The sequence below is a fragment of the Bradyrhizobium sp. LeoB3 genome (genome assembly GCF_055456055.1).
This window is the reverse complement of the sequence record NZ_JBVBEF010000001.1, coordinates 515,963-571,937: the sequence shown is the minus strand read 5'-3', so window position 1 is coordinate 571,937 and position 55,975 is coordinate 515,963. Positions and strand designations below refer to the sequence as shown.

The 55,975-nt window shown below is 63.6% G+C and carries 54 protein-coding genes, 1 tRNA gene and 1 pseudogene (1 of these 56 only partly in view); 28 read left to right on the top strand and 28 right to left on the bottom strand.

Going from position 1 to position 55,975, the window contains the following annotated elements:
* Positions 1-42 precede the first annotated feature (42 nt).
* From ACZXDY_RS02575 to ACZXDY_RS02535, 9 genes are all read left to right on the top strand, one after another.
* Entirely contained in the window at positions 43-342 is a 300-nt protein-coding gene (locus ACZXDY_RS02575; RefSeq protein WP_464344343.1) for a hypothetical protein, read from the top strand.
* Positions 339-1,772, top strand: coding sequence for a TolC family protein (locus ACZXDY_RS02570; protein WP_464344342.1), 1,434 nt, complete (start codon positions 339-341; stop codon positions 1,770-1,772). Before ACZXDY_RS02575 ends, ACZXDY_RS02570 begins: the two co-directional genes overlap by 4 nt.
* A gap of 13 nt (positions 1,773-1,785) precedes the next feature.
* Positions 1,786-3,156 (top strand): multicopper oxidase family protein, encoded by a 1,371-nt coding sequence (locus tag ACZXDY_RS02565; protein ID WP_464344341.1) that lies wholly within the window; start codon positions 1,786-1,788, stop codon positions 3,154-3,156.
* A 47-nt stretch (positions 3,157-3,203) separates the two neighbouring features.
* Positions 3,204-3,662: a cupredoxin domain-containing protein gene (locus tag ACZXDY_RS02560; RefSeq protein ID WP_464344340.1), complete on the top strand. Its 459-nt coding sequence runs from the start codon at positions 3,204-3,206 to the stop codon at positions 3,660-3,662.
* A gap of 20 nt (positions 3,663-3,682) precedes the next feature.
* A complete protein-coding gene (locus tag ACZXDY_RS02555) occupies positions 3,683-3,985 on the top strand; it encodes a copper-binding protein (RefSeq protein ID WP_464344339.1) in 303 nt (100 codons plus the stop codon).
* Between the two features lie 81 nt (positions 3,986-4,066).
* On the top strand, positions 4,067-4,426 hold the full coding sequence (locus ACZXDY_RS02550; protein ID WP_464344338.1) for a hypothetical protein: 360 nt from the start codon (positions 4,067-4,069) through the stop codon (positions 4,424-4,426).
* Positions 4,427-4,525: 99 nt separating this feature from the next.
* Positions 4,526-4,933: a FixH family protein gene (locus ACZXDY_RS02545; protein WP_464344337.1), complete on the top strand. Its 408-nt coding sequence runs from the start codon at positions 4,526-4,528 to the stop codon at positions 4,931-4,933.
* Positions 4,930-6,222, top strand: a complete 1,293-nt coding sequence (locus tag ACZXDY_RS02540; RefSeq protein WP_464344336.1) for an efflux RND transporter periplasmic adaptor subunit — start codon at positions 4,930-4,932, stop codon at positions 6,220-6,222. The genes ACZXDY_RS02545 and ACZXDY_RS02540 overlap by 4 nt, the downstream gene beginning before the upstream one ends.
* Positions 6,219-9,410 (top strand): efflux RND transporter permease subunit, encoded by a 3,192-nt coding sequence (locus ACZXDY_RS02535; protein ID WP_464344335.1) that lies wholly within the window; start codon positions 6,219-6,221, stop codon positions 9,408-9,410. The genes ACZXDY_RS02540 and ACZXDY_RS02535 overlap by 4 nt, the downstream gene beginning before the upstream one ends.
* 25 nt (positions 9,411-9,435) lie before the next feature.
* Here the strand turns inward: ACZXDY_RS02535 and ACZXDY_RS02530 are convergent, their stop codons facing one another.
* On the bottom strand, positions 9,436-10,728 hold the full coding sequence (locus ACZXDY_RS02530) for an MFS transporter (RefSeq protein WP_464344334.1): 1,293 nt from the start codon (positions 10,726-10,728) through the stop codon (positions 9,436-9,438).
* Between the two features lie 241 nt (positions 10,729-10,969).
* Here ACZXDY_RS02530 and ACZXDY_RS02525 point away from each other — a divergent pair, with 241 nt between their 5' ends.
* A complete protein-coding gene (locus tag ACZXDY_RS02525) occupies positions 10,970-12,022 on the top strand; it encodes an AI-2E family transporter (RefSeq protein WP_464344333.1) in 1,053 nt (350 codons plus the stop codon).
* 257 nt (positions 12,023-12,279) lie between these two features.
* Here ACZXDY_RS02525 and ACZXDY_RS02520 read toward each other — a convergent pair whose 3' ends face one another.
* The 4 genes and pseudogenes from ACZXDY_RS02520 to ACZXDY_RS02505 all read right to left on the bottom strand — a co-directional run bounded on the left by ACZXDY_RS02520 (position 12,280) and on the right by ACZXDY_RS02505 (position 18,878).
* Entirely contained in the window at positions 12,280-14,931 is a 2,652-nt protein-coding gene (locus ACZXDY_RS02520; RefSeq protein ID WP_464344332.1) for a flavin-containing monooxygenase, read from the bottom strand.
* A gap of 316 nt (positions 14,932-15,247) precedes the next feature.
* Entirely contained in the window at positions 15,248-15,838 is a 591-nt protein-coding gene (locus ACZXDY_RS02515) for a GNAT family N-acetyltransferase (RefSeq protein WP_464344331.1), read from the bottom strand.
* Positions 15,839-16,002: 164 nt separating this feature from the next.
* Positions 16,003-18,302: pseudogene (locus ACZXDY_RS02510) on the bottom strand (TonB-dependent receptor).
* Positions 18,303-18,500: 198 nt separating this feature from the next.
* Positions 18,501-18,878, bottom strand: coding sequence for a DUF2946 family protein (locus ACZXDY_RS02505; RefSeq protein ID WP_028162116.1), 378 nt, complete (start codon positions 18,876-18,878; stop codon positions 18,501-18,503).
* A gap of 397 nt (positions 18,879-19,275) precedes the next feature.
* Between ACZXDY_RS02505 and ACZXDY_RS02500 the strand changes: the two genes are divergently transcribed.
* The 7 genes from ACZXDY_RS02500 to ACZXDY_RS02470 all read left to right on the top strand — a co-directional run bounded on the left by ACZXDY_RS02500 (position 19,276) and on the right by ACZXDY_RS02470 (position 25,674).
* Positions 19,276-20,094, top strand: a complete 819-nt coding sequence (locus ACZXDY_RS02500) for a chromate resistance protein ChrB domain-containing protein (RefSeq protein WP_464344330.1) — start codon at positions 19,276-19,278, stop codon at positions 20,092-20,094.
* Positions 20,091-21,482 (top strand): chromate efflux transporter, encoded by a 1,392-nt coding sequence (gene chrA / locus ACZXDY_RS02495; protein WP_028162114.1) that lies wholly within the window; start codon positions 20,091-20,093, stop codon positions 21,480-21,482. Before ACZXDY_RS02500 ends, chrA begins: the two co-directional genes overlap by 4 nt.
* 78 nt (positions 21,483-21,560) lie before the next feature.
* The gene (locus ACZXDY_RS02490) at positions 21,561-21,791 is read left to right on the top strand and encodes a PepSY domain-containing protein (protein ID WP_409334847.1); all 231 of its coding nucleotides are present in this window, start codon (positions 21,561-21,563) and stop codon (positions 21,789-21,791) included.
* Positions 21,792-21,860: 69 nt separating this feature from the next.
* Positions 21,861-22,805 carry a DUF1259 domain-containing protein gene (locus tag ACZXDY_RS02485; RefSeq protein ID WP_464344329.1) on the top strand — a complete coding sequence of 315 codons (945 nt, stop codon included), beginning with the start codon at positions 21,861-21,863 and terminating at the stop codon, positions 22,803-22,805.
* Between the two features lie 94 nt (positions 22,806-22,899).
* On the top strand, positions 22,900-23,589 hold the full coding sequence (locus ACZXDY_RS02480; protein ID WP_464344328.1) for an ATP-binding cassette domain-containing protein: 690 nt from the start codon (positions 22,900-22,902) through the stop codon (positions 23,587-23,589).
* Positions 23,576-24,955, top strand: coding sequence for an ABC transporter permease (locus ACZXDY_RS02475; RefSeq protein ID WP_464344327.1), 1,380 nt, complete (start codon positions 23,576-23,578; stop codon positions 24,953-24,955). The genes ACZXDY_RS02480 and ACZXDY_RS02475 overlap by 14 nt, the downstream gene beginning before the upstream one ends.
* Complete coding sequence (locus ACZXDY_RS02470) at positions 24,952-25,674, top strand: hypothetical protein (RefSeq protein WP_051396520.1); 723 nt, start codon at positions 24,952-24,954, stop codon at positions 25,672-25,674. The genes ACZXDY_RS02475 and ACZXDY_RS02470 overlap by 4 nt, the downstream gene beginning before the upstream one ends.
* 177 nt (positions 25,675-25,851) lie before the next feature.
* On the opposite strand, the gene ACZXDY_RS02465 is transcribed toward ACZXDY_RS02470, so the two are convergent.
* Positions 25,852-26,004, bottom strand: a complete 153-nt coding sequence (locus ACZXDY_RS02465) for a hypothetical protein (protein WP_155255031.1) — start codon at positions 26,002-26,004, stop codon at positions 25,852-25,854.
* A 480-nt stretch (positions 26,005-26,484) separates the two neighbouring features.
* Here ACZXDY_RS02465 and ACZXDY_RS02460 point away from each other — a divergent pair, with 480 nt between their 5' ends.
* Entirely contained in the window at positions 26,485-28,083 is a 1,599-nt protein-coding gene (locus ACZXDY_RS02460; RefSeq protein ID WP_464344326.1) for a GMC family oxidoreductase, read from the top strand.
* 17 nt (positions 28,084-28,100) lie between these two features.
* On the opposite strand, the gene ACZXDY_RS02455 is transcribed toward ACZXDY_RS02460, so the two are convergent.
* The gene (locus ACZXDY_RS02455; RefSeq protein WP_464344325.1) at positions 28,101-29,372 is read right to left on the bottom strand and encodes a cytochrome P450; all 1,272 of its coding nucleotides are present in this window, start codon (positions 29,370-29,372) and stop codon (positions 28,101-28,103) included.
* A 1,153-nt stretch (positions 29,373-30,525) separates the two neighbouring features.
* Here ACZXDY_RS02455 and flhA point away from each other — a divergent pair.
* Entirely contained in the window at positions 30,526-32,754 is a 2,229-nt protein-coding gene (gene flhA, locus ACZXDY_RS02450) for a flagellar biosynthesis protein FlhA (RefSeq protein ID WP_464344324.1), read from the top strand.
* A 310-nt stretch (positions 32,755-33,064) separates the two neighbouring features.
* Complete coding sequence (locus tag ACZXDY_RS02445) at positions 33,065-33,259, top strand: hypothetical protein (RefSeq protein WP_028162105.1); 195 nt, start codon at positions 33,065-33,067, stop codon at positions 33,257-33,259.
* A gap of 128 nt (positions 33,260-33,387) precedes the next feature.
* Here ACZXDY_RS02445 and ACZXDY_RS02440 read toward each other — a convergent pair whose 3' ends face one another.
* The 4 genes from ACZXDY_RS02440 to fliI all read right to left on the bottom strand — a co-directional run bounded on the left by ACZXDY_RS02440 (position 33,388) and on the right by fliI (position 36,901).
* On the bottom strand, positions 33,388-34,287 hold the full coding sequence (locus ACZXDY_RS02440; RefSeq protein WP_464344323.1) for an anti-sigma factor: 900 nt from the start codon (positions 34,285-34,287) through the stop codon (positions 33,388-33,390).
* Between the two features lie 39 nt (positions 34,288-34,326).
* On the bottom strand, positions 34,327-34,872 hold the full coding sequence (locus ACZXDY_RS02435; RefSeq protein WP_028162103.1) for a sigma-70 family RNA polymerase sigma factor: 546 nt from the start codon (positions 34,870-34,872) through the stop codon (positions 34,327-34,329).
* Positions 34,873-35,050: 178 nt separating this feature from the next.
* Positions 35,051-35,467, bottom strand: a complete 417-nt coding sequence (fliJ, locus tag ACZXDY_RS02430; protein ID WP_028162102.1) for a flagellar export protein FliJ — start codon at positions 35,465-35,467, stop codon at positions 35,051-35,053.
* Positions 35,468-35,575: 108 nt separating this feature from the next.
* On the bottom strand, positions 35,576-36,901 hold the full coding sequence (fliI, locus tag ACZXDY_RS02425) for a flagellar protein export ATPase FliI (protein WP_028162101.1): 1,326 nt from the start codon (positions 36,899-36,901) through the stop codon (positions 35,576-35,578).
* Positions 36,902-37,270: 369 nt separating this feature from the next.
* Between fliI and ctrA the strand changes: the two genes are divergently transcribed.
* The 4 genes from ctrA (at position 37,271) to ACZXDY_RS02405 (ending at position 40,579) form a co-directional block, all read left to right on the top strand.
* Positions 37,271-37,972, top strand: coding sequence for a response regulator transcription factor CtrA (gene ctrA, locus ACZXDY_RS02420; protein WP_016848562.1), 702 nt, complete (start codon positions 37,271-37,273; stop codon positions 37,970-37,972).
* A 182-nt stretch (positions 37,973-38,154) separates the two neighbouring features.
* On the top strand, positions 38,155-38,739 hold the full coding sequence (locus tag ACZXDY_RS02415; protein ID WP_464344322.1) for a DUF4126 domain-containing protein: 585 nt from the start codon (positions 38,155-38,157) through the stop codon (positions 38,737-38,739).
* Positions 38,740-39,186: 447 nt separating this feature from the next.
* Positions 39,187-39,414 carry a hypothetical protein gene (locus ACZXDY_RS02410; protein ID WP_051396517.1) on the top strand — a complete coding sequence of 76 codons (228 nt, stop codon included), beginning with the start codon at positions 39,187-39,189 and terminating at the stop codon, positions 39,412-39,414.
* 7 nt (positions 39,415-39,421) lie between these two features.
* Complete coding sequence (locus ACZXDY_RS02405) at positions 39,422-40,579, top strand: glutathionylspermidine synthase family protein (RefSeq protein ID WP_464344321.1); 1,158 nt, start codon at positions 39,422-39,424, stop codon at positions 40,577-40,579.
* A gap of 260 nt (positions 40,580-40,839) precedes the next feature.
* Here the strand turns inward: ACZXDY_RS02405 and ACZXDY_RS02400 are convergent, their stop codons facing one another.
* The 6 genes from ACZXDY_RS02400 to chpT all read right to left on the bottom strand — a co-directional run bounded on the left by ACZXDY_RS02400 (position 40,840) and on the right by chpT (position 47,579).
* The gene (locus ACZXDY_RS02400) at positions 40,840-41,712 is read right to left on the bottom strand and encodes a CheR family methyltransferase (RefSeq protein ID WP_464344320.1); all 873 of its coding nucleotides are present in this window, start codon (positions 41,710-41,712) and stop codon (positions 40,840-40,842) included.
* Positions 41,709-42,872, bottom strand: coding sequence for a protein-glutamate methylesterase/protein-glutamine glutaminase (locus ACZXDY_RS02395; RefSeq protein ID WP_464344319.1), 1,164 nt, complete (start codon positions 42,870-42,872; stop codon positions 41,709-41,711). The genes ACZXDY_RS02400 and ACZXDY_RS02395 overlap by 4 nt, the downstream gene beginning before the upstream one ends.
* Positions 42,873-42,957: 85 nt before the next feature.
* The gene (locus tag ACZXDY_RS02390) at positions 42,958-43,323 is read right to left on the bottom strand and encodes a response regulator (protein ID WP_028165519.1); all 366 of its coding nucleotides are present in this window, start codon (positions 43,321-43,323) and stop codon (positions 42,958-42,960) included.
* Between the two features lie 81 nt (positions 43,324-43,404).
* Positions 43,405-43,875 carry a chemotaxis protein CheW gene (locus ACZXDY_RS02385; protein ID WP_027578765.1) on the bottom strand — a complete coding sequence of 157 codons (471 nt, stop codon included), beginning with the start codon at positions 43,873-43,875 and terminating at the stop codon, positions 43,405-43,407.
* A 28-nt stretch (positions 43,876-43,903) separates the two neighbouring features.
* Positions 43,904-46,642, bottom strand: a complete 2,739-nt coding sequence (locus ACZXDY_RS02380; RefSeq protein WP_028165518.1) for a hybrid sensor histidine kinase/response regulator — start codon at positions 46,640-46,642, stop codon at positions 43,904-43,906.
* 292 nt (positions 46,643-46,934) lie between these two features.
* Entirely contained in the window at positions 46,935-47,579 is a 645-nt protein-coding gene (chpT, locus tag ACZXDY_RS02375; protein ID WP_028165517.1) for a histidine phosphotransferase ChpT, read from the bottom strand.
* Between the two features lie 140 nt (positions 47,580-47,719).
* Between chpT and cysQ the strand changes: the two genes are divergently transcribed.
* Positions 47,720-48,544, top strand: a complete 825-nt coding sequence (cysQ, locus tag ACZXDY_RS02370) for a 3'(2'),5'-bisphosphate nucleotidase CysQ (RefSeq protein WP_464344318.1) — start codon at positions 47,720-47,722, stop codon at positions 48,542-48,544.
* Between the two features lie 10 nt (positions 48,545-48,554).
* Here the strand turns inward: cysQ and ACZXDY_RS02365 are convergent, their stop codons facing one another.
* Positions 48,555-49,061: a YHS domain-containing (seleno)protein gene (locus ACZXDY_RS02365; protein WP_464344317.1), complete on the bottom strand. Its 507-nt coding sequence runs from the start codon at positions 49,059-49,061 to the stop codon at positions 48,555-48,557.
* Positions 49,062-49,171: 110 nt separating this feature from the next.
* Here ACZXDY_RS02365 and ACZXDY_RS02360 point away from each other — a divergent pair, with 110 nt between their 5' ends.
* From ACZXDY_RS02360 to ACZXDY_RS02350, 3 genes are all read left to right on the top strand, one after another.
* A complete protein-coding gene (locus tag ACZXDY_RS02360) occupies positions 49,172-49,777 on the top strand; it encodes a DUF1134 domain-containing protein (protein WP_028165514.1) in 606 nt (201 codons plus the stop codon).
* Positions 49,778-49,894: 117 nt separating this feature from the next.
* The gene (locus ACZXDY_RS02355) at positions 49,895-51,181 is read left to right on the top strand and encodes a hypothetical protein (RefSeq protein WP_464344316.1); all 1,287 of its coding nucleotides are present in this window, start codon (positions 49,895-49,897) and stop codon (positions 51,179-51,181) included.
* A 107-nt stretch (positions 51,182-51,288) separates the two neighbouring features.
* A tRNA-Val gene (locus tag ACZXDY_RS02350) sits at positions 51,289-51,363 on the top strand.
* A 159-nt stretch (positions 51,364-51,522) separates the two neighbouring features.
* Here the strand turns inward: ACZXDY_RS02350 and ACZXDY_RS02345 are convergent.
* The 10 genes in view from ACZXDY_RS02345 to ACZXDY_RS02300 are tightly spaced (at most 60 nt apart) and all read right to left on the bottom strand, a layout consistent with a single transcriptional unit that may run on beyond the window.
* Positions 51,523-52,125, bottom strand: a complete 603-nt coding sequence (locus ACZXDY_RS02345; protein WP_464344315.1) for an ATP-dependent DNA ligase — start codon at positions 52,123-52,125, stop codon at positions 51,523-51,525.
* A 36-nt stretch (positions 52,126-52,161) separates the two neighbouring features.
* Positions 52,162-52,398: a hypothetical protein gene (locus ACZXDY_RS02340; protein ID WP_464344314.1), complete on the bottom strand. Its 237-nt coding sequence runs from the start codon at positions 52,396-52,398 to the stop codon at positions 52,162-52,164.
* 60 nt (positions 52,399-52,458) lie between these two features.
* Positions 52,459-52,617, bottom strand: a complete 159-nt coding sequence (locus tag ACZXDY_RS02335) for a hypothetical protein (RefSeq protein WP_464344313.1) — start codon at positions 52,615-52,617, stop codon at positions 52,459-52,461.
* Positions 52,618-52,645: 28 nt separating this feature from the next.
* The gene (locus ACZXDY_RS02330; RefSeq protein ID WP_464344312.1) at positions 52,646-53,026 is read right to left on the bottom strand and encodes a hypothetical protein; all 381 of its coding nucleotides are present in this window, start codon (positions 53,024-53,026) and stop codon (positions 52,646-52,648) included.
* Entirely contained in the window at positions 53,023-53,484 is a 462-nt protein-coding gene (locus ACZXDY_RS02325; RefSeq protein ID WP_464344311.1) for a GNAT family N-acetyltransferase, read from the bottom strand. The genes ACZXDY_RS02330 and ACZXDY_RS02325 overlap by 4 nt, the downstream gene beginning before the upstream one ends.
* A gap of 10 nt (positions 53,485-53,494) precedes the next feature.
* Positions 53,495-54,721, bottom strand: a complete 1,227-nt coding sequence (locus ACZXDY_RS02320) for a hypothetical protein (RefSeq protein WP_464344310.1) — start codon at positions 54,719-54,721, stop codon at positions 53,495-53,497.
* Positions 54,714-55,124: a hypothetical protein gene (locus ACZXDY_RS02315; RefSeq protein ID WP_464344309.1), complete on the bottom strand. Its 411-nt coding sequence runs from the start codon at positions 55,122-55,124 to the stop codon at positions 54,714-54,716. Before ACZXDY_RS02315 ends, ACZXDY_RS02320 begins: the two co-directional genes overlap by 8 nt.
* On the bottom strand, positions 55,124-55,348 hold the full coding sequence (locus ACZXDY_RS02310) for a hypothetical protein (RefSeq protein ID WP_464344308.1): 225 nt from the start codon (positions 55,346-55,348) through the stop codon (positions 55,124-55,126). Before ACZXDY_RS02310 ends, ACZXDY_RS02315 begins: the two co-directional genes overlap by 1 nt.
* On the bottom strand, positions 55,338-55,787 hold the full coding sequence (locus ACZXDY_RS02305; RefSeq protein WP_464344307.1) for a hypothetical protein: 450 nt from the start codon (positions 55,785-55,787) through the stop codon (positions 55,338-55,340). Before ACZXDY_RS02305 ends, ACZXDY_RS02310 begins: the two co-directional genes overlap by 11 nt.
* A 3-nt stretch (positions 55,788-55,790) precedes the next feature.
* Positions 55,791-55,975, bottom strand: partial view of an N-acetylmuramidase domain-containing protein gene (locus ACZXDY_RS02300; protein WP_464344306.1) — the 3' portion only. It continues 1,042 nt past the right edge of the window; only the last 185 of its 1,227 coding nucleotides appear in the window; its start codon lies off the right edge, out of view; its stop codon occupies positions 55,791-55,793.

Here is a 55,975-nt window from a genome sequence, read left to right as displayed (position 1 = left end):
GCGCGTGCGCCCGTGACTCATGCACAGATCAGGAATCCATTGATGTCTTCGCTATCAGAGGCGAAGTCCGCAGCCGTTGGTACGACGGACGGACGCCATTTCCCGTCGACTCTCGCGGTGGGCACGCTCATCGCCGCCATCGCCGTTACAGCCGCGGGCTGCCAGCCTGCGACAACGCGGCTTGCTACCCCCGACCCGGCCGATCCCGCCGCGCGCGTCGCAAGCGTCAGCTACCGCTCGACGATCGCACCTTATACGAGCCTGCGTCCCGCGACACCGGCGCCCTGGCGCGAGCGCAACGAGGATGTCGCCCCGCGACAACGGCAGGAACCGCAACGATGATTCAGGTTGCCATCCGTGGTCCTGCGATTGGCCTGTTGCTGATGGCCGGGGCCGTCCTTTCCGCCTGCGCCTCTTTCTCGCCCGACAGCGGCATGACGGTCGTCGCCACCGCGACGGAACAGACCATCGGCAAGGATATCGCATTCCTGCGCTCCGCCGATGATGCCGAACGGATCCGCGGCACGATCCGCCGCCTGCTTTCGCGCCCATTGACGACCGATGCCGCAGTGCAGGTCGCCTTGCTCAGCAACAAGGGGCTGCAGGCCGCCTATAACGAGTTGGCGCTCGCCGAGGCCGACCTCGTCGAGCAGAGCCTGCCGCCCAATCCCGTCTTCTCGATCTCGCGGATCAGCGGCAACGGTGCGAGCGAGGTCGAACGCCAGGTGGTCGGCGACATCCTGGCACTGGCTACATTGCCATTCCGCTCCGACATCGCGCGTGAGCGTTTTCGGCAAGCACAATTGCGCGCCGCGCTTGAAACGCTTCGACTCGCCGCCGATGTCCGGCGCGCCTACTTCCGCAGCCTAGCCGCCAACGAGATGGTCGGCCTGCTTACCGATGCAAAATCGACGGCGGAATCAACCGCGCAACTAGCGAGAAGACTCGGCGAGACCGGCGCGCTCAACAAGCTCGATCAGGCGCGCGAGCAGGTATTTTACGCGGAGACCACGGCAGACCTTGCCACCGCACGGCAGGAGGCGGGAAGCGACCGCGAACGGCTTTCGCGCCTGATGGGACTGTGGGACGACGATCTCAACTTCAAGATTCCGGACAAGCTTCCGGCCTTGCCGCGACGTCCACAAACCTTGCCCTCGATCGAAGCCGACGCGGTTACGCACCGCATCGACCTGCAGATCGCGCGCATGGAGCTTATTGCCTTGGCAAAGGCACTCGACCTCACCGAGGCGACGCGATTCGTTACGCTGCTCGACCTCGCCGGCATCGAGAAGCGCACCCGCGACCCGGAAAATCCGCCGTTCCGCGAGCGCGGCTTTGACGTTCAATTCCAGATCCCGGTGTTCGACGGCGGCGAGGTGCGTGTCCGCCAGGCGGCGGAGACCTACAATTTCGCCTTCAATCGGCTGACCGAGAGGGCGGTCAATGTTCGCTCGGAAGCTCGCGATGCCTATCGCACCTACCGCTCGAGCTACGACATCGCCACCCACTATCAGCGTGAGATTTTGCCACTGCGCCAGATCATCACGGAAGAAATGCAGTTGCGCTTCTCCAGCATGCAGGTCGACGTGTTCGCGCTGCTCACCGAGGCCCGCCAGCGCCTCGCCTCGCTCCGCGCTGCGATCGACGCCAAACGGGCATTCTTTCTGGCGCAATCCGACCTGCAGACCGCCATCAACGGCGGCGGATCGGGAATAAGGGAAAGCCCAACCACGACAGCTTCCGCAGCCGCACCGACGGCCGGCGCTCACTGACTGGAGGGAAATGATGTTTTCACGCAGAGGATTCCTGAGCACCGCAGCTCTCGTCGGCGCCGGCGCCGTTGCTGGCCGCGTGCAGGCCGCCGCCATTCCCGAGGCACCGACCATGGACAAAGCGACCTCGCAGCCGCCACTCCATCCAACTTCGGGACCGGACTACCGGCCCGTCGTAACGCTGAACGGTTGGTCGCTTCCCTGGCGCATGAACGGCGAATGGAAGGAATTCCATCTCGTCGCCGAGCCGGTGGTGCGCGAATTCGCCGACGGCATGAAGGCCAATCTCTGGGGCTATAACGGCCAGTCGCCGGGCCCGACCATCGAGGCCGTCGAGGGCGACAAGGTCCGCATCTTCGTCACCAACAGATTGCCGGAGCATACCACCGTGCACTGGCACGGCATGATCCTGCCCTCGGGCATGGACGGCGTCGGCGGGCTATCGCAGCCGCACATCAAACCAGGAAAAACCTTCGTTTACGAGTTCGAGCTGAAGCACAGCGGCACCTTCATGTACCACCCGCATTCCGACGAGATGGTGCAGATGGCGATGGGCATGATGGGCATGATCGTGGTGCACCCGCGCGATCCCGCCTTCCGTCCCGTCGACCGCGACTTCGTCTTCGTCATGAGCACCTATCTCATCGACCCCGGCACCTACCTGCCGAAGGTCAACGAGATGACCGACTTCAACATGTGGACCTGGAACAGCCGCGTCTTCCCCGGTATCGATCCGCTGCCGGTGCGACTTGGCGACAAGGTGCGGGTGCGGATCGGCAATCTCTCGATGACCAATCACCCGATCCATCTGCACGGCCACAAGTTTTACGTGACCTCCACCGATGGTGGATGGATTCCGGAGAGCGCGCAATATCCGGAGACGACCACCGATGTACCCGTCGGGGCGGTGCGCGTGTTCGATGTGCTCGCCGACAATCCCGGCGACTGGGCGTTCCATTGCCACAAGTCGCACCACACCATGAACGCGATGGGCCACGACATGCGCAACTTCATCGGCGTGTCGCGCAAGGATCTCGCGAAGGCCGTCGGCAGGCTCGCGCCAGATGCGATGGTGATGGGCTCGACCGGCATGGCGATGGGCAACATGGAGATGCCCGCGCCGGACAACACGCTCCCGATGATGACCGGCAACGGCCCGTTCGGCCCGCTGGAAATGGGGGGCATGTTCACGGTGATGAAGATCCGCGAGGGGCTCGCGCGCGACGATTATCGCGATCCCGGTCCCTACCAGCATCCGCCCGGCACCGTCGCCTATGAGGTGGAGATGCCCGACGCCGCGCCCGCACGGCAGACATCGCCGGCGACGGCAGCGCCGACTGGCCACCGCGGCGGCAACAAACCGATGAAGGGAACGAAGATGTGACTATGGATCGGCGCCTCACCAACAAGAGACTCTCGAAGGGAATTCCAATGAAGATCACTACGACCGGCCTCACGATGATCGCGCTTGCAATCGCCTCTGCATCGGCAGTTGCGCACGAACAGCACGGCCACTCATCCTATGCAGCCGGCGAACCTGGCAATCCGAACAAGCCGTCGCGCACGATCGAGGTCGAGATGAGCGAGATGGCGTTCAAGCCGGCCAACATCGAGGTCAAGCGCGGCGAGCAGGTCCGTTTCGTGATCCGCAACGTCGGCAAGGAGGATCACGAATTCCTCCTCGCCACCACGACGGAGAATTTGAAGCACGCCGAGGTGATGAAGAAGCACCCGCACATGGAGCACGATGATCCCAACGGCGTCCGCCTCGCACCGAAGAAGTCGGCCGAGATCGTCTGGAAATTCACTCACGCCGGCAGCTTCGAATATGCCTGCCTGATCCCCGATCACCGCGACTACGGCATGGTCGGCCGCATCACCGTGAAATGAGCAACGAGAGGAGAACAACAATGAACGGGATCATCCGCATGGCCGCAGCGGCGGCATTCGCGACCAGCCTGCTGACGCAGGCTGCCTCCGCGCAGAGCGGTGCAATCAACGGCGAGGTCAAGAAGATAGACGAGGGCGCCGGCAAGATCACCCTCAAGCACGGCCCGGCCAAAAGCCTTGGCATGGATGAACCAATGACCATGGTCTACCGCGTCAAGGACGCCGCCATGCTGAAGCAGGTGAAAATTGGCGAGAAGGTGCAGTTCGAGGCCGAAGAAGCCGCATCAGGCTATACGGTGACGAAGTTGCAGAAAGTGAAATGAACGTAACAGGCCGGAAGCGGCGCCGCAATTTTTGAAGGACGGGACCTTCCAGCGACAGGCCACTTGTGAGAAACTAGGCTTATGGATATCCGCCAACTGCTCAAGCTCCTGGTCGCGCTGCTGGTGACGGCAAGCCTGACCCTGGCGCCGCTCGCCACCCCGGCAGCGGCGGAGCATATGCTGTCGTCCGCTGGCATGCAGATGGCAGACGATCAGGACATGGCGGACATGCCCTGCTGCCCGGACAAAGAGAAGAGTGCGGCTTGCCAGGATTGTCCGCTGGTTGCGATCTGCATGATGCAGGTCATGCTGGCCGGCCCATCGACCAGCATGGTGGACGTGATCCGACGGCCGGGCGAACAGCTCCGTCCGCTCAACGACATCATCGCAGACGGGCTGGCGCGCCCACCTCCCGACCACCCCCCTCGAACTTTGGCCTGACCGGCGTCACGGCGCCGAGCGCTGCCGCGTGGCTTGAGACGCCGCGCGGATGACACGTGCTGCGCGAGCAGCAGACCAAAGCAATCGAGGAATGGAAAAATGAAATCGTTCAACACCAAGCGCGCCGTCTCGGCAGCGCTCATCGGCATGGCCATGCTGGGCACGGCCGGCACCGCGCGGGCCGAGATCAAGGACTACGAATTCCAACTGGTCGATCAGACCGTCCAGGCGGGAGCGGACAAGATCATCACGGTTCGGCTGGTCAACAAGAAGACCGGCAAGCCGGTGCCGGATGCCGTGATCTTCGCCACACGGCTGGATATGGCGCCTGACGGCATGCAGGAGATGGCGACCAAGGTCACCGCCGTGCCCGGCGGGGAACCGGGACTGTACAAGTTCAAGGCCACCCTGGGCATGGCCGGCCGCTGGCAGCTTTCGCTCGGCGCCAAGGTGCAGGGCGAAACCGGCGCGGTCGAAAACAAGCTCGTCGTCACGGCGCAGAAATGACCCGCGCCATCGTGATCGGCGCCGCCGCTGCGACCTTCGCAGCGGCGGGTCTCGCCATTTTCGCCGGCGGACTTCCGTCGAAGCTCGCGCCTTACACCGTCTCGCACGCGGCCGCCGCCGAAAGCGGCGCGCCTGCGAACGCCCGCAAGATCAAGTACTACCGCAACCCGATGGGGCTGCCGGATACCTCGCCGACGCCGAAGAAGGACTCGATGGGGATGGACTACATCCCCGTCTACGACGGCGAGGAGACCGACGACGGCTCGATCAGGCTGTCGCCGGGCCGGATCCAGCGCACCGGCGTCAAGTCCGAGCCGGTGATGCTCCATATCGTCAGCACGTTGGTGCGTGCGCCCGGCACGATCCAGCTCGACGAGCGCCGCGTCTCCGTCATCGCCATGCGCGCAGAAAGCTATGTGCAGAAGGTCGCCAATGTGACCACCGGCAGCCGGGTGACAAAAGGCCAGCCGCTGATGGAGATCTATAGCCCCGCGGTCTCATCGGCCGCCGCCGAATATCTCGCCACCATCACCTCGAAGACTACGGCGACGATCGAAAGCTATGGCCGCGGCTCGCGGCAGCGGCTGATGAATCTCGACGTGCCGGAAGCCGCCATCGCGACGATGGAAAAGACCAAGGCCGTCCCGATCGTGATCGGATGGTCGGCGCCGCGCGACGGCATCGTGCTGGAGCGCAATGCGATCGAGGGCATGCGTGCGCAGCCCGGCGACGTGCTGTTTCGTGTTGCCGACACCTCGCTGGTCTGGGCCGTGGTCGACGTGGCGGAACGCGATGTCGGCGGCGTCGCGGTCGGCCAGCCCGTCACCGTGCGTGCCCGCAGCTTTCCGGGCCGCGCTTTCGCCGGCAAGGTCAGCGTGATCTATCCGCAGGTCAACCGGGAGACGCGCACCGTCCGCCTCCGGATCGAACTCGACAATGCCGACCTCGCGCTGCTTCCCGACATGTATGTCGATGCTGAGATCGAAGTCGGCAGCCAGAACCCCGTGATCGCCGTACCCGACAGCTCCGTGCTCGATACCGGCAGCCGGCAGACGGTCATCATCGACAAGGGCGGCGGCCGGTTCGAGCCGCGCGAGGTCAAGGTCGGACATCGCGGCGGCGGCTATGTCGAGATCACGGAGGGTGTCAGCGAAGACGACATCGTCGTGACCTCGGCCAATTTCCTGATCGACGCCGAGAGCAATCTCAAGGCGGCACTGAAGGGCTTTTCCGATGCACGCAGCGTGCAGGAAACATCCTCGACCAGCGGCATGGGAGGACAGCCATGATCGCCCGCGTCATCGCCTGGTCGGCACGCAACCTGCTGCTGGTGCTGTTCGGTACCGGCTTCGCCGCGGCGGCCGGGCTCTATGCGCTCCTTCATCTGCCGCTCGATGCGATCCCAGATCTGTCCGACACACAGGTGATCGTCTATACCGAATATCCGGGCCAGGCGCCGCAGGTGATCGAGGACCAGGTCACCTATCCCTTGACATCAGCCATGCTGACGGTGCCGAAGTCGAAGGTCGTGCGCGGCTTCTCGTTCTTCGGCGTCTCCTTCGTCTATGTGATCTTCGAAGACGGCACCGACATCTATTGGGCGCGCTCGCGCGTGCTCGAATTCCTCAATGGCGCATCCTCGCGCCTGCCGGCCGGCGTGACGCCGACGATCGGGCCCGACGCGACGGGCGTCGGCTGGGTCTACCAATACGCCGTGATCTCGAAAGAGCTGAACCTCGCCGACACCCGCACGATCCAGGACTGGAATCTGAAATTCGCGCTCGCCAAGGCCGAGGGCGTCGCGGAGGTCGCCAGCATCGGCGGCTTCGTGAAGCAGTACAACGTGATCCTCGATCCGCAGCGGATGCGCGACCGCGGCATCACCATGCAAAGGATGCGCGAGGCGATCCGCGCCAGCAACGCCGATGTCGGCGGCCGCACCGTCGAATTGTCCGAATTCGAATACGTCATCCGCGGCAAGGGCTACATCAAGGATGTCAACGACCTCGGCAACATCGTGCTCAAGGCCGCCAACGGCACGCCAGTGCTGCTGCGCGATGTCGCCCGCGTCGAGCTCGGCCCCGACGAACGGCGCGGCATCGCCGAGCTCAATGGCGAAGGCGAGGTCGCCAGCGGCATCGTGCTGCAGCGCTTCGGCGTCAATGCGCTCGACGTCATCGAGAACGTCAAGAAGCGTTTCCAGGAGATCGCAACCAGCCTGCCGAAATCGGTCGAGATCGTGCCGGTCTACGACCGCTCGAACCTGATCAACGCCGCCATCGATACCTTGAAGCATACGCTGCTGGAGGAGAGCGTCGTCGTCGCCGTCGTCTGCATCGTGTTCCTGCTCCATGTCCGCAGCGCGCTGGTCGCGATCCTGATGCTGCCGGTCGGCGTGCTGATGGCATTCGGCGCGATGAAGCTGCTCGGCATCGGCTCCAACATCATGAGCCTCGGCGGCATCGCCATTGCAATCGGCGCCATGGTGGACGCCGCCATCGTCATGATCGAGAACGCCCACAAGCATCTCGAGCGGGCCAGGCCCGGCCAGTCCCGCGTCTCGATCCTGATCGACGCCGCCGCCGAAGTCGGGCCGGCGCTGTTCTTCAGCCTGTTGATCATCACCGTTTCCTTCATGCCGATCTTCACATTGGAATCGCAGGAGGGCCGACTGTTCAGCCCGCTCGCCTTCACCAAGACTTTCGCGATGGCGGCCGCCGCGCTGCTGTCGGTGACGCTGGTGCCGGCGCTGATGGTGATCTTCGTCCGCGGCAAGATCGTTCCGGAGCACAAGAATCCGATCAACCGCTTCCTGATCTGGACCTATCGACCCATCATCAAGGGCGTATTGCGTGCCAAGACGCTGGTCGTGCTGCTCGCGCTCGTCGTCCTCGCCGTGACGGTCTGGCCGGCGCGACAGCTCGGCACGGAATTTATGCCGAACCTGAATGAAGGCACCCTGCTCTACATGCCGACCACGCTGCCCGGCATCTCCGTGACAAAAGCCGCCGAGCTGATGCAGATGCAGGATCGCATCATCCGCTCGTTCCCCGAAGTTGCCTCGGTCTACGGCAAGGCCGGACGGGCGGCGACCGCGACCGATCCGGCGCCGACCGAGATGTTCGAGACCATCGTCAACCTCAAACCCAAGGAGCAATGGCGGGCGGGAGTCACCGTAGACAGCCTGATCGCGGAGATGGACAAGGCGCTGCAGTTCCCAGGTGTCTCCAACGCCTGGACCATGCCGATCAAGGCGCGCATCGACATGCTTTCGACCGGCATCCGCACGCCGATCGGCGTGAAAGTCGTTGGTACCGACCTGGTCGAGATCGATCGTCTCGCCAAGCAGATCGAGCAGGTTCTGAAGGCAGTCCCGGGAACATCATCGGCTTACGCCGAGCGCGGCATCGGCGGCTATTATCTCGAGATCACGCCGGACCGCACGGCGCTGGCGCGCTACGGCATGTCGGTCCAGGACGTACAGGATACGATCGCAACCGCGCTCGGCGGACAGACGGTGACGACGACCGTTGAGGGCCGGCAGCGCTTCACCGTCAATATGCGCTATCCGCGCGACCTCCGTGACAATCCGAAGGCGATCGGAAGCGACATCCTGGTGCCGATGCCGGCGGGAGGCGCGGTGCCGCTCGGCGAGGTCGCGACCATCCAGCCGGCGCGCGGTCCGACCTCGATCCGCACCGAGAACGGACAGCTTGCGACCTACATCTATGTCGACATCCGCGACCGCGACCTCGGCGGCTACGTCACTGAGGCGCAGCAAGCGGTGCAGGCAAGCATCCAGTTTCCGCCCGGCTATTATGTGATCTGGAGCGGCCAGTACGAATATCTCGAACGCGCGATGGCCCGCCTGAAGATCGTCGTGCCGGCAACGCTCCTGATCATCTTCCTCCTGCTCTACCTCAATTTCCGCTCGGTCACCGAGACGGGCATTGTCATGCTGTCGCTGCCTTTCGCGCTGGTCGGCGGCCTCTGGCTGATGTGGTGGCTCGGCTTCAACCTTTCGGTTGCCGTCGCGGTCGGCTTCATTGCGCTCGCGGGCGTTGCCGCCGAGACCGGCGTCGTGATGCTGATCTATCTCAACCAGGCGCTGGCCGAGATCAGGGAGCGTCGCGCCGTCGAGGGACGCGCGTTGACTAGAGCCGACCTGCGCGATGCCATCATGGAAGGCGCGGTCGAGCGCGTGCGGCCGAAGATGATGACGGTGGTTGCGATCATGGCCGGACTGCTGCCGATCATGTGGAGCACCGGCACGGGCTCGGAGATCATGCAGCGGATCGCGGTGCCCATGATCGGTGGCATGGTCTCCTCGACACTGCTGACGCTGATCGTGATCCCCGCGATCTTCGGCATCGTCAAAGGCTTCGGCCTGCCTTCCGACGATCAGGACCAATCACTGCCGCCGGCCGCAGCACCGGCAACGGCGAGCAAGGCGCGCGTTCCGGAGCCGGCCGAATGATGCGAGCCGAAGCGCGCGCCTGACCTCATCTTGCCAGCGGCTTCCCCGCCGTCTCGGGCGCCATCGCGATGAAGGGCAGGCCGACCACGTAGATCAGCGACAGCAGCGAAATCGCGAGCGGATAGCTCCCGGTCTTTGCGGCGAGCGCGCCGATCAGGGTCGGGCCGGCCGCGCCCAATACGCGTCCCATGCTGAAGGCGAAGCCGGAGCCGGATCCCCGCAAGGCGGTCGGAAACATCTCCGGCAGCCAGATCGTGAACAGGCCGAACACGCCGTTGGTGAAGAAGCCGAGCACGGGAAGCAGGACCAGGAACAGGGCGAGGTTGTCGAGGCGCGCGATGGCGATCTCGTAGCTCACCACCACCGAGAACAGCGAGCCCATGAAGAACAGCACCGCCGTCCGGCGGCGGCTCGCGAGATAGCCGGTGATCCAGGGCATCAGCAGGCAACCGGCCAGCGTGCCGACATTGGTGATGAGACCCGCCACCGCGCCCATCTGCTGCGCATAGGCTGGCGTCGCGCCCGCCGCGGTGAGCTTGGTGATGATGACCGTCGGCGCCCAGAAGTTGGATGACCATAGGCCGAAGATGATGCAGGCCATCATCAGCGCTGCCGCCCATGTGGTGCGCGCTTGCGCGCCCGAGAACAGCGCCGCAAGCGGGGTCTTCGTCTTGGATGCGCGGCTGTGCGCCGGCTCAGGAATATTTCTGCGCAAGTACGCGATCAAGAGCGCCGGCAAGATGCCGAGCATGAACATGCCGCGCCAGCCGAGCAGGCTTCCCCCGATCAGCGTGACGGCTGCGGCGAGAAACAGTCCGGTCGGCGTTGCCGTGTGCAGCCAGCCGGCGAGCCGCACCCTTGTGTGTTCGGGCACGGATTCCTGCAGCAGCGGCGTGCCCGCCGCCCATTCGCCGCCGACACCGAAACCGGCCATGAAGCGAAACAGGGCGAACATGACGACGCCGGTCGCAAGGCCGCACAGTGCCGTGAACAACGAATAGACCAGCACCGTCCAGCACATGATCCGGACCCGGCCATAGCGGTCAGCCGCCCAGCCCCACACCATCGAGCAAGCCCAGCCGAGCATGAAGATCGAGAACAGCAGGCCGCCATAAATGCCGATATTGGCGTGATTCGCCTCGATCCCGCTCGCCGGCAACAATTCCGAGAGCGCGCCGACCAGGATGTAGCTGTACATGGAGGAGTCGAAGCCGTCGAGCATCCATCCGAACCAGGTCGCCCAGAACACTTTCCTGGGCGATACCGCCCCACCCTCCGCGACCTCCGACGCGATCGTCTCAACGGTACTCTCGGTCATGTTTCCTCCACGTTTCTTTTTCGGGCGGACTATGACCGCGTTTGTACGATGCGACATCTCCGGCAAATGGGACGGAGGCATCTTGTGGGAGAATGGCAGCGGGCTGCGACGCCGTGTGCAAGCGAGCGCGATTTTTTCGAGGGGACCGGGACGCAATAAAGCAATATACAGGCCGTGAACAAAGTCGGCGCCGGGTTCGTTGTATCGACAGCGGCGCAGCAAAGGTGAAAGCGAGACGGCCGTGCGAAGGATTGAAGACCAGGGTTTCCTGCTGCTGCTGTTCGTCGTCACCCTGGCGTTCGCCTGGATCCTGCAGCCGTTCTATGGCGCGGTGCTCTGGGCCATCGTCGTGGCCGTCATCTTTGCGCCGGCCAACCGGAGGATATTGAGATCGGTGGGCGGAAGGGAGACCCTCGCCGCCTCGATCACGGTCCTGCTTATCATCGCGATGGTGCTGCTGCCACTCGCGATCATCGCGACCTCCCTGGCTCGGGAAGCTGCCGGTCTTTACGCAAAGATCCAGTCCGGGGAGTACAACTTCTCCGCCTATGTCCAGCGGGTTTTCGATGCGCTGCCTGCGTGGGCGACCGGCTGGCTGGATCGCTTCAACCTGGGCGATCTTTCGGCCCTGCGCGAAACGTTGACGTCCGGCCTCATGAAGGGCGGACAGGTCCTGGCGCCTCAGGCGCTCAGCATCGGGATGAACACATTCGACTTCGTCATCAGCCTGGGCATCATGCTGTATCTTCTGTTTTTCCTGTTGCGCGACGGCAAGGCAGTGGCTGATAGGATCAGGGAGGCCGTTCCACTCGAGGCCGATCGGAAGTCCGCGCTGTTCACGCGCTTCGCCGATGTCGTCCGCGCCACCGTCAAGGGTGGCGTGCTGGTCGCGATGGCCCAGGGCGCGCTCGGCGGACTGGCGTTCTGGTTCTTGGGCGTTCACGCGCCGATCTTGTGGGCCGTGCTGATGGCCTTCCTGTCGCTATTGCCGGCGATCGGCGCCGGACTGGTCTGGATCCCTGTTGCCATCTATTTCCTGGCCACCGGCGCCATATGGCAGGGCCTCGGTCTTATTGCCTATGGCGTGCTCGTCATCGGCCTGGTCGACAATCTGCTGCGTCCCTTCCTGGTCGGCAAGGGCACCAAGCTGCCCGATTACGTCGTGCTGATCTCCACGCTGGGCGGGATCGAAGTCTTCGGTCTGAACGGCTTCGTCATCGGCCCGTTGATCGCCGCCATCTTCATGGTGAGCTGGGAAATCTTCGCCACATCGAGGCGGACGACGGAGCCGTAGGCGGATTAGCTTTTCGCCGGAGCTCGAAGAGCGGAGGCGTCCGCGGCTCACACTGTGCCCATCTTGCGCGATGCCAGTTGTTGTGCCCTCTCCCCTTGTGGGAGAGGGCTACTCCGGCGCCAACCAGGAACTCGCTTGGGTGAGGGGTTCTCCCCACACGCACCGTCGCTCGCGAAGACAACCCCTCATCCGTCGCGCATTGCATGCGCGCCACCTTCTCCCACAAGGGGAGAAGGTAAGTGCCCTACCTTGTCTCGCTACTCCGCGGCCACAGCGATAGGCACTCTCCCCTCGTCACTCAGCCCGGCAAACCGGCGCAAGGCTTCGGCCATCCGCACACGTCCGCTGACGCCGGTGATGATCACATCGACCATGGTGAAGGAACAGTGGAAGTGACCTCGCGCGTTGAGCTGCTCGACCGGCACGCCGGCAGCGGCGAGCGCTTCGGCATACGCCATGCCCTCGTCACGCAGCGGATCGAACTCGCAGGTCACCACGAAGGCCGGAGGCAAGCCCTCCAGCTTGCCGCGTAGCGGCGAGGCGCGCGGATCGGTGCGGTCGCCGGGCGAGCAGTAGAGATCCCAGAACCAATACATCAGCGAACGCGTCACGAAATAGTCCGTCGCATTCTCGGCATACGACGGCCTTTCGAACGTGCAGTCGGTGACCGGGGTCAGCAGGAGCTGGCCCGCAATCTCGGGGCCGCCGCGATCGCGCGCCAATTGGCAGGTCACCGCCGCGATGTTGGCACCGGCACTCCAGCCGGCGACCAGCACCGGTCCTGTCGCACCGCCGAGCTCGGCCGCATGCTCAGCAATCCAGCGCGTCGCGGCAAAGCCGTCCTCCGCTGCCGTTGGGAAGCGATGCCAGGGCGCATGCCGATAGCCGACGCTGACGAAGATCATTCCGCTGCGCCGGCACATGTCGCGGCAGAACGGTTCGTCCGATTGCTCGTCGCCGAGCACCCAGCCGCCGCCGTGGAAATAGACCACGATCGGATGCGGTCCCGGCGTCGCCGGCCGATAGAGCCGATAAGGCAGCGGACCGTCATTGCCGGGAAGCGTGCCGTCGACGATCTCGCCGACCGGACGGCCCGCGGGACGGCCCTTGTTGAACTCGTCGAGGAAGTCGCGCGCGCCCTGGGCGCCGAGGGACTCGATCGGCGGCAACTTCATGTCCGCCAGCATGTTCAGCACCAGCCGCACATCCGGCTGCAGCCGAACGACCTCGCCGTCATTGCATTGCTCGGCAACGTTCGGACCCGCGAGCCTGAAGCCGAGCATGCCGCGGCTGACGATCTCGTTGCAGATGCTGCGATACGGGCCGACGCCGCCGGTATAGGGCATCACGCCGCGCGCCTTGCCCGGAACGTTCGCGCCCGTGTACCAGGTGTTGGCGAGCCGGTGCAGCGTGACCGTCGCGCAGTCGGCCATGTGCCGCGCCCAGCCGGCCTGCGCCGTCTCGGTGGCTTCCATCGTGGTGAAGCCCGCTTCGCGCAATGCGGTCAATCGATCGACCACCCAGTCGATGTGCTGCTCGATCGACACCGCCATGTTCGACAGCACCGACGGGCTGCCCGGCCCCGTGATCATGAACAAATTGGGAAATCCGGCAACGGTGAGCCCGAGATAGGTCTGCGGTCCCTGAGCCCAGACGTCGGACAGCGATTTTCCATCACGCCCCGTGATCGGATGCACAGCCTTGATGGCGCCGGTCATGGCATCGAAGCCGGTGGCGAACACGATCACATCGAGATCGAAGCTGCGCTTGTCGGTCGTGATGCCGGTCGCGGTGATCTCCTTGATCGGCTCCTGCCTCAAATTCACTAGCGTGACGTTGGGACGGTTATAGGTGGCGTAATAGTTGGTATCGAGGCAGGGACGCTTGGCGCCGAACGGATGATCGTGCGGAGTGAGCGCCTCGGCCGTATCAGGATCCTTCACGGCCGCACGGATCTTCTCGTGAATCAGTTCGCTGACCAGCGCGTTCCCATCGACGTCCACGCCCTGGTCGGCCCAGAGTTGCGTAAGTACGTGAACGAGATCGCCGGCGGCCCATGCCTTTTCGAAGCGCTCGCGCCGCTCGGCATCGCTCAACTGCCAGCTGACGACAGTTTGCTGCGGATATGGCACGCCCGTGAGCGACCAGCGCGCCTGCTCGCGGTAGCCGGCGCGATCGCCCTCCAGCATGGAAAGCCGATCAGCCGGCCGAGGGCCGTTGTGCGCGGGCAGTGCGAAATTCGGCGTGCGCTGGAAAACCGTGAGATGCGCCGCCTGCTCCGCGATCAACGGGATCGACTGGATCCCCGACGATCCCGTGCCGATGACGGCGACGCGCTTGCCGGCAAGATCGACGCCGTCATGCGGCCAGCGGCTGGTGAAATAGACGTCGCCCTTGAACTCCTTGACGCCATCGATCTCCGGCGGCTTGGGCGCGGAGAGACAGCCCGTGGCCATGATGTAGTAGCGGCAGGAGACCGCCGCGCCAATGTCGGTCGTGAGCAGCCAGCGTTCCGCCGCTTCATCCCACATCGCCGCGGTGACTTTCGTGCCAAAGCGGATATGGCGCCTGAGATCATAACGATCAGCGACGAAGCCGAGATAGCGGAGGATTTCAGGCTGAGTCGCATATTTCTCCGACCATTGCCACGCGCGCTCCAGCTCCGGATCGAATGTGTAGCTGTAGTCGATGGTCTGAATGTCGCAGCGTGCGCCGGGATAGCGGTTCCAGTACCAGGTGCCGCCGACGTCGCCCGCCTCCTCCAGTGCCACCGTCGTGAAGCCGGCCTTGGCCAACCGGTGTAAGAGATAGAGGCCCGCAAAGCCGGCCCCTACCACTGCGACGTCGACCTGTTGCGCCGTGCCGTTTGTCGCCTCAGAAGCACGTGCTGCAACCATTGCGTCTGGCATGCCATCCTCCCGTGCATTTGATTTTTCGTGAGGCTACATCTGCTTCCCTCGGCTTGTCATCGGACAATTCAATCTTTGGTTGGTGCGCTGCAGCTACTCTTTGTTCTTGTTGGGAAACAGTCGAGCGCGATGACAGACCCTCATGGTGAGGAGCGCGTCTTCGCGCGTCTCCGGACGATGCTTCGCACCGCCTTGAGAACCATGAGGCCCCGATCTCGCCCGGAATTCATCCCTCGAGACGGCCGCAGTGCGGCCTCCTCGGGCTGAGGTAGAAGCCGTGGCCCAGATTGGACTTAACGTTGGTGAACCGGCGCCGTCAGCGAGCCCGGCGCAGCATTGGAAACAGCGGCGGCGATGCCCCTACCTGGATCGTGCCGAGGACCTCGAAGCCGTGTCGCTGATACAGCGGGATGTTGGCCGGGTTGGTGGATTCGAGATAGGCCGCGACATGATCCCGATCGAACAGCCGAACGGCGTCCCCCAGCAATGCCCCACCACGGCCTTTGCGTCGATGCGCCGGATCGACGCCGATCAGCGGCAGATACCAATGAGCTTCCTTGGGATGATAGGCCGCCATCCCTTCGAAAACCGCAGCCATCTCGGACTCTCGCCCGGCCGGCATGGTCGCCGCGAGCGCCGCCTCGTCGGGTTCGATGCCCGGCGGCAGCCACAGTGCCGCGCCTGCATAATCGTCGACGCAGCGCGCCGTGTCCTGCTCAAAGGCGCGGCCGCCGAATGCGCGCACCAGGGCGGGGAAAGATGCGAGATACTGATCCGGATCCGGATAGGCCCAACGCGTCACCGGATCGGCGCTGAAGGCAAGCACCAAAACGGAAATGGCCCGCTCGATATCAGCGGGCGCAACAGCAGTTACGACGGGACCAGAAACTGCGTTCACGGCACTCATCACATGATCTCCATCCCGGCCCTATTGCCAGGTCCAGGACCAAGATCGAACCACAAATCTGAGGCGTCAATCAGGAGGCGCGGTCAACAAGATGTGCGCTAGCTCGTCGCGAAATGCGTGTCGGCGACGCGGAAAGCCGCCTCGCCGATTGCCTCGCCAAGGATTCAGAAACTAACCGTCAGCCGGCCGTTGATCGAGCGCCCCGGCCCTTTGACATTGTAGCCATAGGCTGCCGACGATCCCATCATCGAGACCACCTTGTAGTCGACCAGATCGGCGCCGCCGAGCGGCAGGAAGTAGTTCTGATCCAACAAATTGTCGATACCGAGATCGATCCGGACGTGCTGCCACTGGTAGCCGGTGCGCAGATTGACCAGCGCGTAGGAAGGCGTCGTCAGTTCGTTGTGAACCTGGCTGACCTGGTCCTTGGAGCCGACGAGCTGCAGTTCGATGCCGTTGGTCCAGCCGCCAATTGCGTGCTCGAACGCAAGCTTCGCGTTGATCGGCATCACGTGGTAGAGGTCGACGCCGTCCTGCCGCTGGCCGCGCACATAGCCGAGCGTTCCGCGCAGCTCGCCCCGGCCGTAGCTCGCATTGTCCCACAAAGCGAGCCGGCCTTCGAGGTTCACGCCATACAATGTCGCGTCGTGGTTGGCGAAACACAGATAGACGAAGCCAGTGGTGGCGGTGAGGTTGTCCGGATTGTTGGCAAGGCAACTGCCGGTCGCGCAGCGATCGACGTCGATATAGTCCTGGACGTAGCTCGCATAGGGAGTGACGCTGAAGCTCCAGACCTTGTGCGCCGGATCGTGCCAACCTGCGGTGAAGCTGACCGTGTGCGCCTTTTCCGGCTCCAGGTCGAGATTGCCGACATAGCCGTTGCCGTCGCCGAACCACCCGATCATGTTCATGGCCATGGCGTTGGTCGACCAGGCATAGCGTTCGTAGAGATTCGGCGAACGCGTCTTGCGCGCAAAGCCGAGTTCGTAATGGCTGGACTGATCAGGCTCGTAGCGCACCAGAGCGGAGCCGTCGAAATGAACGTCGGTCCGGGCCCGATCCTGGGCGTTGAAGGCGGCGGCATCCGCGCCATACATCATCGCATTGTAGCCATGGACGTCGCCGGTGTTCATCCACACCACGTCGTTGCGCAAGCCGACGATGGTGGTCCAGTTGCGGTCCCAGTGCCGTTCCCATTCGGCGAAGGTGCCGACGCGGTCGCGCTGGCCGCCATTGAGATTGATGAAGCTGTTCGGCCCCATCATCATCGAGCCCGCAACCGGATCCCACCAGTCGTCAATCCGGTTGAGCGTCAGCTCGTTGCCGACCCGCAGCAGGTCGATGTTGGACGCCGCGAACGTGGCTTTGGCGGCGTATCCGCCATCGATCCCGTCGGTGTCCATCGGCATGTTGCCGGTCTTGTCAGGCGCAATGAAACCCATCGTGTGCCGGATCTGATGGACGAACGCGCTGGCCTCTAACTTGCCCCAGTCGAAGTCACCTTCGTAACGGCCGTTCGCGTACAGGCCGCGGTTGTAGACCATGTCCATGTATTGGTTGACGTAGCCTTGATAGGGGATGAACTGGCCGCCGACCTGGAACGTGAACAGGTTGCCGACGGTGCGCTTGGAAATGCTGAGCGCGTGGTTCTGGGTCTCGTAGAGCGTCGATTTGATCGTGCTGCCGTCGCCGGCCGTGTAGTTGCCGGAGCGGACCCAGCCGCCGGTGTAGGTGACGCTGTGTCACGATTGGCAAGCGTTGCGGTGGCATCGACGCCGTAGGCATTGCCGTTGCTGCGGAAGAAGCCTGAGACGGTTGCGGTCGATAGCCACCCGGACGGATCGTTCGCGAACACAGGAGGCGCGGTGGTGACGTCGATGCGCGCCCCGATGTAGTCGCCGCCGGTGCTGACCGGCGCGATGCCGAGATAGGCCCGCATCTTCGCGATCATGGTGGTATTGACGAAAGACAGCGGCGGATTCATTTCGTTCGGACATGCGGGGCTGATCAACATGCTGTTGATCGCGACCTGGACCCGGTCGGCGCCGAACCCGTTGATCGCGGGCAGGCTCGATACGCCGCCGGCGCCCCACACTGCGCCTCCCGGCAATTCCGTGACGAGCGAAGCTGAATCGCTGGTCGATAGACCCCGATCGAACGCGGTCCGCGCCGTCACGGTCGCGTTGCCCGCAGGCTGCACCGGATACTCGGCCGGGCGCTGGGGTGCCTCCGCGAGATGGCCCGCCGCGGGACTCGTCGGACGACGCGCGTTCGATCGTTGATGCACGGAATGTCGTCGATGCGGTGCGGCAACGTCGACCGGGGGAAGCGTATGGGCCGACTGTGCCGCGACGCTCGTCACGGCCGGCGGCGCCAGCGTGATGATGGCGGTCAGCGCCGATGAGATGAGGACGCTGGACAGGTAGAGAGTGGATCGGCCAAGGCCGGACGAAGGCTTGCTCATGATGAAAAGGACTCGGGTGTGGCGCGGCATCGCCGCGCATAGGGGTGACGCCCCCGCCCGGCGATCGGGCCGGACAGGCAAACGAAATCGGGACATGCCTTCGCGCGCCGTCGAGGACAGCGATCGAGCGATGCATGTTGGTTGAAGGAAAAGGCGTCGCGCTTCGATGAATTGTCGAAGCGGTGGCGCCGGCTCGCCTTACGACATGGAAGGCGGTGCGCGCGCCTGCGTGTTGGAGCCTGCGCGGGAGGCTACATCGGTCTGTCTGCGCGCGTGCCAGACCATCCGGACCGGTTGCCGATATGGCGTCGCGAACACGATGGCCTGCGGCGCATCAAATGATGCATTTGCCTGGGCCGCGCAGCAAATCAGACAGGCGATGCCATGCGCGCGCTGGCTGGCATCTCGATTGGCGTTTGCTGCCGACGCGACTGAATCGCTGTGACAGATTTCAGCGAAGCCGACCGGATCGGAAATGGCGATGGCCGCGGCCCAGCAGGTGGCGATCGGCGCCAGAACCTGAACCGCCAGCGCGATCAGAACGATCGGAAGAAATCTTTGCAACCGCTGCCGCATCAGCCCCACCCCATCAAGTTCCTAACACCCGGGGGTTTCAGAGTCGAGATAGGGCATTTCGGCCACCGCATTTCCTCGTCGCGAATCTACGTGTCGCAGATCGGCAGGGAGGTATCTTTGATCTAGCTCACACTCCCGACAATTGAGAGTATTGCCGACACCGCATGGCGAGCCGGTTCGCTGCATCAGGCCACCACCAAATTGGCCGCGGGAGCGTCGAGTGGCGCGGAACCGGTCGGAACTGTCAGATCAAGGATTCGTCAGGACTACCGACGCATCGCGGCATCGATTGACATGGCCGGCCGCAAGGAGTTTATTTTGTCTTCCGGGGATTAAGCGATCTCCCCGCGAGGCGACATGCCCAAGCATCGCGTCCTTAACTTATGAGGGACGCAGCATGTCTTCATACACATCCATTTCCCCTGACAAGCTTTCACGACTGATCGGCACCGCAAGTGCGCCTGTTCTGATCGATGTCCGCCTCGATGAGGACTTCGCGGCGGACCCGCGCCTGATCCCGGGCGCGACGCGCCGCTCGCATCTCGCCATCAACGACTGGGCACGAGAGCTGGCCGGACGGTCGGCCATCGTCGTCTGCAACATGGGCGAGAAGCTCTCAGAAGGCGCCGCCGCCTGGCTCCGTCACAACGGCATCGCGGCGGAAATCCTGGAAGGCGGCCATCTCGGCTGGAAGCAGGCGGAACTGCCCACCGTGCCCGCCGACAGGATTCCGCAGCGTGACGGGCGCGGGCGCACTGTCTGGGTGACGCGATCGCGGCCTAAGATCGATCGCATCGCCTGTCCCTGGCTGATCCGCCGTTTCGTCGATCCCGCCGCAGTCTTCCTGTTCGTCGCTCCTGCGGAAGTCGTCGCGGTCGGCGAGCGCTTCGCGGCAACGCCGTTCGACATCGAGAATGTGTTCTGGAGCCACCGCGGCGAACTCTGCACGTTCGACGTGATGGTGCAGGAATTCGGCCTGTCGACGCCTGCACTGGAGCGGCTGGCCGTCATGGTGCGCGGAGCCGACACCGCACGTCTCGATCTTTCTCCAGAGGCGCCCGGCCTGCTCGCGGTCTCGCTCGGCCTGTCGCGCATGTACGACGACGACCTCGAGCAGCTCAACGCCGGCATGCTTCTCTACGATGCCTTCTACCGCTGGTGCCGCGACGCAACCAAGGAGACCCACAACTGGCCGACCAGCAAGGTGAAGCCATGACCGCGCTCACCGCCGAATCGAAGGCCACTTCGCACAACGAGGTGCACGGCATCTCTTTTGCCGATGCGCTCGTTGTCTGGCTGCGCGTCGCGATCCTGAGCTTCGGCGGCCCGGCCGGGCAGATCGCGGTGATGCATCGCATCCTCGTCGAAGAGAAGAACTGGATTTCGGAAGCGCGCTTCCTGCACGCGCTCAACTACTGCATGCTGCTGCCCGGACCCGAGGCGCAGCAGCTTGCGACCTATATCGGCTGGCTCCTGCACCGGACCGTCGGCGGGATCGTGGCGGGAGGCCTGTTCATCCTGCCTGGCGTTTTCGCCATCATGGCGCTGAGCTACATCTACGCCGCCTACGGCAATGTCGGCTTCGTCGAGGCGCTGTTCTTCGGCCTGAAGGCGGCGGTGCTCGCCATCGTGATCCAGGCGGTGGTCCGCGTCGGCAGGCGTGCGCTCCGCAATCCGGTCATGGTTGCGTTGGCGGCGATCGCCTTCATCGCAATCTTCTTCTTCGGGGTGCCGTTTCCGGTCATCATCGTTGCCGCCGCCATCACCGGCTTCGTTGGCGCGCGGCTCGGAAGGCCGGAGTTCGCAGCCCTCGAACACGGCGGAAAGAGCTCTGCCGTGATCGACAGCATGCTCGGCGAAGCTGTGCCGGATCACGTCCGGCCGAATGCCGCGCGCACCCTGCGTGTGGGCGCGGCTTGGCTTGCGCTCTGGCTTGTTCCTGTCTTCGCCCTGCTTATCGCCCTGGGACCGAGCGATGTGTTCAGCCAGATAGCGATCTTCTTCAGCAAGATGGCGATGGTGACGTTCGGCGGGGCTTACGCCGTGCTGGCCTACGTCGCGCAACAGGCCGCCGAATACTATCACTGGGTAACCCCGCGCGAGATGCTCGACGGCCTCGGAATGGCAGAGACCACGCCGGGGCCGCTCATCATGGTGGTCCAGTTCGTGGGCTTCATGGCCGCGTTCCGTGAGGCGAGCGGGCTGTCCCCGATGCTGGCCGGCACACTCGGCGGATTGCTCGCGACCTGGGTCACTTTCACGCCCTGCTTTCTCTGGATCTTCGTCGGGGCGCCCTACATCGAGGCGTTACGCGGCAACAAGGCGCTCGCCGGCGCACTCTCGGCGATCACCGCCGCGGTCGTTGGCGTCATTCTCAATCTCTCCATCTGGTTCGCGCTGCACACGATCTTCCGGCAGACTTTTCCGGTGCAAGGCTTCGGTCTCTTCTTCGATGCGCCGGTACTGCGCAGCGTGGATTGGCCGGCGCTTGCGCTGTCGCTCGCGGCGGCGATTGCGATTTTTCGCTTCAATGTAGGAATGCTTGTCGTCCTCGCAGCGTCCTGCATCACCGGCGTCCTGTGGCGCCTGACTGGCATCATCTGACCGAAGCGCACGTGGCGGCGAGCCGAATGACGATAGCAGTAAACAATGGGCTGGAGGCACAAGCTGGGAGCAATGACCATGATGCGACTGATCTCTGGCGCAGCCCTTTGCCTGACGATGGCGGGCGTGCTGTCGCCTGCCTATGCCCTGACGCAACAGGAACTCGTCGCGAAGCTCGAGTCGGCCGGCTACTCGCAGGTCGGTGAGATGAAATCGACCGCCGAAGGCATCGTCGTGAAGGCCGTCAAAGACGGCAAGGAGGTCCAGATCGTCGTCGACAGCAGCGGTCAAATCAAGGAGCGGCGCTAGAGCTGCGCGCCGCGGTCGCAAGCACAAGCATCTCGAATACACGAACGCCAACAAGAGGAGCCAATCCCCATGACCATGAAAACTCGTTTTGCCGCCATCGCCGCAGCCTTGCTGTTACCGAGTCTCGCATCGGCGCAGCCCGTCGATTGGAACATCTTTGCGGAGCCGTTCATCTCGGAAGCTCACGCGCAGTCGATCGATTGGAAAAAGGTGGACACAGCGCTCGGCAAGACCGCTACCGTCAGCGGAGAGGTCCATCGCTACGGCCTGCCGCGGTCCGATCTGCATGTCACGCTCGACGGCGTAACGATCAAGCCCGCGCTCGCGCTCGGCGGCTGGGTGGCCTTCACTCCCATGGATGGTCAGGCGATGGTGATGGGCGATCTCGTCCTGCTCGAATCCGAGATCACGCCAGTCATGACGAAGCTCTTGAACAGCGGACTGGACATCACGGCGGTCCACAACCACATCCTGCGCGCCTCGCCGGCAACGTTCTACATGCATGTCGCCGGACATGGCGATCCGGTGAAGCTGGCTAGCGCGATCCACGAGGCGCTGTCGACCGGCAGCAAGACGCCGTTCGAGCCGCCGGCGACCACCGCCGGCCCTGCCCCCACCGTCGACCTCGACACCGCGAAGCTCGACGAGATCATGCACGCCAAAGGGAACGTCACCGGCGGCGTCGATCAGTTCACGATCCCGCGCCGCGAGCCGGCGACCGAAGCAGGCATGACGGTCAGCCCCGCGATGGGCGGTGCCAACGGCATCAACTTCCAGCCGACCGGGGGCGGCAAGGCCGCCATCACGGGCGACTTCCTCGTCACTGGCGACGAGGTCAATCCGCTGATCCGAGCCCTGCGCGCCGGCGACATCGAGGTGACCGCGATCCACAGCCACATGCTGGACGAGCAGCCGCGGATGTTCTTCATCCATTTCTGGGCCAACGACGACGCGCAAAAGCTCGCCCGAGGCATCCGCGCCGCGCTCGATAAAACGGCGGTGGCGCAGAAGTGAGAGGGCCGCCCATGGGTACGCCCGCCGCGATTGGGCCGGGTCCATGATCTCCGCGGCTGCTACTGCTCACGATACGTCCCGCGAGCTCCTTCGCGTGGAAGACCTCGTTAAGCGGTACGGCCAGGAGGCGGCGGTCGCGCATGTCTCATTTTCCGTCGCGGCCGGTGAAATCCTTGGCATTGTCGGTCCGAACGGGGCCGGGAAGACGACCTTGCTGGAATCGCTTGTGGGCTTGCTCGCGACGGAGCAAGGCACTGTTTTCTGGTGCGGCGAGGAATTGCCCCCACCGCGGAGAAAGGAAGCGCTGTTCTATCTGCCCGATGGCATACGGCCCTATCAGGACCGGTTCGCGATCGACGTCATGACTTTCTTTGCGCGGGTCTACAAGCGAACGGCAGCGCAGACGGCCGCAACGATCGCTGCCGTCGGATTGACGCCGGCCCTCGGCAAGCGCGTGCATGCGCTGTCCAAGGGCTTTGGCCGCCGGCTGCTGCTCGGGCTCGGTCTGCTGACCCCGCATGACGTGCTGGTGATGGACGAACCGTTCGATGGCTTCGACATCAGGCAGACGCGCACCATCATCGACGTGATCCGCCAGGAGGCGGCGCGGGGACGCACCTTCATCCTCGCCATCCACCAGCTCGCGGATGCCGAGCGTGCCTGCGACCGCTTTCTGCTGCTCGCCGGAGGAAAGGTACGCGGTATCGGCACTCTCGGCGAATTGCGCGCGATAACCGCGCTGGCGAACGGCTCGCTGGAGGAGATTTTTCTTGCGCTCACCTGAACCACATCTCGCTCGCGAGGCGCCGCTTGCTCCGCTGCTTGCAAAGGAATTGGCCGAGATTGTCTGCGGCCGGGCGCTCTGGACGATGCTGCTCCTGGTCTGTCCATTGATCGGCTACAGCTTCGTTCAAGCCGTCTCGCTCTATGGCGAAGCGAGCGCGTCGGCGCAGCAATCTCCGGTACTGGCGGCAAGCCTGTCGCCGCTCGACGGCGTCCTGGTGCCGACATTCGGCGCGTTCTACGTCGCGGTCACGCTGCTGTTCCCATTCGTGGCGATCCGCGCGCTGGGCCAGGAAAAGGAATCGGGCGCGCTGCGCCTGTTGGTCCAGTTGCCCTATCGATCCTCGACGCTCATTCTTGCCAAGCTCGCCGCCGTGCTCGCGGCCTGGATTCTGGTAAGCATTCCCGCCCTTTCAGCACTCGCGATCTGGGCGATGATGGGCGGGCATCTTGCGGCGTCCGAGACCGTGAACCTCTTGTTCGGCCATCTGCTCTACGGCCTGCTCGTGGGCGCGATTGCATTATTCGCCGCGACCATTGCCGATAGCGCGGCCACTTCAGCCATCATCGCGCTGGCAGTGACGATCGGATCATGGGTGCTCGACTTCACCCTCGCCGGCCATTCCGGCCTCGCGGCCTTTGTCGCGCAACTATCACTGACGCAGGCGCTGCGCCCGTTCGAACAAGGCTTGCTCTCCGCCGGGCTGGTGCTCGGCGTGACCGGCGCAATCGCAGGCCTGTCCGCCCTCGCGTCCATCTGGTTGCCGCCCGGCGTCCCAACGCAAACCAAGTGCATGCGTTCTGTCCCATGCGTGCTCGCCATCTTGCTGGCGCTCGGTCTGGCGACGCAGATCAGGCAATCGGTCGATGTCACCGAGGACCGGCGAAACTCCTTCTCGGCTGCCGATCAGCGGCTGCTCGCCACGCTCCGACTGCCTCTGATCATCAAGGTGAATCTCGCCCCCGAGGATCCACGCTACGCCGATCTGCAACGCAACCTGCTGGCAAAGCTCGATCGCGCGATGCCGAACGTCTCGATCGTTGTCGCCGGCAGCCATCGCGATGCCGCCAGCCAACCGGCCAATGATGCTTATGGCGAAATCGAATACTCATACGGCGCCCGATCGGATGTCAGCCGCTCGACCAGTCCGCGCGAAGTCCTGCCGCTGCTGTATGCCCTCGCCGGCAAGCAACCGCCCGCGCCCGCACCCAGTGACGAATATCCGGGCTATCCGCTGGTCGCCACGGCAGATGCTGCACTGTTCTGGTTCGTCGGCGGACTCCCGCTGTTGATCGCGGGCGCCTGGTGGTGGAGCCGGCACCCGCCGGCCAAATCCCTGTTCATCTGCAAAGGAGCCCAATCATGACCGCAGGAGGAAGCATCAAGCCCATCGCTGCTGCGATGGTTCTCGCAGCGCTGGCGCTGCCGGCACTCGCCGGGCAGCCGACAAAAATCGACTTTGTCGACGAAACCGTGGGCACTGAGCCGAAATCGCTCGTGCCGGTCGTCGGCATCTGGCACATCGAGAGCGATAGCGGCAAGAAGGTGCTTGCGGTGGACGGCCGGCAGTGGAAGGAGGGACAATCGTCTGCCGGGCTCGCCGACAAGGCGCGCGCGCTTTATGGCGAGCGCTACGCCGAATTCCTCGATCGGGTCCAGGCCTATGCCTACTTCCCCTACGTGATCGCGCCCAACATCGAAAACTTCACCAACGGCGAGATCACCGTGCGCTTCCAGGGATTGTCCGGCCGCATCGATCAGGGTGCCGGAATCCTGTTCAACCTGAAGCCGAACGGCAACTACCTGACCGTCCGCGCCAATTGTCTGGAAAACAACCTCGTGCTCTGGAAGTTCGAGAACGGCAAGCGCTCGTCGGTCAAATGGGTGCGCAACACGCCGACCGCCACGCGCCAATGGCACGACCTCAAGGTTCGCATCATCGGTACAAAGGTCGAGGGCTATCTCGATGGCAAGCTCTATCTCGAGCACACATTGGCGCAGCCCGTCTCGGGTCGTGTCGGCCTGTGGTCAAAGGCCGATAGCCACGTACAATTCGCCGACTACACCGTCACGGCAGCCGACTGAGAAATACGGTAAACGCTTTTGCCACCGATGAGCGCATCATCTGCGGACGGAAGATCGCGCTCCGATACGCGAGCCGAGAGCGTTTTCAAGCGAAGTGGACACCGGTTCGCGTGAAGAAAACGCGTCAAAACAAGAATCTAGAGCTTCGGTTCTGATTCCATCAGAACCGAAAATGCTCTAGGCGGCGACGCGACCGGCCTCCAACCGAAACTCCAGGTCCTCGATAAGCTGTGCCAACCGTTCAAGCGTAAACAGATCGGTCGGTTCCTGTGCCAGCCTTCGGGTTTGCGCAAGCTTTTGTTCCAACTCTTTACGCTCGCGGCGCAACATTTGGAGCTCCTTGCTATGTGGGCGAAGTCCGTCAAATTGATCGGGAGAAGTTTACAACTTGTTAAAGCGGCGAGCGCTCCGCATCCGACAAACGGGAACCGTTTGCACGGAACTCATGCTTGAACAAAGATGAGATCATGATCTGATTCCGTCTAATCGGTTCATGATCCGGCGTCCCGTTCTCCGTTGCTTCAACGAGTGCAGCCAAAAACGTAATCCGCCATCCGTTGCGCCTCTGACCCGTGCGTTACGCCATCACTCTCACGCGTGGAAGTTACGATGCGTGTGGCTTGACCAACCCGCCCCGGGATTCTCGCGTCCTCAGACGCCAAGTGTTGCGGCTGTAACCTTTGCCTGGGCGGGACACACTTCGGTGATGCCGCTCATCGATAACAGCGGCGCTTCGGACTCCTGATAGAATTCGCCGAGGAATATCAGGCAAGCGCCGTCCCATGATGGCGATCGTGCAAGAGGAAGATCATGGCTGACGACCTTGCCGCTCGTGTTCAGGCCAATCAGCAGAAGCTGAGAGCTGAGTTGAAGTCCCACTATGACTTCATCATTTGCGGGTCGGGGTCATCGGGTTCAGTAGTGGCGCGGCGTTTGGCGGAAAATGCCGACGTCAGCGTTCTCCTGCTCGAAGCCGGCGGCAGCGATGACGTGCCTGACATCATGAGCGCGTCGCGTTGGCCCGCCCTTCGCCGTGGCGAACACGACTGGTCCTTCAACGCGATGCCAAATCCTCGGCTGAACGATCGCGCCATTCCCATGTCCATGGGCAAGGTGCTCGGTGGCGGATCCAGTATCAACGTGATGGTTTGGTCGCGCGGCCACAAAGCGGATTGGGATGGCTTCGCGGCGGAAGCCGGTGATGACGGCTGGAACTATCAATCCGTGCTGCAGATCTATCGGCGCATCGAGGACTGGCACGGCGCACCGGATGCAGTCCGCCGCGGCTCCGGGGGGATGGTCTTCGTGCAACCGGCGCCTGATCCGCATCCTCTCGCCGCCGCGATGATCGAGGCCTTTGCCACCGTCGGCGTTCCGACGTTCGATGACCAGAACGGCGTGATGATGGAGGGCCATGGTGGCGCCGCCCTCACCAACCTGTGCGTCCGCGATGGCCGACGGCAATCCATCTTCCGTTCCTATGTCTATCCTATCATGGATCGTTCAAACCTCACGGTCCTGACAGGCGCACTCGTCACTCGTCTAACGTTGGCCGGCAAGCGAGTGACCGGCGTGGAGGTCGCGTATGAGGGCAAGATGCGTCGCATCGGTGCTGGCGAAGTCGTGCTGTCGCTGGGCGCCATTCACACGCCCAAGCTGCTCATGCAGTCCGGTATCGGCGATCAGGCCGAGCTGAAACGCTTCGGCATTCCTCTTGTCCAGCATCTGCCCGGCGTCGGCCAGAACTTCCAGGATCACTTCATGGCACCATGCGTCTGGGAGTCGTGTGGGCCTATTGAACGCCGCAACAATTTGACGGAAGCGACCGCACTTTGGCGCAGTGACTCCGCGCTCGAGGTGCCGGACCTGCAGACGCTCATGGTCGAGGCACCCTATGCCAGTCCGCAGGCCGCCAAGGATCCGCTGCCGCCCGATAGTTGGTCACTGACAAATGCGGTACTGCGCACCGCCAGCCGGGGCTGCCTCCGACTGACCGGACCCAATCCAGACGACCCAGTCGAGATCGATGCAAACTGCCTCGACGATCCCGCCGATCTGAAGGCGCTGAAGACCTGTGTCGAGTTCTGCAGGGCTATCGGCAATTCACCGGCCTTGCGACCTTTCATGAAAAGAGAACTCTTGCCGGGACCGGTCGACGATTCTGGGCTGGAAATGTTCATCCGTAACGCGACGGTCAGCCACTCGCACCAAACCTGCACTGCCAAGATGGGGCGCGATGCCATGTCGGTGGTCGACCACGACTTGCGCGTTTACGGTCTCGATCATTTGCGGATCGCCGACGGATCGGTCCTGCCGCGGGTGACGACCGGCAATACCATGGCCCCATGCGTCGTCATCGGCGAGCGTGCCGGCGAGTTCCTGAAAGCCACTCACCGCCTCGGGCCATGAGCGGACTCCGGTGTTCGCTATCTGGCAATCCGAACAGGCAGGGTCTCGTAGCCATTGACGAAATTCGAATACACTCGCCTCGGTTCGTCGACCACTTCTATACGCTCGAAACGCTTCAGGATTTCTTCCCAGATGATCTTGAGCTGCAGCTCGGCGAGCCTAAGCCCGACGCAGCGGTGAATACCAAAGCCGAACGACAGATGCTGGCGCGGTCGCTGCCGATCGATGATGAACTCGTAAGGCTTCTCGATGACCTCTTCGTCGCGGTTGCCCGAGACATACCACATCGCGACTTTATCGCCCTTCCTGATCCGCTTGCCGCGGAACTTGATGTCGGAAAGTGCCGTCCGCCGCATATGGGCAACTGGCGTCTGCCAGCGGATCACCTCCTGCACGAAACTATCGATCAGGGCAGGACTCTTCCTGAGCTTCTGATACTGATCCCAATGCCGGTTGACCGCATAGATGCTGCCCGACAAGGTATTGCGAGTAGTCTCGTTCCCGCCGACGATCAAAAGCAGCAGATTACCGAGGAAATTTTTCGGATCCACGTCGCGCGCGGCCGGGCTGTGCGCCATCAGCGACAACAGATCGCTTTTCGGCGGCTGGTTGATGCGCGCGTCCCAGAGCCGGCTGAAATATCGCGCGCATTCTTCAAGTTCAGCCTGCCGCTCGTCCTCGGTCGCAACGACACCTCCGGGGCCCGGAATGGTCGTTGCCAGATCAGACCAGCGCGTCAGCTTTCGGCGATCCTCGAAGGGGAAATCAAACAGGACGGCCAGCATCTGCGTGGTCAGCTCGATCGAGACCCGGCCGACCCAGTCGAACACCTCGCTCGTCGGCAGATTGTCGAAGCATTCGACAGAGCGCTCACGGATGCCGATTGCCAACTGTTCGAGATGTGTTGACGTGAATACTGGAGCTATCGTCTTGCGCTGAGCGGCATGGCGCGGAGGATCCATGCTGATGAAGCTCTCGCGGCGCAGGTCGGGTGTCACGTCGACCAGGGTGATGCCGCCAAGCGCCGACGCCGAGGAGAACACCGCATGATTGGCTTCAACATCGATGATGTCCTCGTATCTGGTGATGGACCAATACGGGCCAAACATGCTGTCGCTGGTGTAGTGGACCGGATCTTCCTTGCGCAGCCGATCGAAGTAGGGCCAATGGGTGTTGGAGCGGAACAGCTCGGGATCTGCGGGATCGAGCCCTTCCAGCGGCAGGGAGAGAGCCCGGTCGCGAGCGCTGTCGTATCGGCCGTCTTGAGTGGGATCGAGTGTCCTGTGCATGGCCGGCTCCTCGTCGGTCGTTTCCTTTTTCTTGTGCGGAGCGTCTGATCTTCTGCGGAGTGCTTGATGAGCACGAATCAAATCCGTTTGTCTGCATCTCGGCCCATGCGCCGGTTTTCGTGATGCCGCGCGCCTCACTCTCCGTCATTCCGGGGCGCGCGCAGCGCGAGCCCGGAATCCATCTAGCCGCATGCACGAGCGGAGAAATGGATTCTCTGATGTGCAATCGCACATCATAGCTCGACGCTGTCGCATCGCCCCGGAATGACGAAGAAAAATTCACCTGCGATTTCAACCTGATTTGCCCCGTCCAGCCCTGTAGCGAAAAACATTCCGCTTCCGCCGTCGGGCAAATCAGTGCTTTAACTCCGCGCGTCTCACGGCGGATGAGGGGCGGGTCGCGATCGTCACGAACGTTGCGGTGAGATGCGGTGGACGCGGATGTTGCGATAGACGAACGCAGCATCAGCGGACGGCGAAGTCGTGTGGTCCTGGCGCCCCGACGCTGGCGCTAAGTTTTGTTCGTTGAACAGAGCGACGGTGGCAAGAAAGCCCGGTCACCGGGGAGAGCACGAAGGAAACCGTAACACCATCGCGCAGGGAAAGCCGGAATGCTTCGGTTGAACCTGTGGTCCTACCCCCGTGCTTTTTGTTGCACGGGACCCACGGGTGCAACCAGCACCCGGCTTTCCCTGCGCCCTCTATTCGATAAGAGGGTGAAACGAGACGCAAACCTCAGACGCAATGCGCCGCGAGAACGCGAACTCACATTCTCTCCGCTGTTTGACATTTGAATCCGAACCCATCCCCACGTCGTCCCGGGCTTGACCCGGGACCCATAACCACAGGCCTTTGTGGTGTGCTCCGCTGCAACCGCTTGCTCGCGTCACCGCACTTCCCTGTGGTTATGGGTCCCCGCTTTCGCGGGGGACGACACCGAGAATGAGGTGGAGAGCCACGCACTCCGCTCCATCCCCTCACCCTGAGGAGACCGCGCAGCGGTCGTCTCGAAGGGCGAGGCCACGGGCGGCCTCATCCTCCCCCAGCCTCCCGAAAGGACAGTGCTGTTAACCCTTTACTAACCATACGCTGGGCAAAAATTGCCGGGTGAAGTCGAGTGTCGTCGGTCGCGGATGACGGGAGGGGATCCCCCGTGGACGCCAGCGCGGTGCCTCACTTTCGGAGCGGCGGCCCGCAAGCCGCCGCGCAGACATTTGGCGGCCGCGCCCGGCAGGCGCGGGGGGATCGGGCTACCATGGTCGACGTGACGGCGGGTCAGGGCACGGCATCCGGCGGCTTCTCTTTCGCCGACATCACCAACATCCTGAAGCGCGGCGACATCGCGCTCGCCTTCGGCATCCTCACCATCCTGGTGGTGCTGATCCTGCCGCTGCCCTCGATCGTCCTCGACCTGTTCCTGGCGATCTCGATCACGCTCTCGGTCCTGATCCTGATGACCGCCCTGTTTATCCAGGCGCCGCTGGAATTCTCCTCGTTCCCGACCATCCTGTTGATCTCGACCATGCTGCGGCTGTCGCTCAACCTGGCCTCGACCCGGTTGATCCTGTCGCGCGGGCATGAGGGCACGGCAGCCGCCGGCCACGTCATCGAGGCCTTCGGCAATTTCGTGATGGGCGGCAATTTCGTGATCGGGATCATCGTGTTCGCGATCCTGGTCATCGTCAACTTCGTCGTCATCACCAAGGGTTCGGGCCGCATCGCCGAAGTCGCGGCACGCTTCCATCTGGATTCGATGCCGGGCAAGCAGATGGCCATCGACGCCGACCTCTCCGCCGGCCTGATCGACGAGAAGGTCGCCAAGGAACGGCGCAAGGAGCTGGAAGACGAAAGCGGCTTCTTCGGCGCCATGGACGGTGCCTCGAAATTCGTCCGTGGCGACGCGATCGCCGGCCTGCTCGTGGTCTTCATCAACGTCGTCGGCGGCATCATCATCGGCGTCGCCCAGCAGGGCCTCGGCTTTGCCGAAGCCGCGCGCACCTACACCGTGCTGACCGTCGGCGATGGCCTGGTGACGCAGGTCCCGGCCCTGATCGTCTCGACCGCCGCGGGCCTCCTGGTCTCGAAGGCCGGCGTCTCCGGCGCCGCCGACAAGGCGCTGATGAAACAGCTCTCGGGCTATCCTCAGGCGCTCGGCATGTCGGCCGGCGTCATGATCGTGCTGTCGCTGCTGCCGGGCATTCCGATGATCCCGTTCCTGGCGCTGGGCTCCGGCGCCGCCGCGCTAGCCTGGACCGCGCGCAAGCAGAAGCATGCCGCCAAGGCCGTCCAGGCCGCCGCTGCGGCCGCCCCTACTGCTGCGGCAGCGGCAGCCGCAGCAGCCGCCGAGGAGCCGATCTCGAGCGCGCTCAAGATCGACGACCTCAAGATCGAGCTCGGCTATGCGCTGCTGCCGCTCGTCAACGGCCCCGACGGCACCGACCGATTGACCGAGCAGATCAAGGCGCTGCGCCGCTCGCTCGCGGTCGAGATGGGCTTCGTGATGCCGGCGGTGCGCATCCTCGACAATGTCCAGCTCGAGGCCAACACCTACATCATCAAGATCAAGGAGGTCGACGCCGGGACGGGGCGGATCTGGCCGAACCAGTTCATGGTGATGGACCCCGGCGGCAACCAGGTTGCGATCCCCGGCATCCATACCGTCGAGCCGACGTTTGGTCTGCCTGCGACCTGGGTCGACGCCGCGCTGAAGGAAGAGGCCTCGCTGAAGGGCTACACCGTGGTCGATGCCGCCACCGTGCTGTCGACGCACCTGACCGAGCTGCTCAAGAACAACATGTCGGACCTGTTGTCCTACGGCGAGGTGCAGAAGCTGCTCAAGGAACTGCCGAAGGAACAGGGCGAGCTGATCAAGGATATCGTGCCGAGCCAGGTCACGATCTCCGGCATCCAGCGCGTGCTGCAACTGCTGCTGGCCGAGCGCGTCTCGATCCGCGACCTCTCGACCATCCTCGAAGGCATTGCCGACGCGCTCGCCTTCTCGCGCAATCCGGCGACCATGGTCGAGCATGTTCGCGCCCGCCTGGCGCGGCAGATCTGCGCGCAGAATACTTCCTACAACGGCTACCTGCCGCTGATCGCGCTGTCGGCGCGCTGGGAGCAGGCGTTCGCGGAATCCATCGTGGGCACGGGCGAGGACAGGAGCCTTGCGATGCAGCCGTCCAAATTGTCGGAATTCATGACCGCGACCCGCAACGCCTTCGAGCAGGCCGCGCGCGAAGGCGAAGCGCCGGTGCTGGTGACCTCGGCCGCGATCCGGCCCTTCGTTCGCTCGCTGGTTGAACGCTTCCGCTCGCAGACGACCGTTTTGTCGCAGGCGGAAATCCATCCGCGGGCACGCTTGAAGACCGTCGGGAGCGTGTGACCGGCCCGCAAATCAGTTGCAAAGCGACGCAGCATTTTCGTCACATGCAACTTGTTTGTAGAAAATGGCTTAATTTCAACAGCTTATCGTCGCCGCGCCCTACTCTCGATCTAACGCATTGCAATAACTGAATAATATTCCCGCCAACGCGGATTTCGATCGCGTCGGATCACGTCTGTTCACGGGCTTGTGATCGCCTCTACGGAACGGAATCGGCGATTCCTATGTTGGAAGGGCGCAAGGATGTTGAACCTGTCGGAAGAGGCGACCGACAAAAAGTAAGCGACAGGGAAGGCGGCAGGAGACTTCCATGAACCACTCGATCTACAGCGCGGATCGGACGACCCATCTGAAGATTGTGGTCGTTGCACTCGTAGCGGGTGTGGTTGTGGCCGGCCTTGGCATCATGGCGCGTAACAGCGTGGACGAGTACCAGACCGCGCGGGTGATGAAGGCCGGCAAGCCGGTGGCCATCACCTCATCGAACAATTCGCTCGTACGCTAGAGCAAGAGAGGAATTTACGGAATTCACGTGGTTCTTTACAGCCCCCCAAAGGCCACGTGGATATTAAGACCCCCAACTACCCCCAAGTTGACTATCGAAAACGCCCGCTCCCCACGGGCGTTTTCTTTTTATTTTGAATCAGCGGTTCCGGGCGGCACGCTCTCGATCAGCCTGCCGGAGAAGATCGGTGCCGAGGTCGGCATGCCCGTCGGCGACCCGCCCTCCGGCTCGACGGTGACTGCGTAGGTCGCATCATTGATCGTGGCGGCATCGATGGACGACAGCACCGGGCGCTCGGTGAAATCATCAGCGCCGATCACGCCGAGCGAGCGCGGCTGCGGCAGCTTGTCCGAGATCAGCCACAGCTCGAAGCTCTTGCCGGGCTCCGGCGTCGCACCGACCCGGCGCACCGTGAAGTTCCTGGTGGCGGCATCGACGGTCAGGATGAAGGCTGGCGAGTTGCCGTCCTGCTGCAGCACGGCGACGAATTGTCCCGATGGCGGCGCGGGAGGTGTCTTCACCTCCACAATCTCTGTGCGGGGCTTCGGACGGATGGCGTCAGGCAGGGCATCTGGCCGGTAGACCTGAAGCCCCAGCACCACCAGGAGCGCCGCAGCAATCGCGCTCACCGCCGACGCCACGCCGCGCCAGCGTCTGAGCCGGCTTGCGAGCTGGACGACCCGACCGTCGTCGACGAGCGGTGCCTGCTGAACGGGCGCCTCCGCGACGACTCTCGGCTCCACCGGCGGGGGCGAAGGTGACGGGGCTTCCGGCGGCAGGGCCAAGGGCGCCTCCGGTGCGGAGGATTGCGCGATCGCGCTCTTGATGTTCTCCCACACGATCGGCCGCGGCTCGACCAGGCCCACCATCTGGTTGAGCGGGCCGAGCCTGAATTCCCAGGCCTGCACGAGGGCGGTGAACTCCTTGTCCATCGCCATCATGGTCTCGACCTGCGCGCGCTCCTCCGCATCGAGCGAGCCGAGCGCATACTCGGCGGCGAGCGCGATATGGTCCTCGTTATGAGCCATCACACGACGTCAAAACCCAAGCCTTCAAAATCCAAGCCTTCAAAACCCAAGACACTCCCTGATCTCCAATAGGCTGCGGCGCAGCCATGTCTTCACCGTGTTCACCGGCGTCTCGAATTTGACGGCGAGTTGCTCGCGGCTCCAGCCGTTGTAATAGGCAAGCAGCACGAGCTTCTGCCGGTCCGGCTCCAGACGGCCGACGCATTCCAACAAGCGGCGCAGTTCCTCCGTCATCTCGCGTCGCGCCAGCGGATCGGGCGTCTCGGCCGCGACCTCCATCGCCGCAGGCTCTTCCTCCAGCGAGATTTCGCTCTTCTTGCGGACCATGTCGATGGCGCGGTTGCGGGCAATGGACGCCATCCAGGTGATCGGCGACGCCAGCGCCGGGTCGAATTGTCCCGCGCTGTTCCAGATCTTGACGTAAGTATCCTGAATGACCTCCTCGGCAAGATCCTGTCGCCGCAAGATACGCAGGACGACGCCGAAGAGTTTCGCCCGCGTGGCCACGTACAATCGCTCGAAAGCGGCCTCATCCCCCTTCGCAACGGCAGCGATCAGCCAGACCAGTTCAGCCGGCGTCAGCATTCAGCATCCCCCAAATCGCGATCCCTGTTCGCCTGATGCCGGGAATTAATCCTATCCCTTCGTAGCATAGTTCGGCAGGCCGCGGTCCACCAGCCGATGGATTCGGGACCTTTCCAAAGCAAAACCCGGGCTTCTCAGCCCGGGTTCGGTTCCCATCCAACGTGGAGAGGTTCAGGATTCAGGCAACGCCGAGACGCGCCCGCATCAAGCCGATCGAGTCCATGTCGGCCTGCTCCCGGGCGCTCTCTTCAGCGCGCTCGCGGGCCTGGTCGCGCTCGTCCAGGAGCTCGACCTTCTTGAGTTCCTCGAAGGCTTCGCCGAGCTGCGCCTTGGCCTCCTCGAGCTGGATGCGCAGCTCGTCAGCGGAGCGGGTGAGGTTTTCGCGGCGCTGGATCGCAGCCTTGGCATAGGTCGGATAGGCAAAGTGAGCGGGATCGTTGATCCCGGCTCGCTCCTGCTCGACCTGAATCTCGCGTTCAAGCTCCACCGACATGCGATGGAAATCGGCGATCATGCCTTCGATCTGGGTGACCCTGCGGCGCTTCTCGTCGACCTGAAATTTCTTCAGGCGGATCAGCGTGTCACGTGACTTCATCGACTCATACTCCCCAGAAGTCCCGATTTCGAACGCGGGACAAGGCCGGCTCCCCCTGGACCCCGCCGGCGCAGCTAATGACATGCCGCGGATGATGGCCCGACAAAGTTAGCGTTCCGTTTCCAAATTCGAGAGGATTTGCGCCAGTTGCCGATAGCCGTCGGCCAAACTGACAGACTCGCCCTTACCCTGGCGCAGGAAGGCCTCCAAAGGCTCGTGCAGGCGGATCGCCTCGTCCACTTCCGGGCTGGAACCGGCCCGGTAGGCGCCGAGCCGGATCAACTCTTCCATATCAGCATATGTCGCCATCACCTGCCGCGCCCTGGTGATAACGGGGAGAAATGCCGGGTCGGCCGAGCGCGGCATCGTGCGGGAGACCGATTTGAGGATGTTGATCGCAGGATAGCGCCCGCGCTCGGCGATCGAGCGCTGCATCACGATGTGACCATCGAGGATGCCGCGCACGGCATCGGCGATCGGCTCATTGTGGTCGTCGCCATCGACCAGCACCGTGAAGATCGCGGTGATGGCGCCGACCCCGGTCCCCGGCCCTGCCCGCTCCAGAAGCTTCGGCAGTTCGGTGAACACCGTCGGCGTATAGCCCTTGGCGGTCGGCGGCTCGCCGGCGGACAGCCCGATCTCGCGCTGCGCCATGGCAAAGCGCGTCACCGAATCCATCAGGCACAGCACCTCCTTGTCCTCATCGCGAAAATACTCCGCGATCGCGAGCGTGAGGTAAGCGGCCTGCCGCCGCATCAAGGCCGGCTCGTCGGAGGTCGCGACCACGACCACCGAGCGCGCGAGGCCCTCCTCGCCGAGGTCTTCCTGGAGGAATTCCTGCACCTCGCGGCCGCGTTCGCCGATCAGCCCGATCACCGAGATGTCGGCATCGACATTGCGCGCCAGCATCGAGAGCAGCACCGACTTGCCGACGCCGGAGCCGGCGAAGATGCCGAGCCGTTGGCCGCGGCAGCAGGTCAGGAACGTGTTGAGCGCGCGGATGCCGAGATCGAGCGGGCTGCCGACCCGCTTGCGCGAATGCGCCGGCGGCGGTGCGTTGCGGAAGGGAACGGGAGAGGCGCCCTGCGGCAGCGGACCCTTTCCGTCGATCGGCTCGCCCATCGCGTTGACGACGCGGCCGAGCCAGGCCGCCGACGGCCGCACGAAGCCGGCGGCGTTGGCGATGACAGCACGGCAGCCACGCCTGACGCCTTCGAGACCACCGAACGGCATCACCACCGCGTTGCTGCCGGAGAAGCCGATGACCTCCGCCGGGATGAAGCGATTGCCGCCAACGTCGATCACGATGCGGGCGCCGACCGACATCGCATGGATGGGGCCGGCGATCTCAACCATGAGCCCGCGGACGCCGACCACGCGGCCATAAATATTGACGCCGTCGATGTCGCCGATCTGTTCCGCGAGCGCTTTCATTGCGAAAACCTTAAGTTTCGCCGATTTCTCCGCATCCGCTTAACTTCGTGTTTACCCGCATCATTAATCATTGCGTCACTGTCTTTGGGTGACTGAGGTCGCTTGCCTGTTCAGAAGAAGGGCGAGTCGCAAGAGTCGGTTAGTCCGGCCTCTTAAAGTGGAGCTTGAACGAGAACGGATGAGAAAAGCTGCTTCTGCGCAACATCTTAGGGCGATTCGAAAAAAATTGCACCGCGGACCTTGCGAATGGGAATCAGTTTTTGTTAACCATGTCTCGTCAGGATCCGAATCAGTTGTGCAAAGGCGTTTTGTGAGTGCCGCAAGTGCGGCCGACCTGACGCCCAGGAGCGGCGACTAAAGGGGACTGGCATGCGCGTTTTGCTGATAGAAGATGACAGCGCCGTCGCGCAGTCGATCGAATTGATGCTCAAATCCGAGAGTTTCAACGTCTATACGACGGACCTCGGAGAAGAAGGCGTCGATCTCGGCAAACTCTATGACTACGACATTATCCTTCTCGACCTGAACCTGCCCGACATGTCCGGCTACGACGTGCTGAAGCAGCTCCGGGTCTCCAAGATCAAAACCCCCATTCTGATCCTCTCCGGCCTCGCCGGCATCGAGGACAAGGTCAAGGGTCTCGGCGTCGGCGCCGACGACTACATGACCAAACCCTTCCACAAGGACGAGCTGGTCGCGCGTATCCACGCTATCGTGCGCCGCTCCAAGGGCCATGCCCAGTCCGTCATCCAGACCGGCGATCTCGTGGTCAATCTCGACACCAAGACGGTGGAAGTCGGCGGCCAGCGCGTGCATCTGACCGGCAAGGAATATCAGATGCTGGAGCTGCTCTCGCTGCGCAAGGGCACCACGTTGACCAAGGAAATGTTCCTGAACCATCTCTATGGCGGCATGGACGAGCCGGAATTGAAGATCATCGACGTCTTCATCTGCAAGCTGCGCAAGAAGCTCGCCAACGCCTCCGAAGGCCGCAACTTCATCGAGACCGTGTGGGGCCGCGGCTACGTGCTGCGCGAGCCGCACGAGGCGGACGAACGCATCCCGGCCTGATCGCCCCCGATCTCGCTGCTCCGACGAAAACCCCGCCGAAACGGCGGGGTTTCTGTTTTGCGCCAGCCTCAAACTGGTCGGTCATATTGTTCGCCATGACGATCTTCAACCTGGCGGGGCCAATCGAAACTTCGCAAAAGCTGTTACGATCAGCCGAACCGGGCTGATGGAGTTTGCGGCACATGTCGAACTTCGATCTGTCACTGTCGGTTGGGCTTGGCATCGGCTTGGCCGCCGCAACCGGCTTCCGGCTGTTCCTGCCGCTGCTGGTCCTGAGCGTGGCCGCCTACACCGGACACGCGAATCTGAATGAGGGCTTTGCATGGCTCGGCACACCTGCCGCGATCATCATGCTTGGCACCGCGGCCATAGCCGAGATCGCCGCGTTCTACATTCCCGGTGTGGACAACCTGCTCGATACGGTGGCGACGCCCGCTGCTGTCGTCGCGGGGACAATCGTTTCCGCCGCTGTCATGACCGACTTGCCGCCGATGGTGAAATGGACGGCGGCCATTATCGCGGGAGGCGGCGTTGCCGGCATCACGCAAGGTTTGACCGCGATACTCCGGGCAAAATCATCCGTCTTCACCGGCGGCCTTGGGAATTCGGCCGTCGCGACGGCCGAACTCGGGAGCGCCTCGCTGATGGCACTTCTGGCCCTGGCCGCGCCGCTCGCCGCGCTCGCGCTGGTCATCCTGTTTTTCTGGCTGGCATTCCGCCTGCTTCGGGGCTCGCATCGGCCAAACGAACCCATAAGCGGGGATTGAACCCGCCATCGTCATGCGCCGACCAATCGCTCGTGCAATTCTGTTGTCGGGCGAATCGGGGGCGCGATTGATCAGATTTGGCTCCACCGCCTACTCGCTGATGCGTGCGGCCGCCGAACGACCCGGCGCCGTCGTTTTCGCAGGGCAACACCGAATGCCGGCAGCGCGGATCGTCCTCCTCCAGCCACGGCTCCAGCGGCGGCTCGCGCTACTCCAGCAGCGGCTCCTCCTCGAGCCACTCCGCCTCAGGCACATCCGACTCCGGATCGAACCATGTCAGCCGCGGCGGCTTCGGCTCGTTCGCGCACGCCTTCGGCTTTTCCGGTGGTTGAGAGAAGCGTACCCTTCGCACATCACCGTGAAATGACTGCTTTTGCTTGCCTTGGCATCGGCCGCTGTTGGAGACTGGTGTCACACCGCAAATGGCGGAAGAACGGGACTGCCGTCATGAAACGCTCGCGCCGGGTCGTCCTGAAACTGATGGGAAGCGTTGCGGTCGGCGCCGTCTCGATGGGGCTGGTACCGCGCACTGATTGCGGCCCCGGCAACACGGCCGCACCCGGCCCCGGCGGCAAACCCAGTTGCCGCGCGGTCTATGGCGGCTTCGGCGGGACGCCCCGCCGCTTCAACGCCCGTGGTGACGTTGAATTCGACCCTTCGTATGGCGGAAGCTGATATCCGCATGCGGCGCATTCCTTGTTCGGAACGTGGCGACTGGCCGGCGAACGCCGAGCGCGCCGGCTTCAGTTTCCACACCATAGACGGCGAACGCTACTGGGACGAACGCGCCTATTACGCCTTCACGCTGGACGAGATCGAGCGCGGGATCGAGGAGCCGACCGGCGAGATCCACGCGATGTGCCTCGAACTCGTCGGCCGCGCCACCGAAGATGAAAAATATCTACGCCGATTGAAGATCCCGGAAGCGTTCTGGCCGCTGATTGCGGAAAGCTGGCGCCGCCACGACGGAAGCCTCTATGGCCGGCTCGATCTCAGCTTCGACGGGCGCGGACCGGCCAAGCTGCTGGAGTACAATGCCGACACGCCGACCTCGATCTTCGAGGCGGCGGTGTTCCAATGGACCTGGCTCGAGCAGGCGATCGAGCGCTACATCATCCCGAAGCGATCCGACCAGTACAATTCGATCCACGAGCGGTTGATCGACGCCTGGAAGAAATTGGCATCCGGCGAGCACTTGCATCTTGCCGGAATGACCGGCAATGCCGAGGACGCCGCAACGCTGGCCTATCTGGAGGACACCGCCTCGCAGGCCGGCCTTGCGACCACGCTGCTCGATATCGAGGGCATCGGCCTTACCGAGGACGGCCGCTTTGTCGACCTCGATAACCGCGCAATCGAGCTCGCATTCAAGCTCTATCCTTGGGAATGGATGTTTCACGACACCTTCGGCACCAGGCTCGCGAGCGCGCCGACGCGCTGGATCGAGCCGCCGTGGAAGGCAATCCTGTCCAACAAAGGCATCCTGCCGCTGCTGTGGGAGATGTTTCCGAACCATCCCAATCTGCTGCCGGCCTATTTCGAGGATGATCCGAACGCGCAAACGCTCGGCAGCTCGTTCGTCCGCAAGCCGATCTATTCGCGCGAGGGCGCCAATGTCGCGCTTGTCAGCGCCGGCACCACGCTGATCGAGCAGGAGGGGCCCTACGGCGCCGAAGGCTTCATCCGCCAGGCGCTGGCGCCGCTGCCGAATTTCGCAGGCCAATATCCGGTGATCGGGAGCTGGCTGATCGATCACACCCCATGCGGGCTATCGATCCGCGAGGACGAGAATCCGATCACGGGGAACACGTCGCGCTTTTTGCCCCACGCGATCCTTTGAGGGTGCCGCCGCTCGCAATGACGGCCGTCGTCCCGGGCTTGACCCGGGACCCATAACCACAGGCGATCGTTGTGGGGCAAGCAAGCGGTTGCAGCGGAGCACATTACAAACGCTTGTGGTTATGGGTCCCTGCTTTCGCAGGGACGACAATCGTAGGATGCGTAGAGCGGAGCGAAACCCATCATTGGAGCCGCGCTCTCGTCGCGATGCGTTTCGCTGCGCTCTACCCATCCTACGGGACTGGGTGTCGCCGCTTAACTCTATCGCCCCGCGGAAGCGACAGCCTTGAGCCCGATCGGCGCGCCGCTGCGCGTGACCGGCGCGGTGCCCAGGCAATAGAGACCGCGGCGGTCCGGATAGGGCTTGAAGACGCTACTGATACCAACCACGGATTCGGCCGCCCCCAGCGCCAGCACGCCGTCGGGCTCGAGCATTTTTGCAAGCCGCGCGAAGATATCCGTCTTCGTCTCCTGATCGAAATAGATCAGCACGTTGCGGCAGAAGATCACATCGAACGTGCCGAGATGGGAGAAGTCCTGCAGCAGGTTGAGCTGGCGATGCTGCACCATGGCGCGGATATCGGCATTGAGCTGCCAGAACTCGCCGATCTGGGTGAAGTATTTCACCAGGAACTGGATCGGCAGGCCGCGCTGCACCTCGAACTGGCTGAAGATGCCGGCCTTGGATTTTTCCAGGACTGCCTGCGACAGGTCGGTCGCGACGATCTCGAGCCGCCAGCCCGCGAGCGCCGCGCCCATTTCCTTCAGACACATCGCGATCGAGTAAGGCTCCTGCCCGGTGGACGATGCCGCGCACCAGATGCGCAGCGAACGCCGCGCGGCCCGCGCCTGGATCAGCGCCGGCAGCACCGCCTGCTTCAAATGGTCGAACGGAATCTTGTCGCGGAAAAAGAACGTCTCGTTGGTGGTCATCGCCTCGACCACTTCCGATGTCAGCGCCTCGGCGCCAGCGCCCTTCATCTTCTGGACCAGCTCCGGAATGCCGGCCAATCCCGATTTGCGCGCAAGCGGCACCAGGCGGCTCTCGACCAGATATTGCTTGTCGGACGACAGGTCGAGGCCGGACCGCTCCTTTAGGAGCTTGCGCAGATAATCATAATCCAACGGCGTCACGAACGATCTCCCGCAAACAACCGGTTAAGCTTCGGTCCGATCTCCTTGAGCGGCAGCACGGCCGCGCATATCCCCGCATTCGCCGCCGCGCCCGGCATGCCCCACACGACACTGGTCGCCTCGTCCTGGGCAATCACGCTGCCGCCGGCGGCGACGATGTCCTTGCCGCCGCGCATGCCGTCCGACCCCATGCCGGTCAGGATCACGGACATGATGCCGCCCTGCCAGACATCGATCGCGGACATGAACATGGGATCAACCGCGGGCTTGCAGAAATTCACCGGCGGTCCGTCATCGAGTGCGATCGCGATCTCGGCGCCACGGCGCGCAACGCGCATATGGCGGCCGCCCGGCGCCAGATAGATCTGGCCGGCCTTGACGATCTCGCCGTCAACAGCCTCATGCGCCGGCCGGCGGCTGGCACGCGCGAGATGCTCGGCCAGGATCGTCGTGAAGGTCGGCGGCATGTGCTGGGTGATCAGGATCGGAAAGCGGTCGATCACCGGTCCGATCTCGGCGACGAGTGCCATCAGCGCCTGCGGGCCACCGGTCGACGAACCGATCAACAGCACCTTCGGCGCCAGCATGCCGAAGGGGCGGCGGACCAATGCCTGCTGCGAAGTCGCCGGGCGGGTCGCGGCTTCGCGCGCCTTGTCCTGCACCGGGGCCAATGCGGGGCTTGCAGCGACGGTCGCAGCGGGCCGGCGCACCTTGGCACCGAGATGGCGGATCTTCTGAATCAGGTCGTGCCGGAAGGTTTCTGCGGCGCCGGCCTCGCGCGTACTTTCCGGCTTGGGGATGTAGTCGGCCGCGCCGAGCGACAGCGCCTTCAGACTGATCTCCGCGTTGCGACGGGTCAGCGTCGAGGCCATGATGATGACGAGATCACGCTTCTTGGCCAGCAGCTTCGGCAGCGCCGAGATGCCGTCGAGCTCCGGCATTTCGATGTCGAGCACGGCGACATCGGGATTGACGCGCTCGAGCTGGTTGACGGCGTCGAGACCGGTGCGGAATGAGGCCGTCACCTCCATGTCGGATTCCGCGCCGATCCAGCGCGAGATCATGCCGCGGATGACGACGGAGTCGTCGACCACCATCACCCGCAACGGCTCCTCCCGCGTCGAAGTCCGGGACGGGGCATTTGTCAACGCAACACTCATCAATTCACCAACGGCTCAACGGCACGCCTTCTCCGGATCATGCTCCCATGCCGATGGCTTTCAGCCGCCGGATCGAACACGACACTCAGATCAGGCCGACCTCCTGGAACTTCGCGGTAACGATGTCCCGGTCGAACGGCTTCATGATGTATTCATTGGCGCCGGCATGCAGCGCGCGGGCGATATGCGCGACGTCGTTCTCGGTGGTGCAGAACACCACCTTGGGCTGATCGCCGCCGGGCATGCGGCGCAGATTGCCGAGGAATTCGTAGCCATCCATCACCGGCATGTTCCAATCGAGCAACACGGCGGCGGGCATGGCGCGCTTGCAGGCTTCCAGCGCCTTCTCGCCGTCCTCGGCCTCGACAATCTGAAAATCGAGGCCTTCCAGGATGCGACGCGCGACCTTGCGAATGACGCTGGAGTCATCGACGACAAGACAGGTTCTCATGTTGGGCCTCTACTTCCTCATCCCGCGAGGGACGTTTCCGTTTCAGTTCTTCAATAGGCATGCCCGCCTATCGCGCGGAGACTAGGCCGCCTTCGCATCCGGCATCAGTTCGAGCACGCGGTCCACATCGAGGACGACCATGAGCTGGCCGTCGAGGCGATGGACGCCGCCGGCGAGCTTGGCCATCCGCGGGTCGAGGTTGACCGGATTCTCCTCGCGGCTGTCATCGGGCAGCCGCAGCACCTCGCCGATCTGGTCGATCAAGAGGCCATAGGATTCGCCGCGAAGATCGACGCCGACCGCCATCGGCGGCTTGCCGTCGTCGTTCTTTGGCAGGCCGAGCCGCGCGCGCATATCGACCACCGTCACGATGCGGCCGCGCAGGTTGAGCACGCCGGCGATCTCGCTGGAAGACAGCGGCACACGCGTCAGCCGCTCCGGCATGAACACGTCCTGCACGCGTGAGATCGGCAGGCCGAACAATTGCCCGCCGATCACGGCGGTGACGTATTCGGCCATGGTGCCTTCGATGGTGTCGGTCTTGCTGGTCATCGTTTCAATTCCTTGTGCCCGACTCAACCTATGCCGCTTTCCTGATCTCGGCGGTCTGTTCCTTCAACGCCGCGATCAGGCCGGGACGGTCGAATTTGGCGACGTAATCATGGAAGCCGGCTTGCCGCCCGCGCTCGATCGCGGCCGGCGAGACCATCGCCGACAGCGCGATGATCGGAACGCCGCTCAAATGCTGATCGGAGCGGATGCTCTCGGCGAACTCGAAGCCGTTCATCTCGGGCATCTCGATGTCGGTCAGCACCACGTCGAACGCCTGTCCCGAACGCAGCGCGGCCAGCCCTTCCTGAGCGTTCGGCGCGGTACGCACCTTGTAGCCGGCGGCCTTCAGGACCGGGGCCAGCATGTTGCGGAAGAACGCGCTGTCGTCGACCAGAAGCACCGATTGCGCGTTGGAGGACGGCCGCATCTCCTTGCGGCTGAACCAGTCGGAGAAGGCCATCGGCAGGAAATGACCGACGTCGATCACTTCGGTCGCCTGGCCCTTGATCACGGCCGAGCCGAGAATGCCATCCTGCGAGCCCGCGACCTCGATGTGCAGCCGCTCCTCCACGATGTCGATGATCTCGTCGACCACGAGCCCCATCGAGCGGCCGTCGTCGGCGAACACCAGGATCGGCTGCGAGCCGGAGGTCTGCACATTGACATCAGCCATCTGCACCAGCGGCATCAACTGATCGCGGTACTGCACCATGTAGCGGCCGTTGGAGAGCTCGATCTTGTCGGTGGCGATCTCCTCCAGGCGCGTGACGAGGCCAAGCGGCACCGCCTTGGGCTGGCTGGTGCCGGCACGGAACACCAGGAGCGAGGTGAGCTGCTCGCCGCTGACATGGGCCGCAGCGCTGTCGTCCGCCATCTCATGGGCGGCCGAGCCGGCAGCACCGAGCGCCTTGGCGATGCCGTTGGGGTCGATGATCATGATGACAGCGCCATCGCCGAGGATGGTGTTGCCGGAGAACATGTCGATGTGACGCAGCTTGGTCGACATCGGCTTGACCACGATTTCCTCGGTGTGAAACACGCCGTCGACCACGATACCGAAAGTCTGGCTGCCGACCTGCGTCACCACGATGAAACCGTTCTCGGGATCGCTCGACGAACCGTCATCGATCCTGAGCAGCTTCTTCAGGTGCATCAGCGGCAAGAGCTTGTTGCGCAGCCGCAGCACGGCGGTGTCCTTGATGCGCTCGATGCGGTGCTCGGAATTGGCCCGCGCGCGAACCAGTTCAACGACGGAGAGCTGGGGGATCGCAAAACGGTCGCCGCCTGCTTCGACGATCAGCGCGGACACGATGGCGAGCGTCAGCGGGATCTTGATGGTGACGGAGCAACCCTCGCCCGCGACCGACTTGATGTCGATGGTGCCGCCGATCTGGTCGATATTGGTGCGCACCACGTCCATGCCGACGCCGCGGCCGGAAACAGAAGTAACTTGCGCAGCCGTCGAGAAGCCCGGCGCGAAGATGAACTTGTGGATCTGCGCTTCCGTCATCTTCTCCAGCTCAGCCTCGGTGACGAGGCCGTTGGCCAGAGCTTTTGCCTTGATCCGTTCGGTGTTGAGACCGCGGCCGTTGTCGGCGATGCAGATGATGATGTGGCCGCCCTCGTGATAGGCGGAGAGACGGATGGTGCCCTGCTCCGGCTTGCCGGCCGCCGCGCGCTCGGCCGTGGTCTCCAGACCATGGTCCGCGGAGTTGCGCACCATGTGCGTAAGGGGATCCTTGATCAGATCGAGCACCTGGCGGTCGAGCTCGGTGTCGGCGCCGTGCATCTCCAGTTCGATCTGCTTGCCGAGTTCGCCCGAGAGGTCGCGCACGATGCGCGGCAGCTTCTGCCAGGCGTTGCCGATCGGCTGCATGCGCGTCTTCATGACGCCCTCCTGCAGCTCGGCGGTGACGTTCGAGAGACGCTGCAACGGCACCTTGAACTCGGTGTCCTCGTTGCGGCGTGATATCTCCAGGAGCTGGTTGCGGGTCAGCACCAGCTCGGAGACCATGGTCATCAGGTGCTCCAGCGTATCCACGTTGACGCGGATCGACTGGTTGGCGACCTTGTCGGACTCGTGCATGTCTTCGGCGGCCGCCGTCTTCCTCGGTGCCTTCTTCTCCTTGGCAACCTCTGCGGCCGGCTCATGTGCGGCAGGCTTGGCTGCGGGCGCGGCAGCAGGCGCGGGCGGCGCCACTTCGGTGGCGGTTTCGCGGAACGCGCGCTCAAGCTCGTCGAGTGAGACTTCACCGGGACGCAGCGGACGCTCGAGCGTCTGTACCACCAGCGTGCCCTCCGTGGCCGCGGGTTGCAGCGGCGGCGCGGCCATGACAGGGGCCTCCGGCTCTGCGGCAGGTTCGGTACTGGCCTCGGCAGCCATCGATTCGAAACTGCGCTCGGCCATCTCGTGCAGCTTGACGATGAGGTCTTCGTCCGATCCTTCCGGCTCGGCCTCGGTTGCCTCCAGTCCTGCGAGGATCTCCTTGATGCGGTCGATGCTCGACAGGATCAGCGTCACCGCTTCTGCTGTGACCGGCATGCCGTCGCGGAATTTGCCCATCAAGGTCTCGCCGGCATGCGCCAGCGCTTCCAGTCGCGGAAGCCCCAGGAAGCCGCAGGTACCCTTGATGGTGTGCACCAGGCGAAAAATATTATCGAGAATCTTCGCGTTGTTCGGCTCTTGCTCGAACTTCACCAACTGATTGTCGACCGTGTCCAGGCTTTCGCTGGTCTCGGTCAGAAACTCTCGCATCAAATCGTCCATGAACCTGGCCTTCGTACGCAGCGGCACGCGACATCGACGCGCCTTACGGAACTTGGACCAGCTTCCATGCAAAGCGTTTAAGTTTGGTTGAGTATGTGGAAAAGAACGGGATCAACAAAGAGATAAGAAGAAAAGATCGAAATCAACGGCAAGTTGCAAACGATTGGTTAACGCTATGGCCGCCGTCGCGGCGCGCGGCGCATTCGCTTCGCGCCTCCGATCGCGCTCTACGTCGTTGTTTGCGCATGATCTCTTGGGCGGCCTGCGCGCCGTGAAATCATGCAGCAATTCGTCAGGACGCGCTGACCACCACAGTCTCGCCCTCGAGGGCGAGCTTGACGGTCAATCCGCAGGCCTGCGCCAACAGCCGCGTGTAATAGGGCTGCACCGCGTGGGCATCGACCGCGGCCGACGTGCTGCCGAGAATATCGACGATGTTCTGCGGCACGCGGGCGTTCAGCCCGGCCGAGGTGATGCGAAAGCTCATCGTCTCGCCCTCGCCGACCGGATCGATCGTCAGCGTGCCGCCGCGCGGAATCGTCTGCTGCGCGATCACGAGCATATTCAGGAGCAGCTTGACGCGATTCTTGGGCATGAGCAGCCGCGGCAGATTCCAGGTCAGCGTCACCTTGCCGTCCTCGATATGCCCCTTCGCCATGGCCTGCGCGTCGCCGAGATCTATCTGCGCACCGGCCGACCCGGCGGCACCGAAGGCAAGCCGGCAGAACTGCAGGCGCGCAGATGCGGTCTTGGCGCTCTTGCGGATCAGGTCGAGTGCAAAATCGCGGTCCTCGGGTTTCGGATTGTCGTCGATGACCTCAAGGCCATTGACGATCGCGCCGACAGGACTGATGAGATCGTGGCAGACGCGCGAGCACAACAGCGCCGCCAGTTCGAGGGCATCGGGAGCGGGACCGAGAGACGAAGTGCCAGACATGAAGTGTTCCTGGAATGCCGCGATACACGCGGACGGGAGCGAATCACGCATGCTTTTGGATTTGATACACTGGGGAAGCGCATGCTGCCAGCTTGCGGCGGAAGTGAGATGGGAACGGTAGTAGCCGATGAGAACCGCTTATGAATGAGGCATGCCCGCCCCGGATCGACGGCAATGCCGCGGCCGCGCTGATCGAACCGCTGACGGAACTGGCGATGCGGGCCGGCAAGGCCATCCTCGCGGTCAATCGCAGCGCCATGAAGGTTGAGGGCAAGAGCGACGGCTCGCCGGTGACCGAGGCCGATCTCGCGGCCGACCGCATCATTGCCGAGGGCTTGGCGCGGCTTGCGCCAAACGTGCCGTCGCTCTCCGAGGAGCGCACGCGTCTGGCGAGGCCGCCCTATAGAGACAGCTTCTTCCTGGTCGATCCGCTCGACGGCACCAAGGAATTCGTCGCCGGCCGCAACGAGTTCACGGTCAACCTCGCCCTGGTGACCGAAGGAGCGCCGCTGCTTGGCATCGTCGGGGCGCCAGCCCTGGGCGTGATCTGGCGCGGCATTGTCGGCCATGGCGCGGAGCGGTTGATCATTCGCGATGGCGCGCCACCAGTTGTCGAACCGATTCGTACCCGCCCTCACCCGCCGCGCGGAAACCCCTGGATCGTGGCGGTCAGCCGCTCCCATGGCGATGCGCGCTCGGAGGCCTTTATCGCCAGGCGGGGCGGCGCGGTGCGGGCCGAACTCGGCTCCGCAGTGAAGTTCGGACGGGTGGCCGAAGGCGAGGTCGACATCTATCCCCGCCTTGCGCCGACCTGCGAATGGGACGTCGCGGCCGGCCATGCCGTGGTCACCGCCGCCGGCGGCAAGATCACGGATTCGCACGGAGCGGCACTGCATTTCGGCCTGAGGGACGACTTTATCGTGCCGGAATTCATTGCCTGGGGCGATCCCGCAGCCGCCCCTTAGAGGCGGGCAACTACTGCGCCAGCGTCTGCTCCAACTCCGGCCAGCGGGCGGTGGCATCTTTCAAAAAACGTTGGGGATCGGCGACAAAGGCGTCCCGATTGTCCTCCCGGCCGAACAGATAGAGCCGCTGCCCGGCGACCGCCCAAAATCGTGGATTGCCGGCATAGGTGACGCCGCGGCCGAGATCGACCGGGTCATAGCCGCCGAATTGCGGACCGTAGATTTCCGGATGAGCAACAAAGGAGGCGCGGTTGCCTTCATTGCGGAAGCGCCAGACCGCGCCTGCCTGCGTAGCCTCAAAGTCCGGCAAACCCTCAAGGGCAGCGGCATCGGTAAAATATGCCACTGGGTCGAATCCCTCGATGGCGAGGCCGGAATAGTGATTGACCACCACCCGCTCGGTCGTGGCAGCCCGGACTGCCGAATCATTGCCGATCAAAGCTAAAAGACCGACGGCGAAGATGAAAAAGGCTATTCCGGGGCGCCGGCGGTATATTTCCTGCCGTTGTACCGTCATAGTTGATATCGATAACATTGGAATCGAGGGGACACTGGGCGCAAGCTAGAGCCGACCTTGTTGGCGTCAGGTTAAGGCGGCGACCAGAATTTCGATCGCAGGGGTTCTTTATGAGTTTCGCATCACGCCTTGCCGCGGCAGCGCTCGCTGCGCTGATGTGCTGGATTGCGCCGGTTGCCGCCCAGCAGGCCCCGCCGCCGCAATACCCGCCGCCACAGCGCGAGCCCGGTCCGAGCACCTATGGGCCAGACGAACTTGTTACCGCCGGCCACAAATTCTTCGGTAACGTCTCGCGCGGGCTTGCCTCCGTCATCGAACGCGCGGTCAGCCAATGGGGTCTGCCCAATGGCTACGTGCTCGGCGAAGAAGGCTCTGGCGCTTTCGTCGCCGGCCTGCGCTATGGGGAAGGCACGCTCTACACCAAGAATGCCGGCGATCTGCGGGTCTATTGGCAGGGGCCCTCGGTCGGCTTCGACTGGGGCGGCGATGGTGCCCGCACCATGACGCTGGTCTACAACCTGCCCTCCACGCAAGCGATCTACCAGCGCTTCGTCGGCATCGACGGCTCGGCTTACATCGTCGGCGGTTTCGGCATGACCGCGCTGACGGCCAACAACATCGTGCTGGTGCCGATCCGTTCCGGCATCGGGCTCAGGCTTGGTGCCAATGTCGGCTACCTGAAATACACCCCGCGCGCGACCTGGAACCCGTTCTGACCCCGCCGTTAACGCCTTGACGTGAATCCCTCACCACGGACGGGCATTTGGCTGGCGTTTTGCCGGCCGCCCGTGGCATTGTGATTAACGAATTATTATCGCGGGAGTAACCCATTCATGGTCGAACCGATCATGTATCTGGCGATCGGTTTTCTGGTCTCGATGCTGTGCGGTCTGATGATCGTGCCGCTGGTGCATAACCGGGCGGTGCGGCTGACGACCCGGCGTATCGAGGCCGCAACCCCGCTGTCGATGGCCGAGATCCAGGCGGACAAGGACCAGTTGCGCGCGGAATTCGCGATGTCGGCGCGGCGGCTCGAAATGAGCGTCGAGCAGCTCAAGAGCAAGACCACGAGCCAGCTCGCCGAACTCGGCAAGAAGACCGACGCGATCAACCGCATGAAGATCGAGCTCGGCGAAAAGAACGCCGCGATCTTCGCGCTCGAGGCGCGCGAAAAGGCGATGAAGGATCAGGCCCGCGCCACCGAAGAGGAGTTCGCCGCCAAGGCCGAGCAGTTGCGCGCCGTCGAGCAGGCGCTGACGAACAAGCAGAGCGAGCTCGGCAAGATCAATGCCGACCTGAACGACCGCTCGATGGCGGCGGATAGCCGCCAGATCGAGCTGATCTCCGTCCGCACCCAGATCGAGGAATTGAAGGACCGGGTCAGCGACGCTGAAAGGGACTTCGCCGCCACCCAGGCCCGCCTGGCCGAGGAACGCAGCGCATCCGAAGCCGCGACCCGCGAGCTCGCGGAGGCGCGAAGCCGGGCCGAGAGTCTGAACCAGCGCGTCACCGACCTCGACCGTCAATTGAGCGTCCAGGTCAATGAAGCCCAGATCCTCGGCAACCGCGTCAACCAACTGGAGGGGCGGCTTGCGAGCCAGGGCAAGCTCTTGGCCGAACGGGAATTCGAGAACAACCAGCTCCGGCAGGCCAATGAGGCAGCCGAGCGCACCGTGAAGGAACTGCGCGCGGCGATGAATGGCGGCAAATCGCCGGCCCTTGAAAAGCTAAAAAGCGAGAAGGCCGCTCTGGAAGAACAGCTCCGCATCATCAGCGACGAGCGGTCAAAGCTGCAGCGCGACATCAACGCGATCCAGGAACAGGCGGAGAACTCCTGGGCGACCGAGCGCATGGAGAACGCGCTGCTGCGCGAGCGCATCAACGACATTGCCGCCGAAGTAGCAAAGCTGGCGATCCAGCTCGAAGGGCCGGATTCGCCGATCGAGGCCATGCTGGCCGCGGAGCCGGCGGTCCCGGCCAAGGGCGGACCGAAGGCGGGACCGAAAGCTGCCAATGGTGTGCCCGCCGCAAGCGGTCTGCCCGAAGGCGGCGGAACGCTCGCCGAACGCATCCGAGCGCTGCAATCCCACGCTTCCCGCGCCCGCCAGCAGGGGGCATAAGGCTCTTTCACGCTTTGGGGTCGGCTTTGGCTTGACACCCAGCCCCTGCCCTTCGTAAATCGCGGCTCCGGCCGAAAGGTCGTTTCCGGCTTCCGCGCCGAGATCCCGGACGCATAGCTCAGCGGGAGAGCGTTCCCTTCACACGGGAGAGGTCCAAGGTTCGATCCCTTGTGCGTCCACCACACAAAGCCCCTGTTTTACAGGGGTTTTTTCATTTCTGGCGTTCGCCGCATTCGGCAGTTAACGGCACAAACAGGCGGAACCAAGCAGCAACAGGCGTGGAGAATCCGGGGAATATGTTCGCCGCCCGTTCACCCCTTTCGATGCGCGGCGCGTCCCTGCTAATTCCAGTCCTCGCCGCGCCGCATGGCCGGATGGTCCGGGTTCTTCACCTTGATCCAATGCGGCTGGCGGCCGGCCCGGTAGGACCGTTCGCGGTGCTTGGAAACCATGCCCTCAAGACCCATCAGGCAAGCGTGGCGGAACAGGTCCGGCCCGATCGCGCCTTGCTCGAAATCGGACAGAAAGATGCCATCGACGCGCCGGGCGAGCAGCCGCGCCAGGCTGTGCTTGCGGAGGTGCAGCGGCAGCTTGCGGACGTCCTCGCCGTCCGCGACTAGGATATCGAAGGCATAGAGCTGCACCTCTTCATCGTGTCGCCGGCTGTGCAGGCCATCGAAATCGGACCGGCCGTCGACGCCGAGCAGGACCGCCTCGCCGTCGACCGCAAAGGATTTCTGCCGATGGCGCAGCGCCGCCTCGCGGATCAGTGGAAAGCGCTTGCTCCAGTCGTGGCCATTCCTAGTCAACAGCCGGACCCGCCTTCCGTCGCGAACAACGATCAGCCGATAGCCATCATGCTTGATTTCGTGAATCCAGTCGTCGCCAGCAGGAACATTGGTCCCGCGGGTCGGCAGGCATGGCAGGAACTCAGGTTTGCGCATATCGCCTAGATAGGCGCGGCGGCGCCGAAAGCGAGTCTAGCCGCCCCTCGCCTGGCGCTCGATCCGCACCAGCTCCGGCAGGCGCAGGATCTGCTCGGCCATCCGCCGCGCGTCGTATTTGGAAAGCCGGCGCATGAAGCCGCGCCGGGTTGCTTCATCCTCGAAATACACGAAGGCAAGCGACCGCTCAGCCGAGTCCTGCACCTCGAATGATTCGGGATGCTCGACGATGCGCCAGGGTTTGGAGAAAGGTCTATTTTCTTCTCTCGACATTCGGCGACCGTAACACGGCCGCCGCGGCCACGCTAAGGCCGCCAAGCGGCACGAGAGCGTCTAGGCGTTCACCCCGCTGAAGGTGTCAATGATGCACCACCACACGACCACTACGATCGCCAGGCTCGCCAGGACCTGCGCCAGTGTCGGGCTTATCCACACGAGGACGATCGCCACGATAGCCAGCACGATCGTTACAAAAAGCTGCCCCAGAGTCATGTTCTCGACCCCCTGTCAGGAATAGGCCCTAAGCGGCCCGCGCGCCGCGTGGGAGCGGCAAATTCAGTTCCCGCTCCAATTCCTCCTGCAACAGCGCCAGCGCACGCCAGGCCAGCGCAGCGCTATGGCGCACCCGATGCTCCACGCCCTCGATCACGATCACGTCGAACCCACCGCGCTCGACCAGGTGCCGCATGATGCAGTCGGCGTGATCCATCGACTTGCCGCGCGCGTGATGCATCGGCTCGCCTGGATTGTGCTTTTCGTTACCAGCCCATGACACGCCCGCGACCTCGGCGAGCGCATCGGGGAAGTAATCGAGCAGACCGGCGGCCATTGGATAGCGCTTGCGCGTAGCGCTGTCGGCCTCGATCAGGCGCTTGCGTGGCAGTGCTGCGGACTCGGTCATGGATTCCTCGCTGGCGGGATCAGGCACTTCGACCAATAGAGCGAATGGGCGAAGGCCCAGGGATCGGCCGGCTCGAACAGCTTGTAGCCGGCGCGGATGAAATTGTTCGCCGAGGGCACGTTGTCGGTCGTGTCGGACACGACATGCGACCAGCCGTTCCGGCGGCAGCGCGCCTCGATCGCGCGCATCAGGCGGAACTGCAGTCCGTGGCCGCGGTGGTCGTCGACCACACCGACGCGGACGAAATAGCCGACGCCGAAATAGCGCTCCGACGGCACCACGCCGGCGAAGGCAACCGGCTCCGGATCGAACACGCCGTCGGGATAGGCCAGCCACCAATGGCCGGCCGAGGTGTCGGCGCGCGGTGCCGTCGAGCCGAACGAAAGGTCATGCAGCACGGCGATCTCGGAGGCGATGTCGTCATCGCCTCCGTCGACCTCGCGGATCACATAGCGCATCGCTTGCCCCCTAGCGCATGTCCGGCGGCGGGATGTTGACGCGCTGCCGGCTGACCTCGCCCTGACGCTTGTCGAGCGTGATCACGTTGAGCGCCTGCGCATTGCGCCAGCCGCCGGCAAAGGCGTGGTTGTCCTTTTCGGCGAGCGTCGAGAACGACTCGACCCTGACATCGCCGATGGTGTCGGCCTTGTCCTTGTGGATGTGGCCGTACAGGAACCAGTGATAGGCGGTCTCGCCCCAGGCCTTGCGCTGGTCGACCGCCATCGCCATCGCCATGCGCGCCGGCGGCAGCTTGTCGCCATGCGCGCAGCCGAGCAGCGTATTGCCGAACTGGCGATAATAGATGTCGGCCGGGAAGGCGATCTTGACGCGCTTGTTCCTGGCATAGAACGCCGACAGCGCCAGCGCGAGCGCGCACGCCGCTTCCGGATCGTGGTTGCCGGGAATGTTGACCACCTCGACGCGCTCATGCTTGGCGAGCGCGAGGTCGATGATCCGGATGAATACCTGCACGCCGGCCTCGAGCACCTTGAACCAGCGGCCGTCGACGTCGAGCTGATGCTTTGATTTCGGCGTGACGTTGCGCTGATCGTTGGCGTGATACCAGTCGCCAAGATTGGCGATCAGTGCCTCGCGCGCCCGCGGTGCCAACGCCATGATGTCGGAGGCCTTGTCGAGCAGCCGTTCGGTCGCGATCCTTAAGTCGAAGTCGGCGCCGGTCTGCGGCTTCCATGCCAGCATGCCGTTGTGCGGATCTGCGATCGGGATGACGTTGAGCTGGTTGCGCTCAAACCGTCGAGGCGCCGGCACCGGTCTAGCCAGACCCTTGTAGCGTTCAAACACCGACTCGATGGCCGAGATCAGGTCCGGCGTGATGGTGTCGTTCCTGGTCTTGATCCACTGATGACGGATGCGACCATCAGCGTCGACGAAAGCCGAGACGCCCTTCAGCACCTGGCCGGCCGGCATCTGGAACGCCGGCCCGGACTCCTTGTGCTGCGTTACCCATTCCTTTTCGACCTTACCGTCGCCATCAAGCTGCACGCTCGACCGCTTGAGGTCATAGCCAGGCAGCACCGGCTTGAAGCCGAGCCGGCCTTTTTCCGCGGCGCGCTTGATCTGATAGCGAAAGGTGTCGCGCGGCATATTGAGCGCACGTGCGGCCGCGCGCTCCGAGCCATATTGCTTTTTGGCCTCGGCCACGCGGCGCAACTGCGCCTCACTCAATTCAACCATGTCCGAAAAATACTCCCTTGACCGCCGCCTTGACCTGGTCGCCGATCAGCACCCAGAACAGGCCGAAGGCGAGCAGGCCGCCGGCGATCTTGCTGCGGAATCCCTTGTAATCGCCGGCCGTCTTTTCCAGCGCGTCGATGCGTTTGCCGTGGCCGGCGACCGCGTCGATCTTCTCTTTCAGGCCTTCCAGCTTGCCGCGCACATAGTTGCGGTGTTGCTCGGACTCGACGCGCTCGCGGGCACGTTCGTCGCGGTCGGAGGCAACACTCTCGATATGCTGGTCGAGCTTGCCGGCGATCTGCCCGATCATGATTTCGAGCGAGCCGAACGTCGGCGCGATCGGCGCCGCCGGCCGGGGCCGGCGCCGCGCCGGCTTGGTCGCGCGCTTCTTTGCGGGCGCCATTACTGCGCACTCCGATCGGCGACGGTGTCGGCGCAGGCCGCGCCGGCATCGATCCGCTTGTTCGCAACCTCGACGGTCGCATGGTAGCGGCCGATCACGGCAACCGCGTCCTGGCCCTCGCGATAGCCAGGAGCGCGCACGCGCTTGAGGATGCGCTTGCACTCGCCGGCCGGCGTGGTCGAGGCCTTGGTGTGCTCGGCCGAGCCCTCGAACTTACCGTGCAAGTGCCCGCAGCCGCCTAACGTCATCGGCAGTAAGGCGGCACACAGCACGGCCCGCATTTTGCGCTTCATAGTCGTCGACCTTCCGTTTGAGGTTTGCGGCATAGGCATCGATTTCCGAGATCCTGGCGTTGGCGTCGGCCGCTGCTTTCAGCTTGTTCTCGGCGAGCAGCCGCTTCGCCTCGGCGGCCTTTGCGACGTTGTCGGCGCGCCAGGCCGCGCGGGTCTCATTGGTGCCGTGGATGTCGCCGGACACGTAGCCGGACGAAAACAGCAGGAAGCCCGCGACGATGGCCGCCGCGATCATCCCGATCGGCGAGCGCGCGAAGTCGAGCGCGCCCTTGGCAACCAGCGCGACGCTCGGCACGAACATGGCGGCGACATAGATGCCGCCGCCGGTGACGATCATGCCGGCGAGAGTCCAGAACAGCGATGTCAGCATGTTTTAGCCCTCGGCCGCGACCGGGCCGGCATTGACGCCGGAGCGATGATCCTCGACGCGCTGCGCCTTGATGGTTTCGGCGAGCCAATAGACCGCGACGCCGGTGACGATCAGAACGCCGGCGGCGATCAGCACCGTCGGCGAGCCAAACAGCGGCGCGGCGAGATCATGGAAGGAGTCCCAAATGC

What these genes read in the sequence shown, in the direction of transcription:
- ACZXDY_RS02405 (WP_464344321.1), top strand. Translation starts at nt 39,422, where the DNA reads ATGCGGCGCATTCCTTGTTCGGAACGTGGCGACTGGCCGGCGAACGCC.
- ACZXDY_RS02535 (WP_464344335.1), top strand. Translation starts at nt 6,219, where the DNA reads ATGATCGCCCGCGTCATCGCCTGGTCGGCACGCAACCTGCTGCTGGTG.
- ACZXDY_RS02325 (WP_464344311.1), bottom strand. Translation starts at nt 53,484, where the DNA reads ATGCGCTATGTGATCCGCGAGGTCGACGGAGGCGATGACGACATCGCC.
- ACZXDY_RS02365 (WP_464344317.1), bottom strand. Translation starts at nt 49,061, where the DNA reads ATGACGGTACAACGGCAGGAAATATACCGCCGGCGCCCCGGAATAGCC.
- fliJ (WP_028162102.1), bottom strand. Translation starts at nt 35,467, where the DNA reads ATGAAGTCACGTGACACGCTGATCCGCCTGAAGAAATTTCAGGTCGAC.
- ACZXDY_RS02390 (WP_028165519.1), bottom strand. Translation starts at nt 43,323, where the DNA reads ATGAGAACCTGTCTTGTCGTCGATGACTCCAGCGTCATTCGCAAGGTC.
- ACZXDY_RS02505 (WP_028162116.1), bottom strand. Translation starts at nt 18,878, where the DNA reads ATGCGGCAGCGGTTGCAAAGATTTCTTCCGATCGTTCTGATCGCGCTG.
- ACZXDY_RS02570 (WP_464344342.1), top strand. Translation starts at nt 339, where the DNA reads ATGATTCAGGTTGCCATCCGTGGTCCTGCGATTGGCCTGTTGCTGATG.
- ACZXDY_RS02565 (WP_464344341.1), top strand. Translation starts at nt 1,786, where the DNA reads ATGTTTTCACGCAGAGGATTCCTGAGCACCGCAGCTCTCGTCGGCGCC.
- ACZXDY_RS02395 (WP_464344319.1), bottom strand. Translation starts at nt 42,872, where the DNA reads ATGAGTGTTGCGTTGACAAATGCCCCGTCCCGGACTTCGACGCGGGAG.
- ACZXDY_RS02440 (WP_464344323.1), bottom strand. Translation starts at nt 34,287, where the DNA reads ATGGCTCATAACGAGGACCATATCGCGCTCGCCGCCGAGTATGCGCTC.
- ACZXDY_RS02305 (WP_464344307.1), bottom strand. Translation starts at nt 55,787, where the DNA reads ATGCTGACATCGCTGTTCTGGACTCTCGCCGGCATGATCGTCACCGGC.
- ACZXDY_RS02415 (WP_464344322.1), top strand. Translation starts at nt 38,155, where the DNA reads ATGTCGAACTTCGATCTGTCACTGTCGGTTGGGCTTGGCATCGGCTTG.
- ACZXDY_RS02345 (WP_464344315.1), bottom strand. Translation starts at nt 52,125, where the DNA reads ATGCGCAAACCTGAGTTCCTGCCATGCCTGCCGACCCGCGGGACCAAT.
- fliI (WP_028162101.1), bottom strand. Translation starts at nt 36,901, where the DNA reads ATGAAAGCGCTCGCGGAACAGATCGGCGACATCGACGGCGTCAATATT.
- ACZXDY_RS02515 (WP_464344331.1), bottom strand. Translation starts at nt 15,838, where the DNA reads ATGAGTGCCGTGAACGCAGTTTCTGGTCCCGTCGTAACTGCTGTTGCG.
- ACZXDY_RS02500 (WP_464344330.1), top strand. Translation starts at nt 19,276, where the DNA reads ATGTCTTCATACACATCCATTTCCCCTGACAAGCTTTCACGACTGATC.
- ACZXDY_RS02355 (WP_464344316.1), top strand. Translation starts at nt 49,895, where the DNA reads ATGGTCGAACCGATCATGTATCTGGCGATCGGTTTTCTGGTCTCGATG.
- ACZXDY_RS02545 (WP_464344337.1), top strand. Translation starts at nt 4,526, where the DNA reads ATGAAATCGTTCAACACCAAGCGCGCCGTCTCGGCAGCGCTCATCGGC.
- ACZXDY_RS02340 (WP_464344314.1), bottom strand. Translation starts at nt 52,398, where the DNA reads ATGTCGAGAGAAGAAAATAGACCTTTCTCCAAACCCTGGCGCATCGTC.
- ACZXDY_RS02445 (WP_028162105.1), top strand. Translation starts at nt 33,065, where the DNA reads ATGAACCACTCGATCTACAGCGCGGATCGGACGACCCATCTGAAGATT.
- ACZXDY_RS02410 (WP_051396517.1), top strand. Translation starts at nt 39,187, where the DNA reads ATGAAACGCTCGCGCCGGGTCGTCCTGAAACTGATGGGAAGCGTTGCG.
- ACZXDY_RS02555 (WP_464344339.1), top strand. Translation starts at nt 3,683, where the DNA reads ATGAACGGGATCATCCGCATGGCCGCAGCGGCGGCATTCGCGACCAGC.
- ACZXDY_RS02460 (WP_464344326.1), top strand. Translation starts at nt 26,485, where the DNA reads ATGGCTGACGACCTTGCCGCTCGTGTTCAGGCCAATCAGCAGAAGCTG.
- ACZXDY_RS02470 (WP_051396520.1), top strand. Translation starts at nt 24,952, where the DNA reads ATGACCGCAGGAGGAAGCATCAAGCCCATCGCTGCTGCGATGGTTCTC.
- ACZXDY_RS02490 (WP_409334847.1), top strand. Translation starts at nt 21,561, where the DNA reads ATGATGCGACTGATCTCTGGCGCAGCCCTTTGCCTGACGATGGCGGGC.
- ctrA (WP_016848562.1), top strand. Translation starts at nt 37,271, where the DNA reads ATGCGCGTTTTGCTGATAGAAGATGACAGCGCCGTCGCGCAGTCGATC.
- ACZXDY_RS02335 (WP_464344313.1), bottom strand. Translation starts at nt 52,617, where the DNA reads ATGACTCTGGGGCAGCTTTTTGTAACGATCGTGCTGGCTATCGTGGCG.
- ACZXDY_RS02455 (WP_464344325.1), bottom strand. Translation starts at nt 29,372, where the DNA reads ATGCACAGGACACTCGATCCCACTCAAGACGGCCGATACGACAGCGCT.
- ACZXDY_RS02380 (WP_028165518.1), bottom strand. Translation starts at nt 46,642, where the DNA reads ATGGACGATTTGATGCGAGAGTTTCTGACCGAGACCAGCGAAAGCCTG.
- chpT (WP_028165517.1), bottom strand. Translation starts at nt 47,579, where the DNA reads ATGTCTGGCACTTCGTCTCTCGGTCCCGCTCCCGATGCCCTCGAACTG.
- ACZXDY_RS02540 (WP_464344336.1), top strand. Translation starts at nt 4,930, where the DNA reads ATGACCCGCGCCATCGTGATCGGCGCCGCCGCTGCGACCTTCGCAGCG.
- ACZXDY_RS02550 (WP_464344338.1), top strand. Translation starts at nt 4,067, where the DNA reads ATGGATATCCGCCAACTGCTCAAGCTCCTGGTCGCGCTGCTGGTGACG.
- chrA (WP_028162114.1), top strand. Translation starts at nt 20,091, where the DNA reads ATGACCGCGCTCACCGCCGAATCGAAGGCCACTTCGCACAACGAGGTG.
- ACZXDY_RS02320 (WP_464344310.1), bottom strand. Translation starts at nt 54,721, where the DNA reads ATGGTTGAATTGAGTGAGGCGCAGTTGCGCCGCGTGGCCGAGGCCAAA.
- ACZXDY_RS02315 (WP_464344309.1), bottom strand. Translation starts at nt 55,124, where the DNA reads ATGGCGCCCGCAAAGAAGCGCGCGACCAAGCCGGCGCGGCGCCGGCCC.
- ACZXDY_RS02520 (WP_464344332.1), bottom strand. Translation starts at nt 14,931, where the DNA reads ATGCCAGACGCAATGGTTGCAGCACGTGCTTCTGAGGCGACAAACGGC.
- ACZXDY_RS02330 (WP_464344312.1), bottom strand. Translation starts at nt 53,026, where the DNA reads ATGACCGAGTCCGCAGCACTGCCACGCAAGCGCCTGATCGAGGCCGAC.
- ACZXDY_RS02385 (WP_027578765.1), bottom strand. Translation starts at nt 43,875, where the DNA reads ATGACCAGCAAGACCGACACCATCGAAGGCACCATGGCCGAATACGTC.
- ACZXDY_RS02465 (WP_155255031.1), bottom strand. Translation starts at nt 26,004, where the DNA reads ATGTTGCGCCGCGAGCGTAAAGAGTTGGAACAAAAGCTTGCGCAAACC.
- ACZXDY_RS02360 (WP_028165514.1), top strand. Translation starts at nt 49,172, where the DNA reads ATGAGTTTCGCATCACGCCTTGCCGCGGCAGCGCTCGCTGCGCTGATG.
- ACZXDY_RS02560 (WP_464344340.1), top strand. Translation starts at nt 3,204, where the DNA reads ATGAAGATCACTACGACCGGCCTCACGATGATCGCGCTTGCAATCGCC.
- ACZXDY_RS02575 (WP_464344343.1), top strand. Translation starts at nt 43, where the DNA reads ATGTCTTCGCTATCAGAGGCGAAGTCCGCAGCCGTTGGTACGACGGAC.
- cysQ (WP_464344318.1), top strand. Translation starts at nt 47,720, where the DNA reads ATGAATGAGGCATGCCCGCCCCGGATCGACGGCAATGCCGCGGCCGCG.
- ACZXDY_RS02435 (WP_028162103.1), bottom strand. Translation starts at nt 34,872, where the DNA reads ATGCTGACGCCGGCTGAACTGGTCTGGCTGATCGCTGCCGTTGCGAAG.
- ACZXDY_RS02530 (WP_464344334.1), bottom strand. Translation starts at nt 10,728, where the DNA reads ATGACCGAGAGTACCGTTGAGACGATCGCGTCGGAGGTCGCGGAGGGT.
- ACZXDY_RS02485 (WP_464344329.1), top strand. Translation starts at nt 21,861, where the DNA reads ATGACCATGAAAACTCGTTTTGCCGCCATCGCCGCAGCCTTGCTGTTA.